The sequence below is a fragment of the Streptosporangium sp. CA-135522 genome (genome assembly GCF_050949235.1).
GTDB lineage: Bacteria > Actinomycetota > Actinomycetes > Streptosporangiales > Streptosporangiaceae > Streptosporangium.
In genome coordinates this window covers 6006905-6062311 of the sequence record NZ_CP192026.1, presented here as the reverse complement: position 1 = coordinate 6062311, position 55407 = coordinate 6006905, and the positions used below count along the sequence as shown (strand labels likewise).

58 protein-coding genes and 6 pseudogenes (1 of these 64 running past the window's edge) are annotated in these 55407 nt (G+C 67.5%); 34 read left to right on the top strand and 30 right to left on the bottom strand.

The features are described from left to right. Positions 1-215: the 3' portion of a hypothetical protein gene (locus ACQPYK_RS28935; protein WP_433237460.1), read on the top strand. The gene continues 475 nt to the left of window position 1, outside the view; 215 of the gene's 690 nt are visible here — the last part of the coding sequence; the start codon falls outside the window, past its left edge; the stop codon is at positions 213-215. 346 nt (positions 216-561) lie between these two features. Here the strand turns inward: ACQPYK_RS28935 and ACQPYK_RS28930 are convergent, their stop codons facing one another. Then, the gene (locus ACQPYK_RS28930) at positions 562-1266 is read right to left on the bottom strand and encodes a substrate-binding domain-containing protein (RefSeq protein WP_433237457.1); all 705 of its coding nucleotides are present in this window, start codon (positions 1264-1266) and stop codon (positions 562-564) included. A 472-nt stretch (positions 1267-1738) separates the two neighbouring features. Here ACQPYK_RS28930 and ACQPYK_RS28925 point away from each other — a divergent pair, with 472 nt between their 5' ends. Both ACQPYK_RS28925 and ACQPYK_RS28920 read left to right on the top strand, forming a co-directional pair. After that, positions 1739-2035, top strand: a complete 297-nt coding sequence (locus ACQPYK_RS28925; RefSeq protein ID WP_433237454.1) for a hypothetical protein — start codon at positions 1739-1741, stop codon at positions 2033-2035. After that, entirely contained in the window at positions 1948-2502 is a 555-nt protein-coding gene (locus ACQPYK_RS28920; protein WP_433237451.1) for a tyrosine-type recombinase/integrase, read from the top strand. The genes ACQPYK_RS28925 and ACQPYK_RS28920 overlap by 88 nt, the downstream gene beginning before the upstream one ends. A gap of 576 nt (positions 2503-3078) precedes the next feature. On the opposite strand, the gene npdG is transcribed toward ACQPYK_RS28920, so the two are convergent. The 4 genes from npdG to ACQPYK_RS28900 form a co-directional block, all read right to left on the bottom strand. Continuing rightward, positions 3079-3765, bottom strand: coding sequence for an NADPH-dependent F420 reductase (gene npdG, locus ACQPYK_RS28915; RefSeq protein WP_433237448.1), 687 nt, complete (start codon positions 3763-3765; stop codon positions 3079-3081). Continuing rightward, positions 3729-4484, bottom strand: coding sequence for a 2-phospho-L-lactate guanylyltransferase (gene cofC, locus ACQPYK_RS28910; RefSeq protein ID WP_433237445.1), 756 nt, complete (start codon positions 4482-4484; stop codon positions 3729-3731). Before cofC ends, npdG begins: the two co-directional genes overlap by 37 nt. Positions 4485-4520: 36 nt before the next feature. Further along, the gene (locus ACQPYK_RS28905; protein WP_433237442.1) at positions 4521-7109 is read right to left on the bottom strand and encodes a bifunctional FO biosynthesis protein CofGH; all 2589 of its coding nucleotides are present in this window, start codon (positions 7107-7109) and stop codon (positions 4521-4523) included. Positions 7110-7780: 671 nt separating this feature from the next. Further along, positions 7781-8170, bottom strand: a complete 390-nt coding sequence (locus tag ACQPYK_RS28900) for a PPOX class F420-dependent oxidoreductase (protein ID WP_433237439.1) — start codon at positions 8168-8170, stop codon at positions 7781-7783. 476 nt (positions 8171-8646) lie between these two features. On the opposite strand from ACQPYK_RS28900, the gene ACQPYK_RS28895 reads away from it, so the two are divergent. From ACQPYK_RS28895 to ACQPYK_RS28860, 8 genes and pseudogenes are all read left to right on the top strand, one after another. Then, positions 8647-9033 carry a putative quinol monooxygenase gene (locus ACQPYK_RS28895; protein WP_433237436.1) on the top strand — a complete coding sequence of 129 codons (387 nt, stop codon included), beginning with the start codon at positions 8647-8649 and terminating at the stop codon, positions 9031-9033. Positions 9034-9457: 424 nt separating this feature from the next. After that, positions 9458-9613, top strand: coding sequence for a hypothetical protein (locus tag ACQPYK_RS28890; RefSeq protein ID WP_433237433.1), 156 nt, complete (start codon positions 9458-9460; stop codon positions 9611-9613). A 66-nt stretch (positions 9614-9679) separates the two neighbouring features. Next, a complete protein-coding gene (locus ACQPYK_RS28885) occupies positions 9680-10801 on the top strand; it encodes a tyrosine-type recombinase/integrase (RefSeq protein ID WP_433237430.1) in 1122 nt (373 codons plus the stop codon). A gap of 11 nt (positions 10802-10812) precedes the next feature. Then, a complete protein-coding gene (locus ACQPYK_RS28880) occupies positions 10813-13062 on the top strand; it encodes a tyrosine-type recombinase/integrase (RefSeq protein WP_433237427.1) in 2250 nt (749 codons plus the stop codon). Beyond that, positions 13052-13498: a DUF6262 family protein gene (locus ACQPYK_RS28875; protein ID WP_433237424.1), complete on the top strand. Its 447-nt coding sequence runs from the start codon at positions 13052-13054 to the stop codon at positions 13496-13498. The genes ACQPYK_RS28880 and ACQPYK_RS28875 overlap by 11 nt, the downstream gene beginning before the upstream one ends. 83 nt (positions 13499-13581) lie before the next feature. Beyond that, on the top strand, positions 13582-13905 hold the full coding sequence (locus tag ACQPYK_RS28870) for a DUF4158 domain-containing protein (RefSeq protein WP_433258936.1): 324 nt from the start codon (positions 13582-13584) through the stop codon (positions 13903-13905). Between the two features lie 16 nt (positions 13906-13921). Continuing rightward, positions 13922-14665 (top strand): hypothetical protein, encoded by a 744-nt coding sequence (locus ACQPYK_RS28865; protein WP_433237421.1) that lies wholly within the window; start codon positions 13922-13924, stop codon positions 14663-14665. 295 nt (positions 14666-14960) lie between these two features. Then, positions 14961-16519: pseudogene (locus tag ACQPYK_RS28860) on the top strand (transposase). 189 nt (positions 16520-16708) lie between these two features. Here the strand turns inward: ACQPYK_RS28860 and ACQPYK_RS28855 are convergent. The 8 genes and pseudogenes from ACQPYK_RS28855 to ACQPYK_RS28820 form a co-directional block, all read right to left on the bottom strand. After that, positions 16709-17146, bottom strand: a complete 438-nt coding sequence (locus tag ACQPYK_RS28855) for a hypothetical protein (protein ID WP_433237418.1) — start codon at positions 17144-17146, stop codon at positions 16709-16711. Positions 17147-17167: 21 nt separating this feature from the next. Further along, entirely contained in the window at positions 17168-17569 is a 402-nt protein-coding gene (locus ACQPYK_RS28850) for a transposase (RefSeq protein WP_433237415.1), read from the bottom strand. Further along, positions 17457-18287, bottom strand: coding sequence for a helix-turn-helix domain-containing protein (locus tag ACQPYK_RS28845; RefSeq protein WP_433237412.1), 831 nt, complete (start codon positions 18285-18287; stop codon positions 17457-17459). Before ACQPYK_RS28845 ends, ACQPYK_RS28850 begins: the two co-directional genes overlap by 113 nt. Before the next feature lie 160 nt (positions 18288-18447). Continuing rightward, complete coding sequence (locus ACQPYK_RS28840; protein WP_433237409.1) at positions 18448-18861, bottom strand: hypothetical protein; 414 nt, start codon at positions 18859-18861, stop codon at positions 18448-18450. A 163-nt stretch (positions 18862-19024) separates the two neighbouring features. Then, a complete protein-coding gene (locus tag ACQPYK_RS28835) occupies positions 19025-19645 on the bottom strand; it encodes a site-specific integrase (protein ID WP_433237406.1) in 621 nt (206 codons plus the stop codon). A gap of 70 nt (positions 19646-19715) precedes the next feature. Continuing rightward, entirely contained in the window at positions 19716-20291 is a 576-nt protein-coding gene (locus tag ACQPYK_RS28830; RefSeq protein WP_433237403.1) for a TetR/AcrR family transcriptional regulator, read from the bottom strand. Positions 20292-20423: 132 nt separating this feature from the next. Continuing rightward, on the bottom strand, positions 20424-20864 hold the full coding sequence (locus ACQPYK_RS28825; protein ID WP_433258934.1) for a sensor histidine kinase: 441 nt from the start codon (positions 20862-20864) through the stop codon (positions 20424-20426). A 36-nt stretch (positions 20865-20900) separates the two neighbouring features. Then, a pseudogene (locus tag ACQPYK_RS28820) lies at positions 20901-21113 on the bottom strand (histidine kinase dimerization/phospho-acceptor domain-containing protein); the annotation flags it as partial. A gap of 348 nt (positions 21114-21461) precedes the next feature. Here ACQPYK_RS28820 and ACQPYK_RS28815 point away from each other — a divergent pair. Then, complete coding sequence (locus tag ACQPYK_RS28815; RefSeq protein WP_433237400.1) at positions 21462-22070, top strand: MFS transporter; 609 nt, start codon at positions 21462-21464, stop codon at positions 22068-22070. 136 nt (positions 22071-22206) lie between these two features. Here ACQPYK_RS28815 and ACQPYK_RS28810 read toward each other — a convergent pair whose 3' ends face one another. Beyond that, on the bottom strand, positions 22207-23196 hold the full coding sequence (locus ACQPYK_RS28810; protein ID WP_433237397.1) for an ArsR family transcriptional regulator: 990 nt from the start codon (positions 23194-23196) through the stop codon (positions 22207-22209). Positions 23197-23262: 66 nt separating this feature from the next. On the opposite strand from ACQPYK_RS28810, the gene ACQPYK_RS28805 reads away from it, so the two are divergent. Together ACQPYK_RS28805 and ACQPYK_RS28800 are read left to right on the top strand one after the other, a co-directional pair. Further along, a complete protein-coding gene (locus ACQPYK_RS28805) occupies positions 23263-24540 on the top strand; it encodes an MFS transporter (RefSeq protein WP_433258932.1) in 1278 nt (425 codons plus the stop codon). 52 nt (positions 24541-24592) lie between these two features. Beyond that, positions 24593-24757 (top strand): hypothetical protein, encoded by a 165-nt coding sequence (locus ACQPYK_RS28800; protein WP_433237394.1) that lies wholly within the window; start codon positions 24593-24595, stop codon positions 24755-24757. A 105-nt stretch (positions 24758-24862) separates the two neighbouring features. Here the strand turns inward: ACQPYK_RS28800 and ACQPYK_RS28795 are convergent. Then, positions 24863-25623 (bottom strand): annotated as a pseudogene (locus ACQPYK_RS28795) (IS5 family transposase). 642 nt (positions 25624-26265) lie between these two features. Here ACQPYK_RS28795 and ACQPYK_RS28790 point away from each other — a divergent pair. Continuing rightward, positions 26266-26685 carry a transposase gene (locus ACQPYK_RS28790; protein ID WP_433237391.1) on the top strand — a complete coding sequence of 140 codons (420 nt, stop codon included), beginning with the start codon at positions 26266-26268 and terminating at the stop codon, positions 26683-26685. Positions 26686-26960: 275 nt separating this feature from the next. On the opposite strand, the gene ACQPYK_RS28785 is transcribed toward ACQPYK_RS28790, so the two are convergent. The 6 genes and pseudogenes from ACQPYK_RS28785 to ACQPYK_RS28760 form a co-directional block, all read right to left on the bottom strand. After that, positions 26961-27434: a PASTA domain-containing protein gene (locus ACQPYK_RS28785; protein WP_433237388.1), complete on the bottom strand. Its 474-nt coding sequence runs from the start codon at positions 27432-27434 to the stop codon at positions 26961-26963. Positions 27435-28337: 903 nt separating this feature from the next. Further along, on the bottom strand, positions 28338-29021 hold the full coding sequence (locus tag ACQPYK_RS28780) for a DNA alkylation repair protein (protein WP_433258930.1): 684 nt from the start codon (positions 29019-29021) through the stop codon (positions 28338-28340). A 13-nt stretch (positions 29022-29034) separates the two neighbouring features. Next, on the bottom strand, positions 29035-29688 hold the full coding sequence (locus ACQPYK_RS28775) for an SRPBCC domain-containing protein (RefSeq protein WP_433237385.1): 654 nt from the start codon (positions 29686-29688) through the stop codon (positions 29035-29037). Further along, positions 29685-30074 carry an ArsR/SmtB family transcription factor gene (locus ACQPYK_RS28770; protein WP_433237382.1) on the bottom strand — a complete coding sequence of 130 codons (390 nt, stop codon included), beginning with the start codon at positions 30072-30074 and terminating at the stop codon, positions 29685-29687. Before ACQPYK_RS28770 ends, ACQPYK_RS28775 begins: the two co-directional genes overlap by 4 nt. A 181-nt stretch (positions 30075-30255) precedes the next feature. After that, positions 30256-30645, bottom strand: a pseudogene (locus ACQPYK_RS28765) (MFS transporter); the annotation flags it as partial. Between the two features lie 205 nt (positions 30646-30850). Beyond that, positions 30851-31270, bottom strand: a complete 420-nt coding sequence (locus ACQPYK_RS28760) for a hypothetical protein (RefSeq protein WP_433237379.1) — start codon at positions 31268-31270, stop codon at positions 30851-30853. 119 nt (positions 31271-31389) lie between these two features. On the opposite strand from ACQPYK_RS28760, the gene ACQPYK_RS28755 reads away from it, so the two are divergent. The 3 genes from ACQPYK_RS28755 to rph all read left to right on the top strand — a co-directional run bounded on the left by ACQPYK_RS28755 (position 31390) and on the right by rph (position 35819). After that, positions 31390-31851 carry an HIT family protein gene (locus tag ACQPYK_RS28755; RefSeq protein ID WP_433237376.1) on the top strand — a complete coding sequence of 154 codons (462 nt, stop codon included), beginning with the start codon at positions 31390-31392 and terminating at the stop codon, positions 31849-31851. Between the two features lie 1111 nt (positions 31852-32962). Next, complete coding sequence (locus tag ACQPYK_RS28750; protein ID WP_433237373.1) at positions 32963-33124, top strand: hypothetical protein; 162 nt, start codon at positions 32963-32965, stop codon at positions 33122-33124. A gap of 97 nt (positions 33125-33221) precedes the next feature. Next, positions 33222-35819: a rifamycin-inactivating phosphotransferase gene (gene rph, locus ACQPYK_RS28745; protein ID WP_433237370.1), complete on the top strand. Its 2598-nt coding sequence runs from the start codon at positions 33222-33224 to the stop codon at positions 35817-35819. 69 nt (positions 35820-35888) lie between these two features. On the opposite strand, the gene ACQPYK_RS28740 is transcribed toward rph, so the two are convergent. Continuing rightward, positions 35889-36014 (bottom strand): hypothetical protein, encoded by a 126-nt coding sequence (locus ACQPYK_RS28740; protein WP_433237367.1) that lies wholly within the window; start codon positions 36012-36014, stop codon positions 35889-35891. 499 nt (positions 36015-36513) lie between these two features. On the opposite strand from ACQPYK_RS28740, the gene ACQPYK_RS28735 reads away from it, so the two are divergent. From ACQPYK_RS28735 to ACQPYK_RS28720, 4 genes and pseudogenes are all read left to right on the top strand, one after another. Beyond that, positions 36514-36966 carry a hypothetical protein gene (locus ACQPYK_RS28735; RefSeq protein WP_433237364.1) on the top strand — a complete coding sequence of 151 codons (453 nt, stop codon included), beginning with the start codon at positions 36514-36516 and terminating at the stop codon, positions 36964-36966. Between the two features lie 548 nt (positions 36967-37514). Then, positions 37515-38000: a DUF2975 domain-containing protein gene (locus ACQPYK_RS28730; protein ID WP_433237361.1), complete on the top strand. Its 486-nt coding sequence runs from the start codon at positions 37515-37517 to the stop codon at positions 37998-38000. Further along, positions 38000-38221: a helix-turn-helix domain-containing protein gene (locus ACQPYK_RS28725; protein WP_433237358.1), complete on the top strand. Its 222-nt coding sequence runs from the start codon at positions 38000-38002 to the stop codon at positions 38219-38221. Before ACQPYK_RS28730 ends, ACQPYK_RS28725 begins: the two co-directional genes overlap by 1 nt. 310 nt (positions 38222-38531) lie before the next feature. Continuing rightward, positions 38532-40167, top strand: a pseudogene (locus tag ACQPYK_RS28720) (IS1182 family transposase). Between the two features lie 48 nt (positions 40168-40215). On the opposite strand, the gene ACQPYK_RS28715 reads toward ACQPYK_RS28720, so the two are convergent. Next, complete coding sequence (locus tag ACQPYK_RS28715) at positions 40216-40986, bottom strand: PIG-L family deacetylase (RefSeq protein WP_433237355.1); 771 nt, start codon at positions 40984-40986, stop codon at positions 40216-40218. Between the two features lie 364 nt (positions 40987-41350). On the opposite strand from ACQPYK_RS28715, the pseudogene ACQPYK_RS28710 reads away from it, so the two are divergent. The 4 genes and pseudogenes from ACQPYK_RS28710 to ACQPYK_RS28695 form a co-directional block, all read left to right on the top strand. Beyond that, positions 41351-41599, top strand: a pseudogene (locus ACQPYK_RS28710) (transposase family protein); the annotation flags it as partial. Positions 41600-41657: 58 nt separating this feature from the next. Beyond that, a complete protein-coding gene (locus ACQPYK_RS28705; RefSeq protein ID WP_433259138.1) occupies positions 41658-41786 on the top strand; it encodes a hypothetical protein in 129 nt (42 codons plus the stop codon). A 509-nt stretch (positions 41787-42295) separates the two neighbouring features. Continuing rightward, the gene (locus ACQPYK_RS28700; RefSeq protein ID WP_433237352.1) at positions 42296-43012 is read left to right on the top strand and encodes a hypothetical protein; all 717 of its coding nucleotides are present in this window, start codon (positions 42296-42298) and stop codon (positions 43010-43012) included. 71 nt (positions 43013-43083) lie between these two features. Beyond that, positions 43084-43362 carry a hypothetical protein gene (locus ACQPYK_RS28695; RefSeq protein WP_433237349.1) on the top strand — a complete coding sequence of 93 codons (279 nt, stop codon included), beginning with the start codon at positions 43084-43086 and terminating at the stop codon, positions 43360-43362. Between the two features lie 300 nt (positions 43363-43662). Here the strand turns inward: ACQPYK_RS28695 and ACQPYK_RS28690 are convergent, their stop codons facing one another. Continuing rightward, positions 43663-44601 (bottom strand): CU044_5270 family protein, encoded by a 939-nt coding sequence (locus tag ACQPYK_RS28690; protein ID WP_433237346.1) that lies wholly within the window; start codon positions 44599-44601, stop codon positions 43663-43665. Continuing rightward, on the bottom strand, positions 44598-45176 hold the full coding sequence (locus ACQPYK_RS28685; RefSeq protein WP_433237343.1) for an RNA polymerase sigma factor: 579 nt from the start codon (positions 45174-45176) through the stop codon (positions 44598-44600). The genes ACQPYK_RS28690 and ACQPYK_RS28685 overlap by 4 nt, the downstream gene beginning before the upstream one ends. A gap of 580 nt (positions 45177-45756) precedes the next feature. Between ACQPYK_RS28685 and ACQPYK_RS28680 the strand changes: the two genes are divergently transcribed. The 3 genes from ACQPYK_RS28680 to ACQPYK_RS28670 are packed head-to-tail and all read left to right on the top strand — an operon-like array spanning position 45757 to position 47797. After that, the gene (locus ACQPYK_RS28680; protein ID WP_433237341.1) at positions 45757-46350 is read left to right on the top strand and encodes a TetR/AcrR family transcriptional regulator; all 594 of its coding nucleotides are present in this window, start codon (positions 45757-45759) and stop codon (positions 46348-46350) included. 54 nt (positions 46351-46404) lie between these two features. After that, positions 46405-47592 (top strand): aromatic ring-hydroxylating oxygenase subunit alpha, encoded by a 1188-nt coding sequence (locus ACQPYK_RS28675; RefSeq protein ID WP_433237338.1) that lies wholly within the window; start codon positions 46405-46407, stop codon positions 47590-47592. Further along, positions 47501-47797: a 3-keto-5-aminohexanoate cleavage protein gene (locus tag ACQPYK_RS28670; protein WP_433237335.1), complete on the top strand. Its 297-nt coding sequence runs from the start codon at positions 47501-47503 to the stop codon at positions 47795-47797. The genes ACQPYK_RS28675 and ACQPYK_RS28670 overlap by 92 nt, the downstream gene beginning before the upstream one ends. Here the strand turns inward: ACQPYK_RS28670 and ACQPYK_RS28665 are convergent. Next, the gene (locus ACQPYK_RS28665; protein ID WP_433237332.1) at positions 47736-48437 is read right to left on the bottom strand and encodes a recombinase family protein; all 702 of its coding nucleotides are present in this window, start codon (positions 48435-48437) and stop codon (positions 47736-47738) included. The two genes, ACQPYK_RS28670 and ACQPYK_RS28665, sit on opposite strands and share 62 nt — an antisense overlap. Positions 48438-49064: 627 nt before the next feature. Here ACQPYK_RS28665 and ACQPYK_RS28660 point away from each other — a divergent pair. Together ACQPYK_RS28660 and ACQPYK_RS28655 are read left to right on the top strand one after the other, a co-directional pair. Further along, the gene (locus ACQPYK_RS28660; RefSeq protein WP_433237329.1) at positions 49065-49709 is read left to right on the top strand and encodes a hypothetical protein; all 645 of its coding nucleotides are present in this window, start codon (positions 49065-49067) and stop codon (positions 49707-49709) included. A 21-nt stretch (positions 49710-49730) separates the two neighbouring features. After that, a complete protein-coding gene (locus tag ACQPYK_RS28655) occupies positions 49731-50165 on the top strand; it encodes a hypothetical protein (protein ID WP_433237326.1) in 435 nt (144 codons plus the stop codon). Positions 50166-50235: 70 nt separating this feature from the next. Here ACQPYK_RS28655 and ACQPYK_RS28650 read toward each other — a convergent pair whose 3' ends face one another. Continuing rightward, positions 50236-50865: a TetR/AcrR family transcriptional regulator C-terminal domain-containing protein gene (locus ACQPYK_RS28650; RefSeq protein WP_433237323.1), complete on the bottom strand. Its 630-nt coding sequence runs from the start codon at positions 50863-50865 to the stop codon at positions 50236-50238. Positions 50866-50920: 55 nt separating this feature from the next. Between ACQPYK_RS28650 and ACQPYK_RS28645 the strand changes: the two genes are divergently transcribed. After that, complete coding sequence (locus ACQPYK_RS28645; protein WP_433237320.1) at positions 50921-51331, top strand: hypothetical protein; 411 nt, start codon at positions 50921-50923, stop codon at positions 51329-51331. Between the two features lie 333 nt (positions 51332-51664). Here ACQPYK_RS28645 and ACQPYK_RS28640 read toward each other — a convergent pair whose 3' ends face one another. Further along, complete coding sequence (locus tag ACQPYK_RS28640) at positions 51665-52480, bottom strand: nuclear transport factor 2 family protein (RefSeq protein ID WP_433237317.1); 816 nt, start codon at positions 52478-52480, stop codon at positions 51665-51667. 64 nt (positions 52481-52544) lie between these two features. Here ACQPYK_RS28640 and ACQPYK_RS28635 point away from each other — a divergent pair, with 64 nt between their 5' ends. Next, the gene (locus ACQPYK_RS28635; RefSeq protein ID WP_433237314.1) at positions 52545-53525 is read left to right on the top strand and encodes a helix-turn-helix transcriptional regulator; all 981 of its coding nucleotides are present in this window, start codon (positions 52545-52547) and stop codon (positions 53523-53525) included. On the opposite strand, the gene ACQPYK_RS28630 is transcribed toward ACQPYK_RS28635, so the two are convergent. After that, on the bottom strand, positions 53422-54015 hold the full coding sequence (locus tag ACQPYK_RS28630; protein WP_433237310.1) for a Tn3 family transposase: 594 nt from the start codon (positions 54013-54015) through the stop codon (positions 53422-53424). The two genes, ACQPYK_RS28635 and ACQPYK_RS28630, sit on opposite strands and share 104 nt — an antisense overlap. Before the next feature lie 108 nt (positions 54016-54123). Next, on the bottom strand, positions 54124-54558 hold the full coding sequence (locus tag ACQPYK_RS28625) for an ester cyclase (RefSeq protein ID WP_433237307.1): 435 nt from the start codon (positions 54556-54558) through the stop codon (positions 54124-54126). A 90-nt stretch (positions 54559-54648) separates the two neighbouring features. Here ACQPYK_RS28625 and ACQPYK_RS28620 point away from each other — a divergent pair, with 90 nt between their 5' ends. Beyond that, the gene (locus ACQPYK_RS28620; RefSeq protein WP_433237304.1) at positions 54649-55380 is read left to right on the top strand and encodes a TetR/AcrR family transcriptional regulator; all 732 of its coding nucleotides are present in this window, start codon (positions 54649-54651) and stop codon (positions 55378-55380) included. Positions 55381-55407: the final 27 nt, after the last annotated feature.

The window sequence follows — 55407 nt, the reverse complement described above, 5'->3', positions numbered from 1 at the left end:
CCCGTTTCCGCCGGGCAGCAACCTCAAGCCGCACCAAGGCATCCCCATCCGCTCGCGGCCAGGCCGAGGGACGGACTTACCGGGAGACCTACCTCCAGATGGCCCGTGAAATCACTGCGATTCGTCGCTACGGCCAGGCCGTGCTCGATCCCACCACCGGTGTGTTCAGCGCGGAGGAGATCGCCGCCGGCCGTGGCCTAAGTCACCCGAAGTGACGCTGGCTGAAGCTGAGCCGGGTTGCGCTGGCGTTGTTCAACACCCGCCCCCAGTCATCGTCCAAGAGCGTCCACGCCAAGATCAGATCTCCCGGTTAGCACTTGCAACGCGCCAGCGCGCTTCCCCGTCGGAGCGGTTCCCGAGATCGGGAAGCATCGCACCTCCTCCGAACCACCGCTGCCTGTCGGTATGCCTCCCGCGTGGCGATTAAGAACCGCGATCGCGATCTACTGCAGAGCTACTTGGCGGCTGAGGACACGTTCGGGAGGAGACGGCCATCACGAGAGCCATGCCCGGACCCACGGGCATGGCTCTCGTTTTCACCAACATTTCCAAGACAATTGATCAGCAAGTGGCTCTCAAACCGACCGACATGTGGCTCCCAGATTCACCTTCATAGCCAACCGTCGCGCCCGAAGCTGTGGTGAAGGCCTCCGCGGAGGCCTTCACCCGGTCGGTGCAGACCGTGACGTCCTGCTTCCATGCGGAGATGGTGCGAGTGTCCTCCGCCTTCCAGCCGGCCTTCTTGAACTCCTCACCTGCCCTCTTGCCGACCTCACCGCCCATCTGGGAACCGCTGAAGCCGACACGGGGCACAAGCGCGTCCGCACCGCACGTCGCGGGGTCGGGACCAGTGGTGCAGATCTGGTCATCGGAGGTGAGCAGTGCGACGTTGGCGTCCTGTGCGGTCTTCACGAGTTGGGGTCCCACGGCGGGGTCGGGAACCACGACGATCAAGCCATGAGCCTTCTGCGCGATCGCCGACTGCGTCTCGCTGATCGTCTTGTTGGCGTCATTGCCGAGGTTCACGACCTTCAGATCGATTCCCAGCTCGCTTGTCTTGGCTTTGGCTCCTTCGGCTTCGCCGACGAAGTACTCCTGGTCCCCCTGCTTCTGCAGATATGTGATCGCGATCTTGCCGTCGACTGAGGCGACGGCGCTACCGGGCTTGATGGGTTCCTGGCCCGAGGAACATGCCCCGAGTCCGAAGGTCGCGGCGAGACCCAGTGCGACTAGCGCAATAGGGTGACGAGGGCGAATGGCAAACATGTGGGCGTCCCTTGCTTGGAACGGGCCGGAAGCCCTTGAGGGGTGGGTTGAAGTCCAGATTCCGGGTGACCAGATTGGATGATCGCCCAAAATCAAATGATTTCCAACACAGTGGGACAAAGAAAGCAGTCGATTCCCACGCAAGTCAACGCAGGTCAATCGGTCATTAACGAATCGTTACTGGCGCGTTACAGCGGGAGGCTTCCCGTCGGATCCGGTCTTGGCCAGAAAGCCGCAGGTGGCGGACGTATTCCAGACGGATCCCAGAGAGATCGGACGTCGGCGATGATGAGCCGGCCGACCTCATCCCCAAGCGCAAAACAAACAGAATGTGACATACCACTATCGGTCACAAGCATGTCCACTTCGGGGAGAGAAGCGAATCCACCGAGGCTGACGACTCCCACTTACGACCTCGTACATGATTAGCCGTGGCCTTATTCGGAGTCTGGCGGGTCTGCCTTGGTCGCCCATGACAGAGATCACATGGGGCAGATTCCCCCTGTTCGCAGGGCACGAGCACGCTCGAAGACGGCTGCAGTCCACCCCCGACATCGGCCGCGCCCCCAACACGATCACCGCCTATGGCCGCGCGTTCGAGGATCACCTGCGGTTTCTACGCTGCGGTCGGCATCGACCCGCTGGTGATCAGGGGCTGGTGCGGCGGGTGGAGAAGGCGCCGTGGATCCCCAAGGAGTGGGACCGGCAGCACGCCGCCTACCTGGTCGAGCGGCGCCTGCTGGTGGGCGCCGGGCCGGGCGGCTGCTGATCAGCCAGTTCTGTCGTAACCGTGGCGCGACGCTGGGCGCGGCGAGCTGGTCAAAGATCGTGACCGGCATCGGTGCGCGTGCCGGGGTTCCGCGACTGTGCACGCATACCTTCCGGCACCTGCGGTTGACCGATCTGGCCCGCGCCGAGTGGACGATCGACCAGATCGCGCAGTACGTCGGGCATCAAGACGTGTCCACCACGCTGCGCTACATCCACCGGTCGGGAGTTGGCGGCCAAGCTGCACCGGGCCAGCGCGGCGATCCAGGCCGACCGGGAGCGTCTGCTTGCCACCCTGCTGGAGGCGCGATGAACCCCGACGACCTCGCCCACCCTGCTCAAGAGCCGTTGGCTGTGGCCGAGCTGTGCCGGCGAGTGCGCGGCCAAGACGCCCGCTCACCGCGTGCAGCAACCAGACCAGGCCGAGGCCGGTCATGGCGACGCCGACGCGGCCGACAGCGGCGGTGAGGAAGAAGGCGACGGCGTTGGGGGTGCGCAGCAGGAGACGGTAACCGGTGGCGGCGTGGGGCATGAGGGTGTCCTTCATAGCCGCCTGGCGGGCGAGCCACCTGGGGTCGCCGGCGCCTGAGTGATGCAGAAAGGTGCGGCCCCCGGCCCGCCAAGGGACGTCCAGGACTGCGGTGGGACGGGACACGCGCCCTCGCCGCCGCCCCCGAATCGTTACCTCATATTCGCCCTAACGTGCCTCTGAGCTTCGCTTTTAACCCGGTGACGAGTGTCAGGCCGCCTGGTCGGTCGTTTTGATGGCCGGATGGCGGGGAGCAGGGCCACGGGTAGTGCCGCGTGGGCGGCCCGGGGAGCGTCCGCAGGGTTGTGGTGCGCTGGCGGGAGTGCCCATCTCCGCGTGAGCCGCAGGTCACAAACAGCGGGCCGGCTCCCCCAGCAGCTCAGGCCAGATGTCGTAGTTGTAGTTGATCGTCAATAAAGAATATGCCGACTATCGGCATAAATCGCGGTGGGGTTCGGCTGATCGACCCGGTCCGCGGCGTCGGCCGGTCGAGGCGCGGCTCCAGAGCGGAATCATCACACGTCCGTGATGCGGATTCCCGCGTGTGCCTTGTAACGGCGGTTGATCGCGATCAGGTTTGCGGTCAGCGCTTCAACCTGGTGGGCGTTGCGCAGCCGCCCGCCGTACACGCCGCGCATGCCCGGCACCGCATCGGCCAGGGCGCGCACGATGTCGGTGGCCTCGCGGTCGTCGCCGAGCACGAGCACGTCGATGCCCAGCTCGGGGATTGACAGGTTGGTCAGGTGCACGGCCGATACATGGTGGAAGGCGGCCGTCACCCGGGACTCCGGCAGCAGTTTCTCCGCCTGCTGCGCGGCGCTGCCCTCCTTGACCGGCAGCGCGAACGAACCCTGCTTGTCGAAGCCGAGCGGGTTCACGCAATCGATGACGATCTTGCCGACGAGTTGGTCCCGCAGCGATGCCAGCAGCTCACCGTGGCCCTCCCATGGCACCGCGACGAGCACGACGTCTGCGGCGGCGGCCGTGCCCCGGTTGTCCATGCCGGTCACGCCGTCGCCCAGCTCGGCGGCCGTCGCCCCGGCGCGCTCGGCGCTCCGCGAGCCGATGATCACCTTGATGCCGGCCTTGGCCCAGCGCAGTGCGAGGCCCTTGCCCTGCGGGCCGGTGCCGCCGAGCACCCCCACCGTCAGGCTTGTCACGTCGATCAACGTTCCTCCTGTGTCGAACTGGTCGCTTCGCATATCTGCCGGATGTTGTCTTGCCTTCGTCGCGCCCTCGGTCTGGCTCGTACCTCGCTGGCGCGGTCCTCGGTCCAGTCGGCATCCGCTTCTTCGGACCACCGTGTGATCGCGTGGTCGAACGGAAGAGTGAACTTTCCAAGTCCGATCTGGGCCGCAATGGCCAGATCGTCTTCGGTGTCCACGTCGCACCGCAGTGACGCCAGCGACCCGCCGACGCGCACGGCGCCGGTGGCGGCGTGCGCGTCGGCGGATCTGGGGCCGAAGCTCGGATGGAGCGGCTCCCCGGGTGCGGCCAGCAGCAGCGTGGTGCCGGTGCCCGGCCGGTCCGCGCAGTACGCGCGCCGCCCGGCGGCCTCCTCGATCGCCGCGGACAGGTCGGCCGGGCGCAGCGCGGGCAGGTCGGCCTGCAGCGCGCCGACCGTGCTCCCCGGCGTGCGCAGGTACGCCGCGCCGAACCTCAGCGCCGCGTTCAAGCCGGGCAGGCCGCGCTCATCGACGCACTCCACGCCGGTGCCGGCCAGCGCTGCCGGGATCCGTTCGTCCTCGCAGATCACCAGGACCCGCCGCACCCCGCCGGCCTGCGCGGCCGCCGTCACGGTGTCCAGCAGCAGCGTCAGCACGAGGCCGGCGTGCTTGTGCGCCGGCACGGTGCCACGCAACCGCGACTTGGCCCGGTCCAGGTTCTTGATCGGGACGACCAGGTCCACTCCACGCTCCACTCGACTCCTCGATTCGGATACTCGTGGGGTTGCGGCTTAGCCGCTGATCAGCGGTAGCAGGTTCGGCCGCCATACGCCGTCGTGCTCACGGCCTGTCGCCAGGCGCTCCTCGTCGACCTCGCCGTAGGTGGTCGTTCGTTGGCGAGCGGGGCGACCGGCGGCGTGCGCCAGGGCCTCGAGGTCGGCGATCGTCTTGTAGCTGCCGTTCTCAGAGCCCGCCATGCGGCTGATGGTCTCCTCCATCAGCGTGCCGCCCAGGTCGTTCACGCCGCCGCGGAGCACGTCGAGCACCCCCGCCGGGCCCAGCTTCACCCAGCTCGTCTGGATGTTCGGGATCCGGCCGTGCAGCAGCAGCCGGGCCAGGGCGTGCACGGCCCGGTTCTCCAGGTGCGTGGGGCCGGGGCGGGCGATGCCGGCCAGGTACAGCGGTGCGTTCGTGTGGACGAACGGCAGCAGCACGAACTCGGTGAACCCGCCTGTTCGTGCCTGGATGTCCCTGATCAGCTTGATGTGGGCCACCCAGTGCGCCGGGTTGTCGACGTGGCCGTACATCATTGTCGACGTTGTCGGGATGCCCAGCTCGTGGGCCGTGGTCACGACCTCGATCCAGGACGCCGTCGGAAGCTTGCCCTTGGTCAGGATCCAGCGGACGTCGTCGTCGAGGATCTCGGCCGCGGTGCCGGGCAGGGAGTCCACTCCGGACTCCCTGGCGGCGCTCAGCCAGTCGCGAATGGACAGGTTGGTCCGCGATGCGCCGTTCACTACCTCCATCGGCGAGAAGGCATGCACATGCAGGCCCGGCGCGCGCCGCTTCACCTCGGCGGCGATGTCGAAGTACGCCGTGCCGGGCAGGTCGGGGTGGATGCCGCCCTGCATGCACACCTCGGTCGCGCCGACCGACCACGCCTGCTCCGCTCGCTGACCGACCTGCTCCAGCGACAGCGTGTACGCGTCACTGTCGGTGCGCCGCTGCGCGAACGCGCAGAACCGGCAGCCGGTGTAGCAGACGTTGGTGAAGTTGATGTTCCGCGTGACCACATAGGTCACCTCGTCGCCGACCGCGTCCTGGCGGACGTCGTCGGCCAGCGCGGCGAGCGCCGAGATTTCCGGGCCTTCGCCGGCGGACAACAACATCAGACTGTCCCCATCAGACAGCCCACTCGGGTCGGACTCGGCGCGCAGCAGCGCCGTGGAGAACTCCCGGCGAAGCCCACCGGCCGGGCGGGACGACCTCGCGGCAGGCATCGCGGCCACCTGAGTCCGCAGTGTCTCCCAGTCCCCGTACACGGAGTCGAAGTCGTCGCGGCGGTCCAACGTGCGGCCCTCGGTGTCGATCGACACGTGCAGGTCGGTCCGCCCGGACGAGATCAGCGTGACCTCCGGTTCCTGCCACGGCCGTCCGATAAGCCGGCTGTCCGGCGCGGCCAGGCCCGTCGCCGGGTCGGCGAGAGCGGCGACATGCCCGGCGACTCGCGGATCCAGCCACGGCTCCCCGCGCAGCACGTACTCCGGGTAGATCGGCAGCCGCTCCGCCAGCGAGAACCCCGCCGCCTGCGTGTGCTGGACCAGCGTCTCCTCGCGTGGCCACGGCCGCTCGGGGTTGACATGGTCGGGGGTCAGCGGCGACACCCCGCCCCAGTCGTCGATCCCGGCCCGCAGCAGCAGCTCGAACTCGCCGGCGATCAGGTTCGGCGGCGCCTGGATGCGCATCTTCGGTCCCAGCACCAGGCGGGCGACCGCGACCGTCGCGGCGAGTTCCTCAAGCGTGGCGTCGGCCATGCCGGCCATCGCGGTGTCCGGCTTGGCTCGGAAGTTCTGCACGATGACTTCCTGGATGCCGCCGTACTGCCGGGCGACCTTGCGGATCGCGAACAGCGAGTCCACCCGCTCGGCGAGGGTCTCGCCGATGCCGATCAGGATCCCGGTGGTGAACGGCACCGAGCTACGCCCGGCGTCCTGAAGCACCCGCAGCCGGACGGCAGGCTCCTTGTCCGGCGAGCCGTAGTGCGGCCCGCCCTGCTGCGACCACAGCCGGGTCGCGGTCGTCTCCAGCATCATGCCCATCGACGCTGACACCGGCTTGAGCCGCTGGAAATCGGTCCAGGTCAGTACACCCGGGTTCAGGTGTGGCAGCGCCCCCGTCTCCTCTAGCACCTTGATCGACATCGCTCGCACGTAGGAGAGCGTGTCCGGGTAGCCGGCCTCCTCAAGCCACTCGCGTGCCGCGCTCCATCTGTCCTCCGGCCGGTCCCCGAGGGTGAACAGGACCTCCTTGACCCCCAGCTCGGCGCCACGCCGGACGATGTCGAGCACCTCGTCCTCGCTGAGGAAAGCCGCCGGCACTCGTCCCGGGACGGTGGCGAACGTGCAGTAGTGGCAACGGTCCCGGCAGAGCCTGGTCAGCGGGACGAACACGCTGCGGGAGTAGGTGATCACGCCCGGTCGGCCCGCCTCAAGGAGCCCCGCGTCGCGCACCCGGGACGCGGCGGCCAGCAACTCCTCCAACTGCGCACCGCGGGCGTGCAGCAGCGTCTCGGCCTCGGTCCGATCGAGGGCGACCCCGTCCCCGGCTCGACGCAACGCCCGGCGGACGGCCGATTCGCCGGGCACGAAACCGTGGCTCACCGATATCCCTCCTGCTCATGGGCAGTCGGCGCTGGCGCGTACCAGGCCGATGTGGTGACCGGGTCCGTGCGGGTCTTTCCCGCAGTGGCCATATGGCCGAGGCGGTGAGCCCGCAGATGAGTGATGTCCTTGGCGGTGAATAAGCTCATGGATCTCTCCGATGAAAAGTCGTGCACGGGCCTTGACTGGGCTCGTCCGTCGAGCGTCACGTCTATGGATGTGCCGAAATCCGCTCGGAGCCGGCGGATCCGACGGCGCTGGTAGCCGTGACAGATCCGCGTGGCGGCGTCCGCTGCGAAGAAGTGCCGATGGCAACGTCGAAACTCCGGGTTCAACGACCAAGCCTGCGCGTGCCGGGGCCGATTCCGGGTCCAGGCCTCGTCGAGGAGGCCGAGGTGGACCTTCTGCCGCAGCACACGCCGGACCGCCCGGTCGGCGCGGTCAGCCCGCTGTTGTCCGGGCCGGGGAACCAGCCGACCGGGGTCTGACGCTCCAGGCCGTTTTTGCGCCCGATCGCGACAAGTCCCGGGGCGTTCATGCCCACTCTTGCCCTTGCGACCGATCCGGGCGCCGACCGATTCGTTCAGCCGCTCGACCGGCCGCCGGGCTGACGCGAGCGCCGGCGGGGCGTTGAAACTCGCGCGATCTCCTCAGTGAGGGTCCACGGGCTTTCACACCTTGCGGCTCGACCGAGCCCCGTCCAACCCCCAAGAGATGATCTTGCTGGGCGTGATCGTGATGATCTCCCGCGAGAAGTACGGAACCGGCGGCTCGTGGTCCGTCAGAGCCACCGCCGAACCCCGGATCTCGATGCCGCGCACCACCCACGGGTCCACCGAGGCCAGGTCGTCCACGACGAACGACACGGTGCTGCCCTGCTGGACGTTCCTGAACTTCTTGGACACCCCCAGCGCGTGCCCGCCGATGGTGATCGTGCCCGAGGCGGCGTCCACGAAGAACCCCACGGGGTTGTTCTGCACCTGGCCGGCGGGAGAGACGGTGGCCAGACGGCCGAGATGCTGTCCGGCCAGATAGTCGAGTTCTGCCTGTGTGAAGACCATGCGGCCAGTATGTAACCTTGACGCCGACGTCAATCAAACCAGGCCGCCGGCCGGCCACCTCAGCGGGTCGTCGCGGGTGACCAAACGACGTGGGTCGTTTCGGGGCGAAGTGCGGATCACGGCTGCCGGCCCAGGAGCGAGGGCGACGCCGACGCCCTCGGCCAGCAGGACCCGCCGTATCTGCGAGCGCGTCACCTCATCTGCCGAGGGCGCGAGCGGCCTCGGCAGATGAGGTGATCCCTGCGGCCAAGTGCTGGTGGATCTACCGGATGCTCGCGATGAACCGGCCGGGGGCGGGGCTGTCAGCGGCGATGGCGTATCGGCGCGCGGGTGTCCGTTTTGCCTGGTCCTGTCAGGCCCAGGCAGGGCAGGCCGGGGTGGAGCGGAGCTCTGGATGGTCTTGGGCAGGTGCCGCAGGATGGACATCGTTCGCCAGCGAACACCGCACCAACCACATCAGATCAGGAGTTTCTGCCGTGTCGAACACGCTCACCATCATGGCCGGCTTCGTCGCCAAGCCCGGTCAGGAGCAGCGGCTCCGGGACAAGCTGGACGCGATGATCGCACCGTCCCTGGCCGAGGAGGGGTGCCTGAGCTACCAGCCCTATGCCGACCCGAACCGTTCCGACCGGATGATCATCGTTGAGGAGTGGATCGACTGCGCCGCACTGGACCACCACTTCTCGCTGCCGCACTTCAAGCACGTCGCCCAGGTCTTGGACGAGATCCTCACCGTATCCTCACCGTGCCAAGCCATCGGCCCAGTGCCTTGCTCGACGGCGGAGAGCAGGGATCTCTCCTGGGCGTCGGTCAGGTCCTCGGTGGTCAGCGCGTTGTTCCAGCCGAGCACGATGAGGGCGTAGCCGGTGAGATCGGCGTCGAGCGCGAAGATGTCACTCGTCTCGGTGACGACGAAACCGAGATCGTCGAGCAGTCCGCGCGCCTATGCGCCGACTTCGGCCGGCCGATGTCGCGGCCGGCCGCCGAACAGGCCCGATACCGGGGTCATTCGGAAACCTCTGCTGGCGGGGCCATGCGTTCGCCGGGGAGTCCCCGGTAGAACGTGCCATCGGCGCAGGAGGTGATCTCCATCTGTAGCCCCCACGGGGTCGTGAAGTAGAACCATCGCTGCCCGAAGACGGCCCAGTACTCCCGAAGCTACGACGAGGGGCAAAGTAACCGAGTGGTAGATATCAATTCCAGTGCGTAATCATCACGGGTGCGGCGTACCTGCCGGTAGGGGGCGCCTACGCCGTCGGGGATCAGCGATCACAGGAAGGCGCGCGGGTGCAGACTGAGTGGGACCCGGACGAGCTGATCGACGCCTGGACGCTGGTAGACAGCGACTGGGAACTGGTGGGCAACAAGAGCGGCACGACCCGTCTGGGGTTCGTTATCTTGAGCCCTCAAGGCTCCGTCTATGACGTGTATGACCTGCGCTAACTCCTTCCCGATCAACGTGGTGGATGCGATTACCTTCCGCTGTCCAGCACGGAAGCGGGAGATGCGATGCGCGTACAGCGAGTACTCATGCCGGACTCGGAGGCGGAGTCCTGGACTCTGCTCGGCAACGAACACGTCCCGGTCGAGCCGGTCGAGCAGTTCCTGGCCTACCTGACCTCGATCGAGAAGTCGCCGAACACCGTCAAGGCCTACGCTCACGATCTGAAGGACTGGTTCGTCTACCTGACCGGCCACGACCTCGACTGGAAGACCGCCACGCTGGAAGACGTGGCAGGGTTCGTGGCCTGGCTGCGGCTGTCGCCCGAGGCCCGCCATGGCAAGGTCACCGTGCTGCCCACGGTTGACCACCACTGCTCGGCGGCGAGCGTGAACCGCAAGCTGGCGGCCCTGACCTCCTTCTGCGAGTTCCACGCCCGGCACGGCGTCGAGCTGGCCGGTCTTCTGATCACCAACCTCCCCTCAGGGCATCGCCGCGGATCGGCAGCGACCTCCTACAAGCCGTTCCTGCACCACGTCACCAAGCACATGGCCCAGCGGAGGCGAACCATCAAGCTGAGGTCCTCGCGGCCGCGGCCGCACGTGCTGGCCGCTGCCGAGGCCCAGGCCATCCTGGATGCCTGCGATCATCTGCGGGATCGCCTGGTCTTCGGGGTTCTGCTGGACTGCGGCGTTCGTATCGGCGAGGCCCTGGGCCTGCGGCACGAGGACATGGACATCGCCGGCCGCGCCGTGACCGTCACACCGCGCTTCAACGACAATCGTGCCCGCGCCAAGGGTGATCGTGCTCGAACGATCCCGGCCAGCGCCGAGCTGATGCGGCTCTATGCCGGCTATCTCAACGATGAGTACGGCGCCTTGGACTCCGACTACGTCTTCGTTAACCTCTGGGCCGAACCGCATGGGCGGCCGCTCACCTACGCGGCCGTCTATGACCTGGTCATACGGCTGCGCCGCCGGACCGGCATCGACTTCGAGCCCCACCAATTCCGGCACACCTACGCCACCTGGCTCCTGCGTCGGGGCGCCGGCATGGAGAGCGTGAAGGAACTGCTCGGACACGCCTCGATCACCACGACGATCGACACATATGGCCACCTCACCGTCGAGGACGCCCGTCGGACCTTGGAGAGCGCGGGCTGGTTCACCGGGCGGGAGGTTCAGCTGTGACTCTCGCCGAGATGGATCCGGCTAGGCGCGGATTGCTGGAGAAGCTGATGGCCGCGGTTCGGCCCGAGTTCCGCGTCGACATCCTGTTCCCGGCCCCCGACGACCCGGTCCTGGGCTGGAAGTTCTGCGCCGTGCCCGGTTGCGACCGCCCCGCGAGTGATTACGAGTTGTGCAAGGGCCACGGCAATCGCTGGCGGAAGCTGTCCGACCGGCCCGACCGGGCCAGCTTCGTCACCAACCCCGGGCCGCCCCTACGAGGCCGCAGCGAGCCCGGCCGGTGCACCGTTGCCGGCTGTCGCTACTGCGGCGCGGGCAAGGGCTTGTGCACCCGGCACCGCGACCGATGGCAGCGCTCCGGCCATCCCGACCCCGCCGCCTGGGCGGCCGCCGCCCCCGCCGTTGAACCGGCAGGGCAGGCGGAATGCCGGTTGTCGTTCTGCTCGCTCTGGTCGGAAAGCAGCCTGGGGCTATGCAAGTCGCACCGCACCCGCCGCAAGGACCTCGCGTCGCTCGACATTGAGGAGTTCATCGCCGAGTGCGAACGCCACGGCAAGGCCTTCATCGACTTCCGCGGGCTGTCTCCTCAGCTGAAGCTCGAACTGCAATACGCCGTCCAGACCCGGCACGACGAGCAGACGGTCACCCTGCCCCTCCACGTCGCGAGCTGGACGATCAACCGCGCCCGCGAGTGCGGTGTCGCCTCACTGCTGGAACGCACCGAACAGGAGTGGCGGCAAATGGGCCTCGCTCGCCGCCGGAAGCCGGGCTGGGAGAAGTTGCGGAACCGGAGCGAAACGTTCTTGATCTATGCCCGCGACGCCGTCGAGACGCTCCATGACGGCAGCGGCTGGGAAGTGGAGTATCCCCGCGATGTCTGGCACGTGGCCAAGCTGAGCGGGCTCAAGCAGAGCGCGGGCGGCGCGCGTTCCGGAATCCGGCTGCGCTTCGACCGCATCACCCAGCCGTGGTTGCGCGAGCTCGGGAAACGGTGGGTCCGCTACCGGCTGATCTCCGGGCTCTCCATTCCGACCGCGGTGTCCGATGTTCAGGCGCTGACCCGCTTCAGCGAGTTCCTCACCGCCGCAGCCTCCACAGCCAACGGGCTGGCCGACATCGACCGTCCGCTGCTGGAGCGGTATCTCGCCTGGCTGACCGACCTGCCCGGCGGCGTCAGCGCCAACGAGAGCCGTGTGGGCGGACTCCACCTGTTCTTCCAGGCCATCCGGCAACACCGCTGGGATGACACCCTGCCCACCACCGCGGCGTTCTTCACCGGCGACGTCTCCCGGCGCCGCCTGCCCATCACCCGCCATCTGGCCGAGCACGTGATGGCCCAGGTGGAACAGCCTGCCAACCTGGATCGCTGGCCCTACCCGGAAGGCCGCTTGGCCACCATCATCCTCATCCGGTGCGGGCTGCGCCTGGCCGCCGCGTGCACCCTGCCCTTCGACTGCCTGCTTCACGACGGGCAAGGCGCCCCCTACCTGCGCTACGTCAACACCAAGATGGAGCGTGAGGCCGCCGTCCCCATCGACGAGGAACTCGAGACGGAGATCCGCGCTCAGCAGCGGCGAGTCCTGGAACGCTGGCCCGGCGGAAACCCGCACCTGTTCCCCCGTCTCACAGGCAACGCCAGCGGACAGCGACCGATGAGCTCTGACGCCTACCGCGGCCAGCTCAACCGCTGGCTGGAAAGCTGCAACGTCCGCGACGAGCACGGCAGACCGGTTCACCTGACTCCGCACCAGTGGCGGCACACCTTCGCCACCCGGCTGATCAACTGCGACGTTCCGCAGGAAGTCATCCGGGTGCTCCTCGACCACGATTCCATGCAGATGACGGCCCACTACGCCAAGATCACCGACCAGACCGTCCGGCGCCGCTGGGAGCAGGCGACCAAGGTCAACATCAGGGGTGAGCGAGTGGCACTCGATCCCGACGGGCCACTCGCCCAGGCGCAATGGGCCAAGACCCGGTTCGCCATGGCGACCCAGACCCTGCCCAACGGCTACTGCGGGCTGCCCGTTCAAAAGAGCTGTCCGCACGCCAATGCGTGCCTGACCTGCCCGGTCTTCATCACCGGCCCAGAGTTCATGCCCGAACTCCGCGAGCAACGCCACCGCACGCTCACGCTCATCGAGGTGTCCAACGGCAAAGGCCAGACCCGGGTCGCGGAGATGAACCAGCAAGTGCTCACCAACCTGGACCGCATGATCGGCGAGATCGAGAAGGACGAGGCCAAAGAAGCCGATGCGAGCTGATAACACCCATCACGTCGTCGCCGCGGCCCGGCGCCGAGCCGATCAGACCCGTCAGCGGGCCATCGCCGCTCTGCGCCGCATGGACGCCGCCGGTCAGCGCGTCACTTTCGATGCCGTCGCCCGGCAGGCCAACGTGTCTCGATCATGGCTCTACACCCAAGATGACCTGCGCGCCGAGATCGAGCATCTCCGCCAGCGGCACCCGAGCCCGTCCTCGCCGCCTCCGCCGCAGCGTCAGCGCGCCTCCGATCCGTCATTGCTACGCCGGCTCGAAGCCTCCACAGCTCGTATTCGCCACTTGGAAGCCGATAACCAGCAACTCCGTGACGCGCTCGCCAGAGCCCTTGGCGAGCGCCGCGCCGCCGAGATCCTCGGGCAGGTCACTGATCGCGACACGCCGAAGCGTGTTTCCTCCAAACTCACCGGACCCTGCTGACAGCCAACTCCATGAGCTCGTCGACGACACTGTCCACACCGGATTGCCCCAGGTCAGAAGCATGATCGAAAAGCGGGCTCAAGATAAGGTTCGCGCTGCTGCTGAAGTTCTACGAGATCGAGGGCCGCTTCCCCGCCTACCCCGAAGAGGTTCCGCCGGCTGCGGTCAACTATGTCGCCTCGCTGGTGAAGGTGGACTCGGTCCTGTTCGCCAAGTACTCCTGGCGGGACCGGGCGATCAAGTACCACCGGTCGCAGATCCGCCAGGCGTTCGGTACCCGGCCGGCGAGCGAGAAGGATGAGGGGCGATGGGCGCGCTGGCTGGCCGCAGAGGTGTGCCCAGTCGAGACTGACTCCGGCCGCTTGGCGGCGGCGCTGCCGCAGCGAGAAGATCGAGCCGCCCAGTGACGGCCAGATCGAGCGGGTGGTCGCCTCGGCGGGGCGCCGGTCCGAAGAAGCTTTCGCCGAGCAGATCATGCATCGCCTCGGGCCGATGGTGTGTAGCCGGTTGGAAGAGCTGCTGGCCCAGCCGGGCTTGCTGGCGCAGCTCAAGGCCGACCCGGGGGCGTTGGGGCTGGACACGCTGCTGAAGGAGATCGGCAAGCTGGCCACAGTGCGCGCTTTGGGCCTGGGCCAGGAGCTCTTCGCCGATGTCTCCGATCGCATCGTGGCAGCTTGGCGGGCGCGGGCGGCCCGGATGTATCCTTCGGATTTCGCCGCCTGTGATGAACCGGTGCGGTACGCGCTGTTGGCCGCGTTGTGCTGGACGCAGCAGGCCGAGTTGGTCGACGCCTTGGTGGAGTTGCTGATTGGGCTGATCCACCGGATCAACGCTCGGGCTGAGAAGCGGGTGGGGAAGGAGCTGATCGGTCAGCTGACGCCGGTGCCGGGCAAGCGCGAGATCTTCTCGCGGATGGTGAATGCGGCCTTGGAGCGCCCCGACGGCACCGTCCGGGCTGTGGTCTTCCCCGCGGTGCCAGGTGGTGAGAGGACGCTCAAGGAACTGGCCATGGAGCTGATGGCCACCGAGAAGATCATCGCTGATCGGGTGCGCTACCAGCTACGCGGATCGTATTCGCACCACTATCGGCGGATGCTGGCCCCGTTGCTGGGCGCGCTGGTCTTCCGGTGCAACAACCGCTTACCGGCCGGTGATGGACGCCATTGACCTGCTGGCCCGCTACACCGACGCGCCCAGCGACGAACGGCTGTACCCGGCTGGCGAGAACGTGCCGATCGAGGGCGTGGTGCCCAAGGCCTGAACCGAAGCGATCACCGACACCTCCAGCGGCCGCATCGAGCGCATCCCTTACAAGTTGTGCGTGCTGATCGCCCTGCGCGAAGCGCTGCGCCGCCGGGAGGTCTACGTCGAAGGCGCCGACCGCTGGCGTAACCCAGATGAGGACCTGCCCGGCGACTTCGACGACAACCGCGACGTGCACTACGCCGCCCTGGCCAAACCGATGGATCCGGCCGCGTTCGTCGCCGACCTCAAGACACGGATGATGGCCGCGCTGGACCGGCTGGATGCCGCACTGACCGAAGGCAGCACAGGCGGGGTGCGCTTCATCACCCGAAGCGGCCAGCCGTGGATCAGCGTGCCCAGGCTCGACAAGCAGCCCGAACCGAAGAACCTGGCCGCGCTCAAGGCCGAGGTACAGCGCCGCTGGGGCACCATCGACCTACTCGACATCCTCAAAGACACCGCGTTCCTGATCAGCTTCACCGACGAGTTCTCCTCGGTGGCCAGCCGCGAGGCGCTGGACAAGGCCACCTTGCGGCGGTGGCTGCTGCTGTGCCCGTTCGCCCTGGGCACCAACATGGGCATCCGGCAGATGGCCGCCACCGGCGAACACGGCGAGGACGAGGCCGCCCTGCGCCGCGTGCGTGCGAGTCACATCACCCGCGACAACCTGCGCGCGGCCATCGCGCGCGTGGTCAACGAGACCCTGGCCGCGCGGGATGCGGCCTGGTGGGGCGAGGCGACCACCACCGCCTCGGACTCCAAGCGGTTCGGCTCGTGGGAGTCCAACCTGATGACCGAGTTCCACGCCCGCTACGGCGGCTACGGCGTGATGATCTACTGGCACGTCGACAAAGGCCGCGCTTGCATCTACTCCCAGCTCAAGTCGTGTTCGTCGTCGGAGGTGGCGGCGATGATCGAGGGACTGCTGCGGCACTGCACCGACGCTTTGGTGCAGGCCAACTACACCGACATCCACGGTGCTTCGACCGTCGGATTCGCCTTCACTGAACTGCTGGGGTTCCGCCTGCTGCCCCGGCTTAAGACCATCGGCTCCATCCGGCTTTACGTGCCTGAGGCCGGCCCGAACGCGTGGCAACGCCTGGAGCGGGTGCTCAAGCAGCGGCCCATCGACTGGGATCTCATCAGCCGCCACTACGACCAAATGATCAAATACGCGACCGCGCTGCGCCTGGGCACCGCCGAGGCCGAGCAGGTACTGCGCCGCTTCACCAAGGGCGGCCCCAAGCAGCCGGTATACCTTGCCATGGAGGAGCTGGGCCGGGTAGTACGCACCATCTTCGTATTAGTTACCTGGCCAGCGAAGATCTGCGCCGGGAGATCAACAGCGGCCTGCAGGTGGTGGAGAACTGGAACGGCGCCAACGACAAGATCTTCTACGGCAAGGAAGGCGTGCTCACCGGCCCCGACCGCGAGCACGCCGAGGTCTCCATGCTGGCGCTGCACCTGCTACGGTCCTCGCTGGTCTACGTCAACACCCTGCTGCTCCAGGCGGTGCTCGCCGACCCCGCCTGGGCCAAAAGGCTTACTACTGAAGACCGGCGCGGCCTATCCCCGCTGTTCTGGACGCACATCAACCCCTACGGCCGCTTCCACCTCGACATGACCAAGCGGCCTGGACCTATCCGGCGTCGCCTGAACACGCCTCCTGGCCGTCGTCGCTGCCCCCATCATCGTTATCTGGCCTTAAGCGATCTGGCTGGCCAGCGACTTGGGATCCCGGCAGCAATGGCAGAAATTCGACGAAGTCGGCTTTGACCTGCGGTTTCTTCATAGCGGGCCGGACGATCCATACTGAATCCTCCCCCTGTACACGCAGGTCAGGCCTTCTTCGCTGAATTTACGGCTGGAACTACGAGAACCCCAGTTCGCGACACACCTGTGGGCCTGCCGGACATGACCTAGTGCCGGCGTCAAGCAACCTTTTCCCTGTAATCGTCGGGGGTGTCAGCTCGTGCTAAGTGGTGCATTTTCCTCGGCATCGAGCTGGTGGTCCGCCCAGACGTAGCTTTCGGGAAGCAGGTCGAGGATGGAGACGGTGCGGAGTCTGTCACTTGTGCCGACGATGACCTTGAGGGCTGGGAAGTAGTCGAGAAGGACCTGGCGGCAGCGGCCGCATGGGGGCACAACGCCGCGGTCGCGGTCGCCCACGGCAACGATGGTGTCCAGGTCGTAGGCGCCCTGCGCGGCAGCCGTGCCGATGAGGACCAGCTCCGCGCAGGGACCGCCGGTGAAGTGATAGGCGTTCACCGCCGTGACGATCCGGCCGTCGTGGTTGCGGGCCGCGGCCGCCATGGTGTGGTTGTCGCCCCGGCAGCGTGTGGCCGCGACATGCGCCGCAGCCTGGATCAGTTCATGGTCGACGCGGTTGATCTGTGTGGTCATCTTCTCTGCCTTCATGTGGTGTCAGGCGGCGTTGGCCCGGGCGACGATGGTGCGGAGCCAAAGGTCGGCGGTGTGCTTGTTCCTCCAGATGACGTAGCGGCGGATCATGCTGCCCTGGGCCGTGTGGCTGGGGTGGTCGGTGCCGTCGAGAGCGAAGTACCGCAGGGCGGTGAACTGGGCCTCGATACGATTGAGCCAGGAACTGTTGGTGGGGGTGTAGGCGATCTCGACGTTGTTCGCCTCGACCCGGCGGCACCGCTTGGCGGTCAGGTGCGGCGAGTAGTTGTCACAGACGATGGCGATGCGCACGTCAGCTGGGTAGAGAGTTCGCAGGTAGCGGCAGAACTCCAGGGACTTGGAGCGGTTCTTGGTCTTCTTGATGTGGCCGTAGAGCTTGTCCTTGGCCAGCTCGTAGGCGGCCATCAGGTGCCGCACGCCGTGCGGGCGGGTGTAGGTGGCCTACCTGGGGGCGGGGTTCGCGGTCGGGGTCCTTGTGCGTGCCACCGCGCTCGGCCCACTGCCGGCCGGGGTGGGGCTGGAGGTTGAGCGGGCCGAACTCGTCCATGCAGAAGACGACTTCAGGCTCGCCATCCTCGGGTATGACCTCGCCGTCGGCGATCGCGTAGAGGTGCTCCACACGGGCCTTCTTGGTGGCGTAGTCGGGGTCGCGGGAGGTCTTCCAGGTCTTCACGCGTTGAAACGACACGCCTTCCTGGTGGAGCAGGATGCGAAGGCCCTCGTGGCTGATGTCGTCGACCACCCCCTCGGCGACCAGGAAGTCGGCCAGCTTGGCCAGGCTCCAGGTCGAGAACGGCAGGCCGTGTTCGGCCGGCTTCGACTTCGCGATCTTCTTGATCTCCCGACGCTCGGGCAGCGTGAACGTCTTCGGTCGGCCGCCCCGGTACTTCGGGTACAGGGAGTCGAAGCCATCGGCGTTGAAGTTGTGGATCACATCTCGGACCCTGTCCGCGCTGGTGAACGTCACCTCGGCGATCTTAGCGACATCCATGCTCTGCGCAGACAGCAGCACCATCTGGGCCCGCCGCCAGGTCACCACCGACCCGGTGCCCCGGCGGACAATCCGCAGCAGCCGTTGTCCCTCTTCATCATCGATCTCTCGGACCCGCACGCGTTCAGCCACGTGATCATTCTGACCGCCCGGTGCCGCCCGGTACAGCAACCAGACGATACGTCACAACGGGGCGAACGTTGCCTGATGCGGCACTACGGTGGTTTGTTAAGGCGGGGCGTAGAGGTTGAGGGACCGTCCTGTAGTGACGGCTGTGACCAGGGCTTGTAGCTCAGCGGGCGGGGGCCTGCTCGACCAGCTTCGCCACCAGCGTTGCAGCAGTGCGCAGGGGGTCAGCCAGCCGCGGACGTGGCGGGCGGCCTGGGGCCAGCACAGCGGCACGGGTGGCACTGCGGCGCCGGGGCCCCCTCTCTGCGCCGTCGGCGTCGGCCGGGGTGGGCGGAAGGTGTGGTGGCGGGGCCGGATCGGCGGGCCGGGCATGCCAGCAGAAGGTGAACGCGCAGGCCGCCAGGGCCCAGTGGCGGCGGATCACGGCATCGAAGTCGTCGACGAAAAGCCGGGCTGACCGTTCCCGCGCCTCAGTGTCGATCTCCGCGGATCTGCGGCATCCTGTTGTTCGTCCTCCGCCCGATGCATGATCGTTCAGCGAGGGGTGCCTCATGGCGTTCCACGCCCGCGAGGTCATGATTCTCACCCCGTCATCTCGGGGAGGGGTACGCCGCGGCGTGCGCCGCCCTGGAGCTCGACCCGGGAGGCAGACCAAGTACGCCGGAAAGGGGCCAACCGCAGGTCAGAGGGCATGACGGGTTTCCGAGGGGGCTGACGGAAGATCCGGCCGGCGCCTTTGGTCAGAGATCCTCGACGTAGGCGGCGGCGATGTCGTCGGGTGGGTTGGTATACAGCTTCAGATACCGGTCGCTTGAGTGGCCAAGGCGGCGTTCCAGCTCGGCGCGGTTGTGGCCGGAGGCCTGGGAGAGCAGGTAGGCGAAGGTATGGCGCAGGTCGTGCGGGCGCAGCGTGCCGAGCTGCCGGTCGGCTCCTGCGACCTGAAGGTCGCAGATGGCGCCGATCTGCCCGACGATGGTGTTGATCGAGCGCGGTGACAGTCGTCCGTCGGGCCGGCGCGCGGCGATGGAGCAGGCCGCGAGGAACAGCGCGGTGGAATCGTCGGTGGCGTCGCCGTCGCGTTCGGCTTCGAGGTAGTCGGCCAGCGCGGTGCGGGCATCGCGGCCGAGGAAGACGCTGCGGCTGGTGCGGCCCTTGCCGCGCACCCCGGACGTGCTGCGCCGGGCCAAGCAGGCCAAGCTGACCGGGGTGCGCGGCTCCAGTTGGGCCAGGCCCAGGCCCGCGATCTCGGTGTGGCGCAGTCCGGTGCCGAGCAGGGTCTGCACGATGGCGCGGTCCAGGAGCAGGTACGGCGCCCCGGCCGTGAGCACCTGCTCCTGGACCTCGCCTTCGCCGCCGAGCACGCGGCCCGGGCTGCCGAGCCGGCCGCGCGGGAGAACGGCTGCTGCTCCTTCTCCACTTTCGCCCTCACCATCACCGGCCGGCGTCCGGCCCGCCGGAGGCGTCGATCAGAAGGCGTGCGATGGCCTGGGCCTGGTGGGCCGTCTCGGGGGTGGCGAAAATGCCGGCGGTCGCCAGGGCGCCATTCATGAGGATCGACAGCTGGTCGGCGACGTCCGCGGGCAGGCCCGCCGCCGCCACGAGCTCGCTGAAGTAGTCCGTCACCGCGCCCTTGTGGACACGGATGATGTCGGCGATGCGGTCGGAGACGCTTCCCATCTCACCGAAGGTGTTGATGAAGAAGCAGCCGCGGAATTCCGGCTGGCTGAACGAGTTGTAGAGGTAGTCGAAGACGGCCAGGATGCTATCCACGGGGGTGCTGGCGTGGGAGTCGACGTATCGGATGATGGCCGCGCGGGCATCGATGCTTCGCTGGCGAAGCACCTCGTGCATCAGTTCGTCCTTGGACGCGAAGATCGCGTAGATCCGCTTGAGTGGCACACCCGAAATGTCACGGATGGTGTCCATACCGACCGCGTGCACACCGCGTTCGTTGAAGAGCGCGTCGGCCACCCGCATGATCCTCACTCGATCCGTTTCGTTGCCCAAGCTCGTCACCTCCCTGCGAGGATCGTCGTTCTCTTGCCGTGTGGGCGTCAGGCCGGCGTCGGTGTCGGCTCGGTACCGACGATCTTTACGGGTGGCGCGTTCGAGGGTGGGACGACCGGCCCGGGCGCGGTCTCACAGATCCGGTTCCGTGTTGACGGGCAGCCGGAGCACGAAGCGCACGTCTCCGGTCGGGGTTCCCTCGACGGTCAGGGTGCCGTGATGGGCCTGGGTGATTTCCCGGGCGATCGTCAGTCCGAGCCCCGTTCCCCCGAGGTCACGGCTACGGGAGGTGTCCACCCGGGCGAACAGATCGAAGATCCGGTCCCGGTCGGCCTCGGGCACGCCCCGGCCGTCGTTGGTCACGGTCAGCTCGGCGGTGTCCGCTTCGCGGCGCACCTGCACCAGCACCCGCCGCTCGGCGTGCCGGTGAGCGTTGTCCAACAGGTTGCTGAGCACCCGGCCGATCTGGTCCTCGACGGCGTCGATGGTGACGTGCGGGTCCATGCTGAGCTGGACCCGGTCCCGGTCGCTCCGCCGGGAGATCTCGGCGTCGACCAGCCTCGCCAGATTCACCGACTGCGTTCTCGCTGGCCACGCGGTGTCCAGGTGGGCCAGCAGGAACAGGTCCTCGACGATCGCCTGCAGCCGGTCGAGGTTTCTCAGCGCGCGCTCCAGCACTCCGTCCATGTCGATCTCCTCCGAGTGCAGCCAGGCGTCCTCCAGCTCGGCACGGAGCCCGGCGATGGGCGTGCGCAGCTCATGGGAGGCGTCGGAGGTGAACTGCCGTTCCCGCTGGAGCGCCCGCTCCAGCCGTTCTTCCATGTCGTCCAGGCTGCATCTCAGACCGTCCACCCTTCGGGCGCAGTCGCCGGAAGGAGAGGGTTCGAGCTGAACGATCTGGTCGATGAACGGCGCCAAGGGCTGGCATTGCGACATGACAGCTTCCCTTTCTGGCAAGAAACGGGAGATTTGTCCCGTTATCACACGGTATGAGAACGATGGTTCTCAAACAAGATGTGATACCAGTATTTAGGTAAAGCTCCGGCATGGCCCTCCGCTCCCGTGAACCGGTCGGTCTCGGCCACAGTGCTCTCCTGAAGGGCTGAGGGGATCCCTGACGGCCGTATTAGGTATCCAAGATCGAAGCTAACGTCCTGCTACGACCTTGCTGTGACGCTGACCTGCGGGAACGGCTCATATGGCGGCGTCCGCGGCACCGCGGGCCCGCTCGGCGCGGGCGATGCGCTCGAGGTCGGCGCGGGCGGCGTTCTCCCGCTCCTCGGCCAGCTTTTGGGCGCGCCGGGCCTCGCGCATCGCGCGTTCGGCGGTGATCCGCCCCTGCTCGGCCCGCTCAGCAGCCACTTCGCCGCCTTCACGTTCGTCAGCCCGATCCTGCAGACCATCGCAGGAATCGACAGCGGCCTGATCGGGCCGCTCCTGCTGACCTTCGGCATCGCCGGGATCATCGGCAACTTCATCGTCGGAAGCCTGGTGTCACGCAATCTCCGCGGGGCCGTCATCGCCATCAGCCTCCTGCTCGCCGCGATCCTGGCACTCTTCCCGGTCGTCGGCGGCAACGCGATCGGCGGGGTGAGCCTGCTGATCCTGTGGGGGCTGGCCTTCGGAGGTGTGCCGGTGAGCGCGCAGACCTGGATCCTCCGGGCGGCGCCGCAGTCGGCCGAGGCCGCCACCGCGTTGAACACCTCGGTGTTCAACCTGGTCATCGCGCTCGGCGCCCTGTTCGTCCGCTCGACCCCGGCCTGCTCTGCCTGGGTCTGACAGAACCCAGGCAAAACGGACACCCTCGCGCCGATACTGGGGCCATGGATCGTGCACAGCAGCTCAGCGAGTTCCTCAAGATCCGGCGCGCCCGCCCGCACCCGGACCCCGATCCGTGGGCAGCCCTCCAGCGGCGCTAGCCTCGGGCGATCAGCTCAAGGCCCAGGTCACTGACCGTGTAGTTGACCTCGTGGCGATACCGGTGGCCGGTCACCAGGCCGGTGTCGCGCAGGACGGCCAAGTGCTGGGAGACCGCGCCCAGGCTGAGCCCGGTGCGCGCGGCGAGCTGGGTCGTGGTGCTGGGCGAGCTGGTGAAGGCCAGGATCTGGGCCCGGCTGCGGCCGAGCAGCCGGGCGAGCCCGTCCGTGCCGCCCTGCCGCCGTTCCCACAGCGTGCCGACGGCTCGCGCCGGATACACCAGGGCGGGCGCGACCGCCTGACGGCCGGGGAACGGCCGATCGGACGGCGACCGGCCTGGCGGGAGGTGGCCGGGTGGACGGTGGCCGGGCAGGAGGTGGCAGCGGGTCGCGAAGGCGGTCGGGGTCAGGGTGAGGCCGATACCGCCCGGGTCGACGCCGGTCGCGGGCAGGTCGGGGGAGGCCAGGCGGTCGCCCGACCAGCGCAGCGACGGATGCAGGCCCGCGAACATAATCCGGATGCCGTCCTCGGCGAGCTGCCTGGTCCGGTGGGCGATGTCGGCCTCCAGGAGCGCGCGGACACGCGGCCAGTGCGGCTGGACCGCCGCCCGCCACCACGCCAGCACGGCGTCGGCCAGCTCGTCGGCGGCCCGTACCGGCTCCTCGGCCAGGCGGTGCGCGCCCACCGCGTCGAGGTCGGCGCGGACCCGCTCGGCCGGGGTCGCCCGGACGAGGGCGAGCTCTTCCTCGATCTCGGCCAGCGGACAGGGCGGCGGTGGCGTCAGGAACGCCGGGACGCCGCCGGGCAACCCTCGCAGGGGCGCGGCGAGGTCGCGCTCCAGGAGGCGCGCGGTCCTGATCCAGGGCAGGTGGACGGCGTGCGCGCCCGGGTCGGCGACCGCCCGGAATGCGGCCAGACTTTCCCACAGGGGCGAGATGGCGAACCTGACGTTGACGAGGTCATGCATCCCGAACCGCACCGCGCCCATGTATACCCCTCCCCCGCAACTTTTCGCCCAGCCTAAAACACTCGCGGAGACCATGGCGGCGTGAGGATGCTGGACGTCATGATCCCCTCTCGCACCAGCCTGTTCTTCCATGCGGATTTCCGGAGATTTTGGGCGGCCGACTCGGTGAGCCAGGCCGGGGCGGCCGTGACGCTCATCGCGCTGCCGCTCGTGGCGATCGGCCTTCTCGACGCGACGCCGTTCGAGACCGGGCTGCTGGTCATGTTCGAATATCTGGCGTTCCTGGTCATCGGCCTGCCCGCGGGGGCGTGGGTCGATCGCGGCAGCAGCCGGCGGGTGATGATCGCGGGCGTGTTGGGGCGGGCCGTGCTGATGGGGTCGATCCCCATGGCGCACTGGCTGGGCGTTCTGACGCTGCCCCAGCTGTACGGCGTCGCGTTCGGGGTGTCGGTGTGCACGGCCTTCTTCGACGTGGCGTACCAGAGCTACCTTCCACACCTGGTCGACGACGGGCAGCTGGTGGAGGCCAACGTCAAGCTGGAGGCGACCCGCAGCATCGCGCAGGTGGGCGGCCCAGGGGTGGGCGGGGCGCTGGTGGGCGCGCTGACCGCGCCGGCGGCGATCGTGGTGGACGCCGCCGGGTTCCTGGCCGCCGCGCTTTTGCTGACCCGCGTCGGCAGCGCCGGGCAGGGGGACGACACGCGCAAGATTGCCGGCGAGTCGCGACTGGTGCAGGAGATCGCCGAAGGACTGCGGTTCGTGTTCGGCCATCGGACGCTGCGCGCGATCACGCTCACCGCGGCGATCTCGAACCTCTGCGGCACGGTCGGCGCCTCGATGCTGCTCGTGCTGCTCAACAGGGAGCTCGGGCTGTCGCCCTTTCTGTGCGGTCTGGTGTTCGCGGCGGAGGCGGTGGGCGCTTTGGTGGGCAGCCTGCTGACGGCGCGGATGGCCAGCCGGTTGGGGCAAGGGCCGGCGATGTGCCTGTCGGTGGTGGTGAGTGGGGCGCTGTGGCTGCTGGCGGTGCCGATGTACCAGGCCGACTGGCGCTTCGCGGTGGCCGTGGCACTGCAGGGACTGGGCTGGGTCGTCTTCATGACCTTCAAGATCAACTCAGTGGCATTCCGGCAGGGGGTGTGCCCGAAGCCACTGCTGGGCCGAATGACGGCGTCGGTCAGGTTCGTGGTGTGGGGGGCCATGCCGGTGGGTGCCCTGCTCGGCAGCGTGCTGGGGCAGGGGCTGGGCGCCCGCGAGGCCATCTGGGCCGGCGTTGTGGGAGAGCTGTTCGCGGCGCTCCCCATGCTCTTCTCGCCGCTGCGAACCCTGCGCGAGCTGCCCACCGCACTGACGCTCCCCGCACGCTGAAGCTCGGGCCACCTCAGGACCGGGACACCTCGAAGGACAAGCCGCCCTGCGCATGGCGATCGGCACCGGCCTGGTCGAGCCGGACGCCGTTTTCCACGCCGATCGCGGCTTGAGTTACACCAGCGACGCCTTCGGCTGGTTCTACATCAACGTGCAGCTCCGCCGCGCGGCCGGCCGAACCGGTGTCTCGTGGTGCTCACGGCCGACCATGGTATGAGCGCCAAGTCCGACGACGCAGGCTGCCCGCGCGTGGTCTACATCGAGGATGAGGTCCGCCGCATCCTCGGCATCCCCACCCGCCCTAGGGCGGGTCTTCAAAGTGTCATAGCCACATCAGTAGCGAGGCGAGGGTGACCGCGGCCTGGTAGGACTCGGCGGTCTTGTCATAGCGGGTGGCGATGCCACGCCATTGCTTGAGCCGGTTGAAGCAGCGCTCCACGACATTGCGGCGCTTGTACAACTGCTTATCGAAGACCGGTGGGCGTCCGCCCCGCGAACCGCGCCGGGCCCGGTTGCCGACCTGGTCGGCGCGCTCGGGAATGGTGTGGGCGATGCCGCGCCGCCGCAGCCAGGCACGGATCGCCCGCGAGCTGTAGCCCTTGTCGCCGATGAGGTGATCGGGCCGCACGCGGGACCGCCCCATGCCGATCCGCGGCACCCGGACGGCCTGCACCAACTGCGCCAGAGGGGTGCAGTCGTTGACGTTGCCGCCCGTCACCAGCAGCGCGAGCGGGCGGCCCCGCCCGTCGCAGACCAGGTGGATCTTGGAGGTCAGTCCGCCCCGGGAACGTCCAAGCGCCGTCGCGCGCCCCCTTTTCGCGCCCCGGCGGCGTGCTGATGGGCGCGCACGATGGTGGAGTCCACGCATACCAGCCAGTCGACGTCGCCGGCGGCATCGGCTCTGGCCTGGACCGCCTGCAGCATCGCCGTGAAGGTGCCGTCCAGGGCCCAGCGGCGAAACCGGGTGTGCAGCGACCTCCAGGAGCCATAGCGCTCGGGCACATCCCGCCAGGCCACCCCGGCCCGGAACTTCCACACGATCCCATTGAGCACCCGCCGGTCATCGGCCCGGGGCCGGCCCATCCCCGACTTCGGCAGCAACGGCTCTAACGCCTGCCACTCAGCATCGGTCAGCTCATAACGTCGCACCACGACTTACATGTTGCACGACTCCCACCCACTTTGAAGACACGCCCTAGCCCGGATCGGCATCCCCGCACCAGCATGGGCCAGCCCGCGCACCTGGATGAACTGGCTGGCCACCTTCTGGCACGACGCCCAGCCGCACGGCCGCCTGGGCCGCGGCGAGCATTTCAACGGTCCGCACCGCGTTCAGGCCGTCATGCAGTTCGGCCCACGGCCGCATCCTGGCGAGCGTCTGCTCCTGGCCGGCGATGGGTCAGCGACGGATATGGCGGCGGCTGGGTTGCTCCGTTCCGTGAGGAATCACCGTGACTTCGCCGCCGGCGGGCCAGGCAAGGGGAGATTCCTCAGGAGGGTCTCAGCGTAAGCACTCGGTGGCCGACCTCGGCCGATGCCGACCTCGGAGAGTCGGGCCGCTGTCATCCCAGCTGCGATCATCACTGCCGCCCCGAGCGTACCGCGCCTGGCTACAGCACAAACCCGCAGGTCAAAATAGGTGCGTCATCGGAGCCGACCACCATGAGGCCACCGTCGCCCAGGAACTCCTGGTCACAGAAAAGGAGGCGCTCATCGTGCTGGGTGATGCCGCCTACGGCACCGGCCCGGCCCGCCAAGCGCTGCAGGCGGCCCAACGCCACCGGCGCCCGGATCGTCCAGTTCAAAAAGCGGTGCGCCGACTGCCCGCTGCGGGCGCGGTGCACCACCGCAGCGAGCGGGCGCACCCTCAACATCCACCCGCCTCACGACCTGCCGGGCGCCGCTCGACGTCAGGCCGCCACCGATCCGGCCTGGCAGGCCGGCTACCGCCGCCGGCGGCCACCGGTCGAACGCGGCGTGGCCTGGCTGGTCGCCCGGGGCAGCCGCCGCCTGCGCTATCTGGGTGCAATCAAGAACAACCTCTGGCTCCACACCCGCGCCGCTGCCCTGAATCTCCGCACGTTGATCCACCTCGGACTCGCCTGCACCGGCGGGGTTTGGACACTGGAGCCGGTCACCGCCTGACGGCGGGCAGGCATCCGCCCAGCACGGGTCCAAAACAAGATTTTCAGTGATCTTCTAGCTGGCCTCCTCCTCCCCGAACATGTCCCCGGCCGCCAAGTAGCGGTGCGGCTCTGTTCTCGGAAGTGTCGAGCTGGGATTTCACCCCTGCCTCGTACATGTTCTCGGAAGCTTTGGCCGTCTCCGCTTCCGAGAACAGGGGCTTCCCGGAAACCTGGTGATCTGCGCAGACCTGCCTACCTTGGGGCTGGGGACATGTTCGGGGAGGAGGACGCCGACTACGGGGTGCATGATCCCTTGCTGTCGGCGACTCGCAGGCTCAGCGTCGTGCCGTAGTGCTGACGCATGCTCTGGCCGGCAGGCGGGTTCTGGGTACAGACGGTGCGTTCGAGGTGCGAACTGTCGTCGTATCCCTCGGTCACGAGAGGCTGGCTGCTGACGATCGGGAAGCCGAGCTGCAAGGCGGCCTGTTTCGCCTCATTGCCGGTCGTGCCGACGAAGTTCGGCACGACCGGCCAGGTGGTGACGCGGCCGTCGGACGGACAGGGCACCTGCGGGGGCAGGAAACCGAACTCCACCTTCTTCGCCTGGGAGTCCTCGACCTGCGTGCAGACGATCCAGGTACCGGAGTAGGACTCACCGTCGAACAGATGGCCGTCCGGTAGGGCCCTGTAAGCGGTGGTGTAGGTGGGCCAGGAGCGCCCCAGTTCGCCGCTGACGGCGTCGAGCGTCTTTCCTTTGAAGGGGGGCAATGCAGGTGACGGACGTTGCGATCGTGCGCCGCTTTCCCCGCTCGCTCGAGTGGAGGCGTTGTCCTCGCCCCCGCCCGAGCAGGCCGCCAGGCTGAGCACGGGCACTGTCAATAGAGCGAGAACAAGGGGCCTGACTCCCACCATATGCTGCTCCCGAGCGTGATCGACATGACGCGACTTTTGAGAAGGAACGTTATCGGGAGCCAGACCTCCGGCGCAGGCCGAGGCCGACCCCATCCAGCGCCGCCGTCCCCGCTGAAATCAACCCCAACCGGATGACCACACAAGGTCACGCGATCGGCCAGACCCGCAGCGCCTGATCGTCGTCGGGATCGAGCTCGACCCGGTAGCCGGCGGCGCGTAGCGCCTCCTCATACCGCACCAGCCCTTGCGCCGAGATGTCGGCGTCGTCGGCGCGGGCAATGGCGAAGGGCGTCCGGACTGCGGGCGCTGACGCAGGCAGCGGACGGCTTCGGCGGATTCGACGGCCAGTACGAGCCGAGGTCGTCCGCCGGCTACAACAGGAGGGCTGGGAGATTGACCCGGAGGACCTGGCGCAGGTCTCGCCGTACCTGACAGAACAGGTCCGCCGCTTCGGCGAATACTCCACCCACGAACTCGGCGACACCCCCGCCGCCTACGACCCCCGGGCCTGGATGTCGACTTCACCTCGCTACGTGGCGAGGCACCCGCCGCGGCCGGCTACGGCCAGGCCGCCTGAGCGCGGCTTGGGCGCGGAGCCGAATGGGGAGGTCGGTGGTGCGGCGGGGAGCGGGCTCAGCTCGCCTACCGGTAGCGGTCAACGATCGCGGCGCGCAACGCCGGGGCAGATACACCGAGCGCCGATCGTCCGGTACCAGCCGCTCGACTGTCCCCATGCCCGAGGCGACGAGCCACCGTCAATCAGGCCACCGTGTCGTCGTGCTGTCGGCGCACCATCTCGGCGATCCAGGTAGGCGCGAACGGAGATGTGCAGCCCGGGGACGTCGGGTAGTCCTTGAGCACCTGGAGGCGCTCACCGATGTCGATCGCACGGGGGCGGTGCTCGGCGTGCTCGATCCCGATCTGGGCCAGGCAGTTGTTCATCTCCCACTGCAGCCGGTCCTGGGCGTCCTTCATCTCCGCCTCGATGACGTCGAGCAGTCCTGCGAGGTCGAGGCCCTCGGGCTTCTTCGCCACCCGGTCGGCGGTCAGCGCCCAGCCGGCACTCGCGACCACCGGATCTGGGTCGGCGGACCAGGCCAGGCGCAGCTCTTCGGCGTGCGGGTTCTTCTTCACCACGTAGTTCACCAGCCAGTTGTGCACCTTGGGAGGGCACGTCTGGCGCAGCATGGCGTCCAGCTCGTCGCGCCCGAACGCCTTCGGGCGGCAGATCAGCAGCGCCAGCAGCCGCGCCGCGGAGTCGTCCGTCTCCCAGAGCCGGCGCGCGAGTTCCTGCTGCGTCTTCAGCCGCTTGGCGAGCACGCGCAGCTTGCCGAGGTTCACACCGTGATCGTCACCGTGTTTCTCGTTCACCTCGCGTGTCTTGGGGTCGGCGAGCTCGGCCAGCTCGGCCATCACCTCGGCCACCATCGCCCCGGTCGGCATCGTCTTGGCCACCTCAGTGTCCTGTCTCGTCGTGGGGGGCGTAGTGCTGGGTTGCGAACGCGACCGCCGCGGCGATGTCATCGTCGCTGGTGCCCCAGGCGGCCTGGATCGCCTGTCCCCAGGCTTGGCTGCTGCGCACCGCGAGCTCCTTGACGTCCGGTGCGTTCTCCCAGGTCGCCGGGTCGATGCCCTCGCCGCGCAGGTGCAGGTCCAGGCCGAGGAGGGCGAGGTCCCAGCCGGTGCCGATGCCGATGGTGCCGCCGGGGCCGTAGGCGCGCAGCATCTCGTCGACGAACTCGGTGGGGGAAGCGTGCTCCAGCTCGAAGACGGTGTCGCCGTCCTCGCCCTTAGAGAGGCGAACCTCGACCTCGGTGGCCATGCCTTCTCCCATGGTCCAGGTCACCTTGAGCAGGTACGGCTCCTCGCAGCGCAGGATCTCCCCGCCGGCGTTGCCCTCGAGCTGAAAGGTGCCGCCCAGGCGGAGATCACCGCTGACCGGCCCCAGCCATCGGCCGATCCGGTCGGGCTCAGTGCAGGCGCTCCAGACGTCCTCGATCGCGGCGTCGTAGGTACGGCGCAGCAGCACCGAGCGCCCCGCACCCGTGCTGACGGGCTGGTTGCCGATCTCCCGGTGGGCGGCGTTGACCTGGTTGATGACGTCGATCACGTGTCTTCCTTGCTCTTGGTGGGTGGTTTGCCGCCCCCCGACGGCCCGTCTCCGCGCCGTTCACCGCGTTCGCGCTTGCCCCGCGCGAGTTCGGTGCTCAGCGCGTCCAGGCTCTGGTTCCAAAACCGCCGGAAGTGCTCCAGCCAGACGTCGACCTCCTGTAGGGGCTGGGCGTCGACCGCGTAGAGGCGGCGTGTGCCCTCCGCCCGGACGGTCGCGAACCCCGACTCCCGCAGCACGCGGAGGTGCTGCGAGGTGGCCGGCTGGGAGATCCCGAACTCCTCGCGAATGTGGCCGCTCACTGCACCGGCGGTCTGCTCGCCCTCGGCGAGCAGCTCCAATATCCGGCGGCGAACGGGGTCGCCGAGTACGTCGAAGGCGTGCACGGATCCATGATTTCAGCGACGACTTATATAAGTCAAGCCTTAATCTCTGCTGCCGGCCGAGACTGGGGACGCGGCGGACTTGGTTGCGGGCAAGTGCGGTCATCGCCAGAGCTCCTGAGCCCGCGCGATCCCGCGGCCCCACTCGACGGCCCGGCGACGGAAGGGGAGTGCCGCCGATCTGGATCAGCGCGTTGGCCTCGATCAGTGCCTCACGGGCGACCAGGCGCGCCAGCACGCTCTTCATCGCGGGTTGAAAGAACGCGGTGGTCGCACCGGCGAGCGCTCCCAGACCGGTTAGCGTGGTGACCGTGGCGGCGCCGGTCGCCACCAGCGCCGTCGCCGCCGTCTGGGTGAGGGCGTTGACGATCTGACAGGCGATGATGATGGCCGGGCGGGGCAGCCGGTCGGCCAGCACCCCGGCCACCGGGGTCACCGCGAGGAAAGCGAGGGGGTCGACCAGAAGGACGGCGCTGAGGGTGCCCGGCTCCGCCGCCACCGGCGATCGCGGCGAAGGGCAGACCAAGGGGCGCGACCGTCGTGCCCAGGGTCGAGGCCAGACGGGCGGCGGCATGACGGCGGTAGCGCGCATTGGTGCGTAGCAGTTCCGCAGAGCCGGCCAAGCGGCGGGGTATCACATGCTCCTCCAGGGCATCGGTGCCCGGCCCGCCGTACCGTGCGGTGGTGTTGGGCGCGGGGGCCGCCGGATGTCCGGTGCGCCTGTACGGACGGCCGCCCCGAGCGGCGATCGTCGGCGGGGGCGGCGTCGAGCGCCGTCATCACGGCTCCCGCGTGGCGCGGATCAGACGGCAGGAGGTCGGGTCGGTCTCGCTGTCGATGCGATCGAGGGAGGTGACGGTGAAGCCGTGCTCGGCCAGTAGCCACCTCCACAGGGCGGACGCGAGAACCCAGCGGTGCACCGTGTCGGGTTCTTGGCCGGTGATCTGCAGCCGCTGCGGCGACGGCTCCACCGCCTGTGACGGTCCTTCGTCCAGATAGTTGGTGTGCAGCACGGAGGCGGCCAGCAGACCACCCGGCCGCGACGCCGCGAAGACACCCGGCAGCAGCAGTGACGGCGGGGTGAAGCAGACCGCTCCGTGGACGCTGATGATCACATCGAACTCCTCGGCGTGCCGTAGGTAGTCGACGGCGTCGGCCTGCACCAGCGTCAGGCCGGGCAGCGCACCGTAGGCGAACACGGCGCGCGCGTACTGGCATAATGCACGATCAGCGAGGCGCGGCCGTCAGTGGGCCGGTGGTTCGCCACCTGGGGTAGGCGGGCGGCCGGGGCCGGGTCCGCGGGTGGGATGATGGGCACATGGGCGTCCCGGACGGCCTCTCCTGCGTGTTCTGCGACATCGTCGCGGGACGGGCTGAGGCTAGTGTGCCCTACGAGGACGAGGCCGTCGTCGTGATCATGGATACCCATCCTGTGGCTCCCGGCGACGCGCTGGTCGTGCCGCGCGCGCATGCCGTAGGGCTCGAAGACCTCGACGAGGAGACCAGCACGCGCATGTGGCGGATCGGCCACCGCCTGGCTCGTGCGCTACGCCTTTCACTGCTGCGTTGCGAGGGCGTCAACGTCTTCCTCGCCGATGGCGAAGTGGCCTGCCAGCAGGTGTTCCACGTGCACCTGCACGTGTTCCCGCGGCACCGCGGTGACGGGTTCAGGCTTCAGGTGGACCCGATCAACAGGGAGCGGCGGCTGCTGGACCAGGACGCGTCCGCGCTGCGCGCTGCGCTGTACGCGCTCTGCCCCGGACCACCCTCCACTGGCTGACGTCACGGGTACCGATCGTCGTGTGTGGTGGTGTCCGCGGCGGGAACGCCAGCTTGCCGTAGTGGTCGGCCTCGATCGGGGCGACGCGGGCGAGTAGGCCCTCCCGGCCCGTGACGACTTCCCGACGAAACCGGGTCTCATCTCCTGTTGCCTTCTCCCCGGCGCGCCTTCACCAAGGCCGGCCGGTCACGATCGAGGTGCGCGCACGCCAGCCACTTGCGCCGGATCAGTACCTGGGGTTCCGGTCTGACCCGGGCATCCTGAAGAGCTTCTTGCGAAATGGCGATGCTCGCAACTCGCTCACAAAATTCGCAAAGTCTATTGCGGATCGCTCACCCGGTTATTAAATGAGGCTCGGCGCTTCCATTCTGCGTGTTTTAAATAACTTCACCACATCTGTGATCATTAATGTTGCAGGCTCATTGCCGGCAAACGAAAGCCATGTATAAGGTGGTCGGTTGCAGAGGGCATCATTGCTTTCATCGGAGAACGCCTTCCCGTCTTTACTGGCGTATCCCCTCACTATGATGCTTCCCGATATGCTGACACACTGGCCGGAAGCATTCACATAGACAGGCCCCGTCGAGTATGCGGAGAAGCTGTCGGCGATCTTCTTTTGTTCGTACCACTTGCCGTCTAGGCCCTTGTGTCCAACCCCGGGCCGGGTTTCCCAGACGATGCTGGCGGTGATGTGGGAGACGTCAGGATGGCCGGCCGATTTGAGCTAGGGCGACCGTCAAGCTCGGCGGTCGTCCGTTTGGCGAGCTTCGCCCAGCGCTCGCGTTGCGGGACGACGTCCGGAAGAACGGCGGCGCGCTCGACGATGTTCGGGCCTCGTCGACGAAGAGAAGAACTTCTCGTGCCGCGGCTGCACCCGTAGGCCGATGGGACATCCTCCTGGGCCAACGACGTGTACCGCTGTACGCGGCGCGCCGCCGCTTCACGAGAAGGGTTTGTCCGCCCGCAGCGGACGACTCAAAAGGCAAGGCAAGAAGATCTCACTCCTTGCCACTCTCAACGTATAGCGGACTGGGGGGCTTGCCGCAAGACCCGGGTCGTGCCGCAGAATCGTCGGCCGGACCAAGAACGGACGAAGACATGGGGGCACGACGTGCGTGTGTCGTTATCGACCTATGAGGGACGCGGTGACGTCGGACCGCTGGTGGGACTGGCGGTGCGGTTGCGGGCGCTCGGCGCGGAGGTGCGGGTGTGCGTGCCGCCCGACTGGGCGAAGCGGCCGGCCGGCTCGTCAGGAGAAGGCGACGAGAGATGAGGACGTGCCCAACAAGAGGTTCGACAGAACTGGAGGCGCCGGTGATTCGACCGGCCAGTGCAGGGCAACGGAGCACGACCACCTCGGAGGTATCGCGATGATCGAGCAGTACGTGTTGGGTCTTCAGGAGATTGACGAGATGCAGGTCGCGGTCGTTGGCGGCAAGGGCGCGCATCTGGGCGGGCTGTCGCGGATCGACGGCATCCGCGTGCCGGCCGGCTTTTGCGTGACGACGGACGCCTTCCGGCGGATCATGGCGGAAGCGCCGTCGATCGACGATCGGCTCGATCAGCTGTCGCGCCTGAACCCGGATGACCGGGAGGCGATCCGCACACGCAGCGCGGACATCCGCCGGACCCTCGAAGGGATCGCCGTTCCGGGTGATCTCGCGGTGGCGATCACCCGCGCTCTCGCCCAGCTCGGCGAGCAAGCTGCCTACGCCGTCCGATCCAGCGCGACGGCAGAGGACTTGCCGACGGCCTCCTTCGCCGGCCAGCAGGACACGTACCTGAACGTGGTGGGGCCGGCGGCGATCCTCCAGCACGTCAGCCGGTGCTGGGCCTCGTTGTTCACCGAGCGGGCCGTGACCTACCGCCAGCGGAACGGCATCGATCACCGTACGGTCCACATGGCCGTGGTCGTGCAGCAGATGGTCTTCCCGCAGGCGGCCGGCATCCTGTTCACAGCCGACCCCGTCACGTCCAACCGAAGGGTCGTCTCCGTAGAGGCCAGCTTCGGCCTCGGTGAGGCCTTGGTCTCCGGCCTGGTGAACGCGGACGTCTACAAGGTGCGCGACGGCGAGGTCGTCGCCAAGGCGGTCGGCGCCAAGAAGCTCGCCATCCACGCCTCGCCGGCGGGCGGGACGCAGGAACAGGCGATCGACCCGGAGCGGCAGGAGCAGCCGGCGCTGACGGATGCGCAGGTCGTGCGGCTCGCGCAGCTCGGCCGGCGGATCGAAGCGCACTTCGGCCGTCCCCAGGACATCGAATGGTGCCTGGTCGACGACGGCTTCCAGATCGTCCAGAGCCGGCCGATCACCACGCTGTTCCCCATCCCCGAGTCCGGCGACCGGGAGAACCACGTCTATGTCTCCGTCGGCCATCAGCAGATGATGACCGACCCCATGAAGCCTCTGGGGCTCTCCTTCTGGCAGATGACGACCCCCGCGCCCATGGCCGAGGCCGGCGGCCGCCTGTTCGTCGACGTCACCCAAAGGCTGGCCTCGCCGAGGAGCCGCGCCAGCCTCCTGGAGCTCGCGGGGAGATCCGATCCGCTGACCGGGGACGCGCTGCAGACCATCCTCGAGCGCGACGGCTTCATCCGGCCGCTGCCTGACGAGGGTCCCCCCGGGCCGCTGTTCGGCGGCGCGCCAGCCCCGATCGAGACCGATCCGGCCATCGTCACCGAGCTGATCGGGCGCAGCGAGGCATCCATCGCCGCCTCGAAACGCGACATCCGGACGAAGTCCGGAGAGGCGCTGCTCGACTTCATCCGGGCGGACATCCAGGAGCTGAAGCGGATCTTGTTCGATCCGCAGAGCCATCAGGTGTTCATGTCGGCGATGGAGGCCACGTGGTGGCTCAACGAGCAGCTGGAGGCGTGGCTGGGCGAGAAGAACGCGGCGGACACGCTCACGCAGTCCGTGCCTCACAACGTCACGTCGGAGATGGGGCTGGCGCTGCTGGGCGTCGCTGACGTGATCCGCCCGCATCCGGACGTGGTGGCGTTTCTGCAGCACGTCGAGGACGAGGGTTTCCTGGACGAGCTGCCCAAGCTCGCGGGCGGGCGGGAAGCGCGAGACGCCATCGAGGCCTGGCTCGACAAGTACGGCATGCGCTGCGTCGGCGAGATCGACATCACGCGGCCGCGTTGGAGTGAACGCCCCTCCACACTCGTGCCCATGATCCTCGGCAACATCAAGAACTTCGAGCCGGGAGTCGGCGAGCGGCGCTTCGAGCAAGGGCGGCAGGAGGCCTGGAAGAAGGAGCAGAAGCTGCTGGAGCGCTTGCGGGCCCTGCCGGACGGGGAGCGCAAGGCCGAAGAGACAAAGCGGATGATCGACCGGGTCCGGACCTTCATCGGGTACCGGGAGTATCCGAAGTACGGCATGGTCAGCCGCTACTTCGTGTACAAGCAGGCCTTGTTGGAAGAAGCCGAGCGCCTCATGCAGGCCCACGTACTCCGTGAGAAGGAAGACATCTTCTACCTCACGTTCCAGGAGCTCCACGACGTCGTGTGCACGAACCGCGTGGATGACCAGCTCATCGGCCGGCGCAAGGACGCGTTCAGGTCGTATCAAGCGCTCACGCCGCCCCGGGTGCTCACGTCGGATGGCGAGGTCATAGTCGGGGCGTACCGGCGCGACGATATGCCGGCCGGCGCGCTGATCGGCCTACCGGTCTCCGCCGGGACCGTCGAAGGGCGCGCTCGCGTCATCCTGGACATGGCACAGGCCGATCTCGAACCGGGCGACATCCTCGTCACGGCCCACACGGACCCCAGCTGGACGCCCCTCTTCGTCGCCATCGCAGGCTTAGTGACGGAGGTCGGAGGATTGATGACTCACGGCGCAGTGATCGCACGGGAGTACGGATTGCCGGCCGTCGTCGGTGTGGTAGACGCCACCCGACTGATCCCTGATGGGCAGCGGATCCGCGTGCACGGAACCGACGGGTACGTCGAGATTCTGCCTTGACTGATCACACCGAGAACGCCCATCCATAGCTTCCGGCCAAAACATCGCTAAGCAGTTGATCTTTCTGGGTCAGCGGTCGACGGTGAGCCGGGCGGTGGCGTCGTCGAGGTCATGAGCGGGGCCGACCTGCGGCAACGCCTTCATCAGCCGGGCATAGAAGCATCGCGCCGAAAGCATGGATTTGAGCACAGCCAAGCTCGTCACCTTTCGTGACGGCCTGACAGATAGCGCCGCCGGTTTCCTGCCACATACCTCCGCGCGTCACACCACCCAGAGGCGATCGCCGTATCGACCGGGCGGAGCCGACTGCATTCGCAGTCACACACCGCCTCGCCGTCGGAGCGACGGCCCAGAAGCTGAGAGCATAACCCCGCCCTTATCGCACCATCGCACCCTCCTGATCATCACAGTGACGATCAGTGCCGCTCCACCTGCTCTTTACGAGCGAAGCAACAATGAAGCGCTCAAGTAGGTGCTTTTGGTAGTCCTTCACCGCGGGAAATACGAGACAATGGCCCCGCCATGGTCAACTTCCCCTCCTGATGCGCCCCGCATCCGGCCAACACCCATCCGATTCCCCGTGACGGGCGGCGGCACTGCGGTGTACTCGAACGCGTCCTGCGTCCCCAATGGCCGGAGGCCACGCTGCCGCCGCCTGAACTCATCCGCCGTCGACGAGTTGGCGACCCTTCCCGTGTATATCGCTACCCGCCTGGCCGAAGAGCTCGACGAGATCTGGCTCGGCCCCGGTAACATCCCCGATCTGGATAGTCTCGGCGCTCTGCGCGGACAGCCCACGCAGCCCGGCGGCCATGTGCTGTGGGATCAGGCCCCCGGTATCTGCACCGGCCGTCTCATCACGATCGGCACCGGCGACCATGTCTCGGCCAGCCTTGTCCTGCATGAGGTCGGCCACGCTTTGGACGCTTTCGACAGCATGTCCCAAGCCTCTGAATGGCAATTGATCATGCAGATGTGCAGGACGGCCATAACGCACCCCCGCTACCTGGACGCGGTCGAATGGTGGGCTGAAGGGTATGCCCTGTGCGCATCACGGCAAGTAGGACGCCTGGTGCGCATGCTCGACGGCCGCGAAAACCTCGGCGAACTGGTGTGGGCGTACTATCGAAGGCATTATGGAGTATGAGGGGGGTTGTCATGTGGACCGTGATCGAGCGCGAAGACGGCTCCCTCGTGGTGCCTGTGCACGTCGACACCCCCGAGGGTTGACACGCCGACGGCGCCATCACTGTGACCCCGGATGACCCCGGCTACAGCACCCACGCCGCGAATGCCATCAAGCCCACCGAGCTGGTAGGCAGCCCCCACGAAGCCGCGGCCCTACTCGCCCGTTGGGAAGCACGCTTCACTCAAGTGGAGCGCCGCAGCGCATAGCCCTCCTCATCATGCTCGCAGCCACGTCAGCTTGATGGTCCGATCACGAACCAAACCATCCGGTCTCGCATGCCGCAGCACCTCATGACGTTCCATGCTTCGGCGTAGTCGGGTGGCGTCCGATTTGTGCTCAAGCGAGGTCGACTTCGACAAGATCAAGACGTTCGCGCGAACGCCATGCCATGGGAGGGGGCGGCGGCCCGCCACGGTGCGAAACCGCCGCCCATCCTCTGTCCCAGCCCTTGCTTCATCTATCGAAATTCGATAGATTCTCATCGTAATTCGATGGGAGGATGGGTCATGGGAAAGCTGGCAGTGCGTGCGCTTCGCGCCGTGCTCGTGGTGGTGCTCGCCGGCACCGTGTTCATACAGGCATTGATGGCGTGGGTGTTGGCCACCGACCCGGAGGACGGGTCGCTCCCGCTGACCCCGCTGCGCGTGATCACGATCCTGGGCATGGTGTCGGCCCAGGTCGCCCTGGTCAGCGTATGGCGGCTGGTGACGATGGTGCGACGCGGAACCGTGTTCTCCCACGCCGCCTTCCGGTACGTGGACGCCGTGATCGGCGCGATCGTGGCGGCTGCCCTCCTGTGGTTCGCGGTCACGGCCCTCAATGCGCCGGGCCAGCGGGCCGACCCGGGCGTCACCGTCATCATGGGCGGGGTTGGCCTGGCCATCCTGGGGGTCGCGCTCATCGTGCTCGTGCTGCGGATGCTGCTCGCTCAGGCCGTCGCTCGCGACGTCGAAGCGGCGCAGATGCAGGCCGAGTTGGACGAGGTGATCTGATGCCGATCGTCGTCGACATCGACGTGATGCTGGCCAGGCGGAAGATGTCCGTGGGCGACCTCGCGGACCGCGTAGGGATCACGCCCGCCAATCTGGCGGTACTCAAGAACGGCCGCGCCAAGGCGGTGCGCTTCGCGACGCTCGCCGCGCTCTGCGAGGCGCTCAAGTGCCAGCCGGGCGACCTGCTGCGCTGGGAGACCGAGGACGCCTCGGACGGATGACGTGCCCCAGAGCGGGAGTGAAAACGCCTGGCACCACCGGCCTGACACGGCACGTCGACCGCATGGACGTTGATCGCCGATCGCCCGCAGCACCGTCCCGACCTCGTTGGGTAGATTCCGGTTGCACCGCACCGCACCGCACCGTCTTGGTCGACGATCGCGACCTGCGAACGTGACCTCCCCACCGAAATTCCCCGTCCTTCCAGCGCGGAGACACTGTTGGCGAAGTAGATCAAAAGGAAGCGGCCCCATGATCACGGATGTGATCATGGGGCCGCTATCGTTGTTCCTGCTCGCGGATGGAGTCGTGGTGTCGCTGCGTTCGACTGGTGCAAACCAGATCCCGGCCGCCACTCTGGCGGTGGCCCGGGCGGCCTTCCCGAAAGGAAGCCTGGCGATTCGCATACGGGATGCGCTGGGTGTCCTCTTTGAGGACACGGACTTCGCCGCAGCCTTCTCCACCCGCGGTCGCCCGGCGCTGTCCCCGGCCCGCCTGGCCCTGGTGTCGATCCTGCAGTTCGGAGAGGGACTGTCCGACCGCCAGGCGGCCGAGGCCGTGCGCGCGCGAATCGACTGGAAGTACGCGCTCGGGTTAGAGCTGACCGATGCCGGCTTTGACTACTCGGTGCTCAGTGAGTTCCGAGATCGCAGGGTCGCTTGAGCAGAGCCTGCTCGATACGCTCCTGGAACGTGCGGTAACCGCTGGCCTGCTTCGAACCGGTGGCCGGCAGCGCACGGACTCCACCCACGTGCTCATGGCCGCGCGCACGATGAACCGGTTGGAGCAGGTGCATGAAACAGTACGAGCCGCCCTCAACGCGCTGGCCGTGGCAGCGCCGGAATGGCTGTTGACCCAGGCAGCACCGGGATGGTTTGACCGGTACGAGGCGCGCATCGAGGACTTCCGTTTGCCCACGAACAAGGCGAAGCGTATCCAGCTCGGCCACGAGATCGGCGCTGACGGGTACGCCGTGCTGCGCGCGATCCACGCGGCGACAGCGCCTGCGTGGTTGCGTGAAATCCCCGCGGTGCAGAACCTGCGCCACGTCTGGATCCAGCAGTACGTGACCATCGACGATCAACTGCGGTGGCGAGCTCCTGGGGAGCAGCCGCCGAGCACGATCCGCCAGATCTCGCCCTACGACGGCGACGCCCGATCGGGAAACAAGCGTGACTCCTACTGGGATGGCTACAAGGTGCATCTCAGCGAGACATGCGACGCCGACGCTCCACATCTGATCACTCACGTAATCACCGCCTCGTCGCCCGGCAGCGACTACGAAGCCACCGAGCAGGTCCATGACGCGCTGGCCGCCCGCGACCTGACGCCAACGGTGCACCTGGCGGACAGGGGCTACATGAGCGCTCACAACCTCGCGCGAGCAGATCGCCGCGGCATCGAACTGATAGGGCCGATGATGCCCGACAACGCCTGGCAGAGCGCCGAGGGCAAGGGTTTCGCGGTGAGCGACTTCACCATCGACTGGGACAACCGCGCCATGACCTGTCCCACCGGGGCCACCAGCTTGCCCTGGGCTAACGAGGTCGACCAGGGTGGTACGCCAGTCGTCCGCGTGCGCTTCTCAATGCGCGACTGCAAGGACTGTCCCAGCCGGGACCTGTGCACCCGCGGGGCCAAGGGTCGGCGCATCACCCTGCGTCCACGGGAAGAGCACGAAGCCTTGCAGCGTGCATGAATGAGGCAGAGCACCAACGAATGGCGGCAGCGCTACGCCCACAGGCAGGGCATCGAAGGCACCGTCGCCCAGGGCGTCAAGGGCTTCGGCCTGCGGCGGTCCCGCTACCGCGGGACCGCCAAGACCCATCTCCAACACCTACTCATCGTCACGGCGATGAACCTCACCAGACTCGACGCCTGGTTGACCGGAACCCCGCTGGCCCCGACTCGAACTTCGCACTTCGCAACGCTACGCCCGGCTGCCTGAACAAGCACCGGAGAAGGGCTTGGCAGTGCACCGCCTCAAGGCTCAAGATTAAGATCCCGCAAGGGTGGTCTCTCGGGCGCCGGTGTAGGAGACGCGCCGGTACCACTCGTTCGCCAGCATCTGGGCGCGGGCCTGCTCTGGCAGTGAAGTGAGCAAGGTCATTGACGCGCCGCGTCCAACCTCGGACTCATGCGCGTGCATGGCCGCCCACTTGCGCTCAGCCCACCGCTCGACGTCGAGGTGAGTGGTGACCTGCTCATCGGAGACGCCCGGCAGCGTCTGGCCTGGCTCAGGAGGTGTTCCGAACACCGCCTGCCAGTGTGAGATCACGACAGATCTCGGAATGGTCGCCAGATAGAGGGCGCGCGGTCGCCAGGGATCGCCCGCGTCCGGGTAGAGCTGGTCATAGCCGGCCGCTTCGACCGCGGCCATGGTCACCCGATGCACATGCACGTGTTCGGGATGTCCCGAAGACCCGTACCCATCGAAGGTGAGCACGACGTCGGGCCTGAACTCCCTGATGTGCGCGACCACCCGTCCCACCGCCTCGTCGAAGGGCACGTCCACGAAGCGGGGGCTGCCCGGCGCGGACTCAGGCTTGCGCGCGTCGGCGTAGCCGAGCAGCCGTGGTTTGCCCGCGCCGAGGATGTCCAGAGAACGCTCCAGTTCCCCGGCCCGTTGGGTTCCTTCTGCCCAGGTGCACGTGACGACGGCGGTCCTGGCCCCCTCGTCGGCGTACTTGGCCAGGGTGCCACCCGTCCAGATCGCCTCATCGTCCGGATGCGCATACACGCCCAGCACCCCGAAATCCACTGACATACCCTCCTAAAGGATCTGATCAATGGCCGCCCATCGTAGCGTCGGGCATCCATCGTCGTTGGTGTTTCGCGGTGGCAGAGTCTCGCGACTCGATCGTTGCCGTAGGCGGGCCGGCCGCTTAAGCAAGATCGCCAAGAGGAGACCACAGTGGTCTACACCCTCTGGCCCTTGATCAATTCGCCAACAGTGTCTCCAGCGCGGAAGGGCGGGGGTTCGTCGCTGAGCGGGCAGCCAGGGCTTCGCCGTAGTCGCTTGACGCCCGATTCGTGACGATCTGCCAGTTCGACGGGGTTCTGGGAATGTAACTGGCACGGGCTTCCAAGATCGTGGAGTTCTCGACGCCCCGTGATCCGAGTGGAAGACCGTGCCGGCCGACGCATCATCGCCGATCCCGGGCCTGCCGGAGCGGCTGGCAGAGGTGCCCGACCCTCGCGATCCGCGCGGCGTATGGCACACTCTGGTCATCGTGCTCGCGCTGACCGCGTGCGCGGTTCCGGCCGGAGTGACCTCCCTGCCGGCGGTGGGTGAGTGGATCACCGACGCCCCGCCGTCCGTCCTGGAGCGCCTTGGCGTACGGCCCGGCCCGCTGTCCCCGAAGTGGTGCCTGCCGACGGAGGCGACGGTGCGACGGCTGCTGGGCCGTATCGACGGCGACGCGTTGGACCGGTGCGTTGGACCGGGCGGTGGGCCGCTGGCTGGCCGACCGGCGTGCTGGGGCCGACGGTCAGCTGCACGCCCAGCGCGAGCACGCCAGCTACCTGCTCGGCCGAGGCACGCACTACATGGGGTCCCGGCAGTAATGGCGCAAAATCCAACGAACCTACCCCTGGCCTGCATTGACAGGCAGGGCTCAGGTCCGGCCCACCAGCCCGAGACCCCTGCATAAGCACAGGTGAGAGGCATATCTGGTGGATCCTGCGCCATTACTATCGGGACCCCGGGGGCTGGACCAGCATGCCCGCTGACGGCTCGATTGCGCTTATCTCCGTCTTGAAGTGGCGACGGGTGCCCCAGGAGCCGATGCCGGGCTGCGCGATGTTCCGTGCCCGGCTTGGACTGACCGGGCTCACCCTCGCCAGCGTCGCCGATCATCGCAGCGCACGCGCCGCATATCGCCGGTGAAGGGAGGACATATTCAGCGGTCAGCGGCTCGAGGTAACCATTACTGTCAAGAACATCGACTCTATGCCGTTTCGATCATTTCCTGCTCTCGGAGACCGCGGATGTGAGGGGTATGAGGTGATGGCGCCGCTGTTCACCGATCATCGGCTTCCGAGCGGCGAGGCTTATCGTCGCCGTCGGTGCGCTCATGCGTAACCTCGTGGCCGCCCCCGTTGTCACCGCCGTCGTTGATCCGGCACAGCTGAGCACTCTGGCCGATCCGATCACCAGCGGTCCGCAGGACTGTCCCTACTGCGGGCAAGCCGTAGCGGGCGATGCCACGGCAACGGTGGTCATGCTGCGCTTCGCCGATGGTTTGTGCCTGGTGCGAATCGCCCATCCGAGGTGCGCCCCGTCCGCAATCTTTCCCGTCGAGTCCGATCTGGCCGAGCTACGCCGCCGAATGCCGCAGGCGGAAACTCCCATCAGCGCCCGCCCGGCTTTGATTCCCATTCCTGGTGGGGACGACCTACCGATGCTGGTCATCTACCCACATGACCGCATCGCGTCCCCCGCCCAAGGCGGACACACGGTCCGTTCAGGTGATCTGATGATGATCGACGGTTTGCAGATGGCCAGCGGCTCGGCCGATGGGATGCCACGTCAGGCCCCAGACTGGCAGGTCACCGTCGCCGCCGGACAGGCCACCGTCATCGCGCCCAACGGCGCCATCGTCTACACGGGAGAGTTGGCGGTATGGCCTTCATGGAGGCGCGCGGCCACCGCTAACGGCTGGGTGTGGTTGTGCGTGGGCATGGTCGGGCTGGGGGAGGGGGAAGACCTCGTCGGCGCACTGCGAGCAGCGACCGCTGCGGGGATGCTCGCCACCGGGTGGGTCACTGTCACCCTTGGCCGTGCCCGATGACGCTTGGTCGGCAGAAAGGCGCCGCGCGCCGCACGCCGAAAACAAAGGTCTCAAAATAGGGGTGTTTTCGCATGGGCGTGACAGTGCAGGGCGAGCCCGGATGGAGTCTGCGCGACTCCGGTGGAAAGTACGGCTCAGCCGCTCGCCGCGGCGCGTTCATGGAACAGCTCGTCGGCCGCGCGCTGCAGCGATGGCTGGCCTCCTCCCGAACGTGTCCCCGGCCGCCAAGTAGCGGTGCGGCTCTGTTCTCGGAAGTGCCGAGCTGGGATTTCACCCCTGCGTCGTATGTGTTCTCGGAAGCCTTGGCCGTCCCCGCTTCCGAGAACACGGTCTTCCTGGAAACCCGGTGATCTGGGCAGACCTGTCTACCTTGGGGGTGGGGACATGCTCGGGAGGAGGACGCCGACCCGCACGATCGCGGCCTGGGCGTCAAGACGCTGCACCTGGGGCTGGTGGAGGACACGGTGGAGATGCCCGAGCGGTGGTTTTGCGCCAGCGAACACATGACCGTGGTGCCGATCCCGTCGCTGACCTCGCACGAGGCGTTCGACTCGGGGGTGGTGCCGGGGGCGGCGCCGGCCGCCCGGCTGCTGGATCATGGCAGGCAGGCGGGGCCGGTGCGGCCCACCTGTTGTCCGGTGAGCGCAGGCTCAGACGCAGCCGCCCGGCTTCAGGGACGTGGACCAGGCCGGGAGTACGTCGGTGATCTGTGGACGGGTTATGGACCAGAGTTCACGCCCTTGCCCCGGCACGAGTTCCTGGCCGCCCAGGAGGACGTAGGAGGTCTTGTCGAAGATGAAGGATTCGCGGGAGATGGCGCCCCCGGGGCCTAGATTGTCCACCCGGGTCACGGCGATGCCCGATTTACCGGTGGCGTCCTTGAGCTCTTCCGTCTCGATGCCCGGCAGGGTCGCGGCGAGCTTGAAGATGGCCGCCTGCAGCTTGGGCGGCATCGGGCTGCCGAGGATGCCGGTGCCGGCGCGCCAGATCTGGGTCGCGATGTCCTTTTTGAGGACCATCTTCTTACCGTGTTCGGCAAGCTTGTGCCGGAGCTGCTCCTGGTCGGTCGGCCACCCACGCAGGTCGGCGTAGGCGGGGCCACCGCGGCCGGGGCACCGGGTCAGGAGTTTCTTGTACTCGCGGTTCTGGGGGCGGGACTTCGACGGCTTGTACCACCACAGTTCTGGGCGGGAGCCGTCGACGGACTCCCAGACCTCGCCCGTGATGTGGCGCGGACCGACGTTGGGAACCCCGTTCTCGCTGCGCGTCTCCGCGATCCGCTCGTAGTGGAGGTACTGGTCGTCGCGGGGTTCCGGCCACGGGGTGGCGCTCGCGGCCTCGGCCGCCAGCCTCAGGACCTCGGCGGCGCTCGCGGGCGCGGCGGGCTTGAACGTCTGGACGACGATCACTCCTGCGGCCATCGCCGCGACCAGGCCGCCTGCCAGCATCAGACGCCGCAGGCCGGCCGCCCGGGGCCGCCGCTTCGCGCGGGCCTCGGCCAGAAGGGCGGTACGGGCGGGGGCGAGGCGGTCCGCCGTGGGGTGCGCCTTGTCGGCGAACAGGTCGCGGAGTTCGGTCAGGTCGTTCATGAGGTCTGCTCCGTCGTGGGGTCGGTGCTGCCGAGGGCATTGCGGACGATGGCCCGCGCGCGGTTGAGGCGGGAACGGACTGTGCCGATCGGGATGGACAGGGCGCCTGCGGCCTCCTCGTAGGTGAGGTCGGCCCAGGCCACGAGCAAGAGGACGTCGCGGTCGCGGGCCTTCAGCGAGGCGAGCGCCCGGGCGAGAGGGCGGCGTACGGCATGCGCGCTCGCCCGCTCAAGAGCTTGTTCCGCGGCGTCGTCGGCGTCGGGAAGCACGCCCATTTTCGAGTACGCCTTATAGCGGTGTGTCTCGGCGCGCTGATGCCGGCGGATGAAGTTGGTCGCGAATCCGTACAACCAGGGGAGGGCCTCCGGACGGGCGGTGTCGTAGTCGCGGCGCTGCCTGAACGCGGCGAGGAACGTCTCGGAGACGACGTCGTCGGCCGTGTCGTCGCCGAGCCGGCGGGCCACATAACGGTGGATGTGTCCTGCGTGCCTGTCGAACAGCAAGGCGAAATCCTCGGGATCTCGCCACGACCGTTCGATCAGGGCGGCGTCAGACAGGGTCGTACTGAGGGGCATGGGGGTGGGCCTTTTCAAGGAAGTAGTGTCGCCTGTCTTTCACACAAGTCAGGAAACGAGTTCACGGGACGCTGCCGACCGCCCGGCAGGCTCGGGTGAGGGCCAAGAGCGCGCGCCAAGATCCGCCGCCGCGGCCAGGCGCGGGAGGACGCCGGCTCAAGAGGCTCCGACGGATCCCGGCGCGAACTGAAAACCGACGGAATGCCTCAGATCGAATGGCAAATCGACCTGGCAAAGCTTGCCACTCGAACTAAGGCATCGCAGGTCAACGCCAGGATGGTGTCTCAGATCAGATGGCAAGGGACAGCCAGGGCGGGCATGGCCAAGGTGATGTGCCGATGCCGGGACCTCCGCCCCGCACCTGGTAGTGGTCCAGGCCGAAGTGGCCCTTGGCGGCCCTTTGTTGTCTTCACAGACTCCAAATGATCAAGCGGTGGTCGTCGTCATGTGACACCGCCCCTCAAGATCGCGAAATGTCACTGGAGTACGAGCTGTGGCATGGATGCGAGAGGGCGGCCACTCACACGACCGTCCTGCCGCTACTAAGGTTGTGGATGTGAGTTCGAGATCCGTACGCGCGATGGACGCCGATGAGAAAGTCGACCGGCAGGCGCGGATCCTCGAGGCGGTGCTTCGGCTCTTGTCCCTGCAGGGCATATCCGGGGTCAGCATGCGTGCCGTCGCGCGTGAGGCTGAGGTCTCGTTGGGGCTGGTGAACTACTACTACGAGGACAAGACGAGCCTGATCCGTGCGGCCCTGCACCGCATCGAGGAGCAGGACATCGCGATGGTCGAGCCGGACCTCACCCTGGAACCAGAAGAGCGGCTGCGTGCTGCGCTGAAACGGGTGGCCGACCCGGAGTACCTGACAACGGAGTACCTGTCCCTGCGACTTCAGCTCTGGGCGCTCGCCCGGGCCCACGAGGACTTCGAGCGCATCAACACGGTGGCCCAGAAACGCTACCGCGCTGGGCTCGCCGCCCTCATCCGTGCGGCCCGCCCCGAGTTGTCGCGCGGCGAGTGCGGTAAGCGGGCCGCCGACATCGACGTCATCCAGAACGGCTTGTGGCTCACGGCTCTGCTGGGGCTCGACCGCGCCTCGATCAGCAGGAGCGTCGCTCGCTGCGAGGAAATCGCACTCGCCGACCGACTGGTCGCGCGACGCCAAATCTGAACGAACGTCCAGAAACGCATTGAACGATCGTTCAAACACTCGTATGCTCCCACCATGGCACCAGTCACGATGGACGACGTACGTCGTGTCGGCACCGGGTTCCACGAGGACCCCGAACGATCGATGTCGCTGCGGTCGGAGGCGTACACGGACCCACGGTGGCTCGAGGTCGACGTCCGGGCGATCTTCGCCCGCACCTGGCAGTGGATCTGCCACGGGGAGAAGCTCGAGTCGTCGGGCAGCTACGTGTCGGCCACCGTGGCCGGCATGCCGATCGCGATCGTCCGCGATCGTGACGGAGCGCTGCGCGCGTTCTACAACGTCTGCAAGCACCGCGCCCATGAGCTGCTCGCGGGCTCCGGCACCACGCGCAACATCGTCTGCCCCTACCACGCGTGGACCTACGGCCTCGACGGGCAGCTGAAGGCGGCTCGTCGCGCCGACAGGATGGAGACCTTCGACAAGGGCGAGATCTGTCTCGACCAGGTGTTGGTGGAGGAGTTCGGTGGATTCGTCTACGTGAACCTGGACCGGGGCGCCGCTTCCTTGGGCGAGCAGGCCGGGGATCTGGCGGCCGACATCGCCAGGTGGGCCCCGGACGTGGCCAGACTGACCCACGCGAAGCGGTTGACCTACGACGTCGCGTCCAACTGGAAGAACGTCATCGACAACTTCCTGGAGTGCTACCACTGTCACATCGCTCACAAGGAGTTCGTCGACCTTGTCGACATGGACACCTACGAGGTGAAGACCCACGGCATCTGGTCGAGCCACTTCGCCGAGGCCGGCAAGCACGCGAACGCCGCGTACGACGTCTCGGGTGCGTCGGTCACCCAGCACGCGGTGTGGTGGCTGTGGCCCAACACCTGTCTGCTGCGATACCCCGGTCGCGGCAACTTCATGGTCTTCCAGGTCGTTCCGGCCGGTCCCGACCGGACCCTGGAGACCTGGGACTTCTACTTCGAGACGGCCGAGCTCGAGGACGCCGAGGTGCAGTCGGTGCGGTACATCGACGAGGTGCTGCAGCAGCAGGACATCTCGCTGGTGGAGAGCGTCCAGCGGGGCATGAGCACCCCGGCCTTCGAGCAGGGTCGCATCGTTTACGACCCGTCCGGCTCAGGGCTGTCCGAGCACGGCGTGCATCATTTCCATGGCCTCGTCCTCGACGCCTACCGGTCGTGGGTGGAAGGGTCCGCCGCCGAGCGCGATCACGGGGATGCCGTCCCCACTCTCACCGCCTAGGGGAAGGGCCATGTCGAGGCCCGTCATCATCACCTGCGCACCCACCGGCGGCATTCACGCGCCGACGATGTCACCGCACCCGCCGGTGACGCCGGACGAGATCGCCTCCGCGTCCATCGGGGCCGCCGAAGCGGGGGCGGCGATCATTCTCCTCCACGCCCGCAACCCCGGGGTTGAGGAACCGCCGGACAGCCGTTATCGATGAGAACGATCTTGCTGGGGCGTCCCAGGGAAGAAGTGGGATACGGGTGGAATAGTTGCCGGCCAGCGTCCCGCGAGTACCGCGTAGGCGGTGGAGCGGCCGATTTTGAGGGTGCCGGCGGCCTCGACGACCGAGACACCGTCATCGACCAGGCGGCGTAGTGTGGCCGGCTCGGCGAGGCCGATGCGCGCGGCCGGCCGGTCTTCTTCTTGCCAGACAGCATGGCGCCGGTGGCTTCACGGCGCCTGGCGGCGGCGATTCCCTCGGCCTGGCGCTCGGCGCGCAGCTCCAACTCGTACTCCGCGGCCGCGGCCAGGACCGCGAACATGAACCGGCCCTCCTTGGTGCCCAGATCAAAGTTCTCCGTCAGCGACACCACGGTGATGCCGCGGTCGCGCAGCTCGTTGACCATGGCCAGCACGTGTCCCGCTGAGCGGTCCCGCCGGTCGGACTTCCAGAACTTCAGCGTGTCGCCCGCCTTGGGCAACGCCGGAAGCGCCTCCCAGGCCGACCGCGCGACACCGCGCTTGCCCGACTCCTTTTCCATGATCAGTTCGTCGTAGCCACTGGCCGCCAGGGCGTCGAGCTGGAGCTGCGGGTTCTGATCACGCGTCGAGACCCGTGCGTACGCCCAAATGGTCACCGGCTACCTTTCAGCAGCGTCCAGAAACGTACACGTTCTCGGACGGCCAGGTCACCTGCGGAAACGCCGTCCAGCAACCCATGTCCGAGAAGGGCGCCGTGTGGGAGCCGTCCAGGCGGTTCAAACGGGTGCGGTGGCCGATCAAAGGGGGCCGAAGGCAAATGCATTCGGTGACCAAATGATACGTAAAGTGGCGGCTGGGTGGGAGTGCTCCCCGTCGTTATCTGCCTCCGGGAGGCGGTATGTCGGAGTTACCCGAGGGTTGGTACCTGGTCAAAAACGCGGCCGGCTTCCCGCCCGTACGGCAGAGCGAGACGCCGATGGCTGAGCCGTAGCAGAGCGCACCGGCAGGCTGTAGCCGTCGGCGTATGCGGCCCGCGTGGAAGCGGTGATCACCGCCAGCGGGGTCCCGGTAGTAAGAGATAAGCCGTGGGGGCGGCTCGCGGCCGAGCAGGGAAAGCACCACAAGATCCTTCTCAGCGCTAACGGCTGCCCCCAGGTTCCTCAACCCCGGACGCAACCGCGGCGTGTGCCGCATAACACCGACTCGCGCCGGCGACCAATGCGATAACCGAGCCTTCGTATCCCGCCGCCTGCCTACCGTCCGGTCAGCCGATGGGAGCCTGTATGCCCGATGACACCGCCCCCGGGCAGGGCGCGCAGCCCGGTCAGACCAACCATGGCATCCGCATCTCCGGTGGTAGCGTCAGCGGTTCCATCGCGTCGGGCGCACACGCATGGGCTGGGATCAGCCCGCCCGTGCTGGTGGGGTGGGGGCGGCGCGCCGTGGCCCAGGCACTGGAGCGCCTGCTGCTGGAGCATGCGCATCTGCTCGACTTCGACACCGAGCGCACCGTACGCCGCCACCTCATGGAGATCACGGCCGAGCTGGAGCGCGAACCTGCCGACCTCGCCCTCATCGACGACCTCGTGCAGCGGCTGGCCGCGACGCTCAGCGAAACCGCCCCGTCCATGGCGCTGGCGCTGATGCGGCTGAGCGGCGCGTTAAGCGACATCCCCACCGACGCTTCCCCCGCGTGGCAAGCGGAATTCGCCTCCTCCCTGGAGCGGGTGGCGCATGCGCATTCGAGCCCCGCCTCGACGGCGGAGCGGCGCTACCGCGAGCGGCTCAACGCCGAAGCGGCGGCCCGTGACCAGGTGATGACCTCTGCGGGCGGCACCCCGCTGACCATCTACGTCAGCGGCGACGATGCGGCCGCGGCCGCCCTCGAGCGCGCGGTCGCCCAGTGGCTGACCGCCCAGGGCCGGTAGATCGTCTATCGGGGCGATGCGGTGCGTGGCTCGCTGTGGCGTGCCCTGGTCACCGGCGTCAAAAAGCGCGTGGACAGCGGCGCCATCGACGCTGGTTTCGACCTGGCGGGCCGCGCAAGCGGGCTGTACGGGTTCGACACCCGTCAAGCCGAGGTCGACAAGGCCCAGGCCGAGGCGTTCGCCACGGTGATGCAGGCGCTCCAGGGGGTGGAGTCGGCGGTGATCCACCATGGGACGCTGCTGGTCGTCAAATACGGACCGAACGTCGTGCGCCGCGAGCTCAGCCAGCTCGAGGTGGCGCACCTGCGCCGCAACCCGATCCTGACCAGCAGCCCCGCCACGATCCTCACCGAGCTGCAACGCCTGACCGATCAGAACGAGGAAGAGACGAGCGCCGCATTGCCGGCAGTGCAGATCAAATCGGCCTTGGTGGTCCATGAACAACCCGATCGTTAAGTGCCTGCCCCGAACTTCTGACCATGGCCTGAGGGAGGGTGGAAGCCTACAGGCCTATCGGTGTCGCGTGTCAGGTACCTGGGGAGACGCGGGCTCCGATGATCAGGGATACGCCCGCGTTGAAGATGTCGTTGGGGGTGAGTCCGGTGCGGCGGGTTTCCGCTAGGGCGCGAGCGATGGTGGGGAACGCCTGGGTGAACTCTTCGGCGGTTTGGGCGTCCATGGTGTGGGCGTCTGCGGAGTCCTGCTCTTCGATGACGTGGCCGAAGGTGTAGTGGATGCCGGTGAAGACGACGTTCGCCGCCTCGGCGAGGGGCAGGCCGCGGTCTTCGAGGGTGCGTAGTGCGTGTTCGGCGATGCGGGCGAGAGTGGGTGTGCCGGGCGGTCGGGCGCCGGCAACGACTCGGGCGCCGTCGGGGTAGGCAAGCAGTGCCTGGCGCAGGCGGTGGAGGATGGCGGCCAGCCAGGGCTGCCAGGCCTGGCCTGGGGGCAGTGGCGTGAGCTCGGCGAACTGTTCTTGCAGGATGGCTTCGGCCATCGCCTCTAGGAGTTCTTGCTTGTCGTTGAAGCGCCAGTAGATGGCGGGGGCCTTGACTTGCAGGCTGGTGGTGAGCCTGCGGAAGGTCACCCCGGTCAGCCCTTCCTGCTGCAGCAGCGTCAGGGCTTGTTTCACGATCGTCTCGGCGTCCACGACGACCACTCTATAACTGTGTTACATTGGCCTCGCTGTAACATCGTTATAGAAGGATGTGCTCATGAACCAGGCACTCGTAGACAGCATGTGGAGCTACCTCAAGGCCGGACTGGCCATGGACGTGGACACGCTGGACCAGCTGTATGACCCCGCATTCGAGAACCTGCGGGTGGATAAGTCCGGCCAGACGGTCATCCTGACCAAGGCCCAGTTCATGGCACGCTTCCGCGCCCTGCGCGAACAAGGCCAGTCGGTGGGCGACTCCATCGACGACGTCACCTTCCCGGCCACCACCGACTTCGGCGACCACGCGGCGATCATCATGCGCCGGGTCAAGGACGACGTGCCGGTGCTGTATGCCTTCATTTGGCGAATGGAGGAGGGGTGGCCGACCACCATCCTGCGCGAGATCACCTTCGACGAGGACATCAGCTACCTGGTAAGGATGGTGCAGGTCGCGAAGGACGCATAGCGGTATCGCAGGGGGTGCCCGCGTGAGAGGCGTTCGGCCGGCAGCACGAGCGGCAGCCGGGCGTCTAGCCGGATGGCCGATTCCGTGGCCAAAACGGCAGGCTACGCACGAGCAGCCAGTTTCTTCCTCAGGGGTGACCGCGACAAGGATGGGGGGCGTACAACGGGCATCGGACCTTCCGGTGCAGCACGACTGGACACCGCTGCTGTCACCGGAAGGTCACTCTGTGTTGAGGGGATTCGCAAGCTCTGGTCGTCCGCTGACGCATCCGCGATCAGTTTGTTCACGGGCACTCAGTGAGGGGGTGGCAGGTCCTGCGAGGTGACCGCGTGTTCAGCGGTTAACCGGCTGGTTGGCGAGGGCTTCGGCGACAGTGAGGCTGTCTTCGTAGACGGCGTAGCGGGTGATCAGCCCGTCCTCGACGGTGAGGTGAAGCGCACACAGGGCCGTGTATCGCCTCCCGGTGACCTTCACCATCTGCCGGATGTCGCCGAGCACCACCGCCTCCGTTTCGTCGATGAGGACGCGGGACACTCCACCGGCCGACTTTTCGGGGACATGGAAAGCGGCTATTTCCCGGAAGTGATCGGCGACGTCGGCGCGGGTGGAGCGAGGACGGATCCACGGCACCGCTGGATGACCGCCCTCCGGCCAGTCCAACTGCCAGTCGACGCGCTCGGCGAACAGCTCGGCGATCCGGTCCGGTTCGCCCTCGCCCAGCCGGCGAAGGAACTCCTCCGTCGTGGCACGAGTGCTCGCCTTCGTCTCGTCCGGCGTGTCCACGGCGAACTGGTACTCGTGCCGGATGAGCCTGTTCCCACCGAGGGTGAGAAAGATGCGGCCGGTCCAGGCGATGCTCCCGCCGCCTGCGGGGATCATGTGGGTGGTGAAGGTGACCGTGTCGTGGTGGCCGGTCGCGTCGTCCGCGGACCGGAAGACGAATCCTGCGTCCCGCACCAGATCGTGATGGGCCTCGGTGATCCGGGCCTCAAGGGCGTCATGGCCGTGGTATCGCGCGGATTCGGTGACCTGTATGCCGTCCGCGTCCCACAGTCCGGCGATGGCACGTCGGCGCGCAACCGGGTCGGACTCGTTCCATACCGCTACGTATCGGTTGACGAACTGGTCGATATCAATGTCGATGTCCATGGGCGGGACGCTATTTCGACTCCACTGACACCTCATGTCAGTGGACTGAGGCAGACTTCACCGCATGCGTGCGAGCCGGCTGGTGTCCATCCTGTTGCTGCTGCAAACCCGGAAACGGATGACGGCACAGGAACTGGCCGACGCGCTGGAGGTGTCCGTGCGCACCGTCTACCGCGACATGGAGTCCCTCAGCGCGGCGGGTGTGCCGCTGTATGGCGAACCCGGCCATGACGGCGGGTATCGGCTGCTCGGCGGGTTCCGCACCCGGCTAACGGGGCTGACCGGCGATGAGGCCGACTCACTGTTCCTGACAGGGGTGCCCGCGGCCGCCGCCGACCTTGGTATGGGCGCCGTCGTGACCGCCGTGCAGCTCAAACTCATGGCCTCCCTGCCCGCCGAACTGCGCGACCGCGCCGGCCGGATCGCTGAGCGGTTCCACCTCGACGCCCCGGCGTGGTATCGCGATGGCGACCGCACGCCGCACCTGAGCGCGGTCGCGGACGCGGTGTGGAATGACCGCGTCGTGTGGATGCGCTACCTGCGCTGGGCCGAACCTCACGAGATCACCCGGACCGTGGAACCGTACGGGCTGGTGCTCAAGGCCGGGCACTGGTACCTCGTGGCCGGCCCCGGCGAACAACTCCGCACCTACCGCATTGCGCGGATCGTGGATCTCCGTGTCCTCGACGAGCATTTCGATCGGCCCGACGGGTTCGACCTGGCCGACTACTGGCACGACTACCTGAAATCCTTCGACACGCGCCGCCACCAGGACGAGGCGACTCTCCGTCTTTCCCCGAGGATCTATGACCAACTGCCGCACCTGTGGGACTCCGCGATGGCCGACGCCGCACGCCGGACCGCCACGCCCCCAGACCCCGATGGCTGGACTCGGGTGACGATCCCGATCGAGTCCATTGAACAAGCCCTTCCCGAACTCCTCAAACTCGGTGCCGAGGCGGAGATCCTCGCCCCAGCCGAACTCCGCGAACACCTCGCCCGAACACTCGACGCCCTGACCCGCATCTACCGACGACCGGTCTGACAGTCGCTGAGCCCCTGACAGACCCCGGCGCGGTCCGCTTCATAGGCCGGGCACACACCGCCTTCGCCGGCGGTGTCAAGATCGTCCTCGGCGCCACCGGCTGTTCCGGGGGTTCCTCGACCTCGAGCACGTGCGCTTCAGGCACCGGGAGGCACCCCGCCTCTGCCCGGGACCCGGCATGTTCTGGTCTCGTTAGCAACTGCTCACTGAGGATTTCGCGCGTCTCATCCGCCTTGACCATCTGGTCGTACTGCTGGGCGATCAGCTCCCATCGGATCGCTCGGGTCAGTGAGCCGTCGAGCGCTGGCCGGCCGGGCGGGGCGTCGTCAGGGCGGCATAGACGGATGCTGCCGATGTTCTGCAGTCTTGGCAGCAGGCGGAAGTTCAGCAGCTCGGTGAAGACGAAGCCGGCCACGGAGGTGCCATGGGTGTCGACGTAGTTCGACTCGGTCTCGGCGTCGGTGCGGTGCCGCAGCAGGCCCTCGATCATCGCTGCGACTACCGGGTGTAAGCGGGGACGCGCAGCGAGGTGGAGGGCGTGGACCGTTGTCAAGCACTCCTCGGCCTGGGCCGGATCCGGATAAGGATGTCGACCCCCTCATCGCCCCAGGCCAGGAGCACTTTCTGCGGTCGCAGACCCGGTCGGCTCACCCGACGACCAAATCCTCGGGGCTGGCTGAGGGCGGGAATCCCGTGCTGCCCCCCACATTTCCGCGAACCGGCCATCGTCGAAGCGGAAGATCTCGAACAGCATGGGCCGCACGTCGCTGCCCGGGGCCGTGATCCCCTCGACGGTCGAGCGGACGGCGGCCTTGTCACCGTCGACCAGGATGTCCTGAGCGACAACGCGCATACCCGGAAACCGGGCAACGAGCGTGCGCCAGGCGTCCTTGCCCGCCTCGAACCCTGCGGTGCCGAGCGGATGGCAGAAGAAGCCGGAGGTGTGCAGGTCGACGGCCTGGTCGAACTGCCGGCTGTTGAAACACTCGTGCATCCGCTCCACCAGAGCGCTCGCGTCCTCGCGTGTGGTCACCGGCGTGGCCTCCTCGTGACTGACGGATTGGGTCATGATGAGCGGCGCGGACCATAACCGGGGCGACGCCCCGGTTATGCTGATGCCGACATGTCCAGCCAGCCGCCTCAGCCAGCCTCAGCGAGCCCGGCGGCAGCTTACGGGAGCGACCGGGAGCTGCGGGCCGACGCGCGCCGCAATCGCGAGCGGGTCCTGCGGATCGCGCAGCAACTGTTCGCAACGGAGGGTCTTGGCGTCTCGCTCGACGAGATCGCCCGCCGCGCGGGCGTTGGCCCCGGCACCGTCCACCGGCACTTCTCGACAAAGGGAGCGCTGTATCTCGCCGTCGCGACCGACCAGCTCAGGCAACTGGTAGCGAAAGTAGAAGCACTTGCCGCAACTAGCGATCCCGCAGCCCTATTCACGCTGCTGTCTGCGATGATGGCCAGCGGCGCCGAGAACGTAGCGGTGAAGAGCGCGCTGGTGGCCGCCGAGTTCGACCTGCGCACCGCCGCCCCGGATGTCGCGGCAGATCTCACGCGTCATGTCGCAGACCTGCTGAATCGCGCGCACGCAGCCGGCGCCGTGCGCCCCGACCTCACCGCTGAGGAGGTAATGGCACTGGTCGCCGGCGCCTTCGCCGCGATCCGCCACGCCGGCGCAGAAACCAGCCGCACCCGCTCTGCGCATATCGCTCAGCTCATCCTCGACGGGCTACGACCCCAGTTCCGGCGAGCAACGCACGCTCCCAAACGTGGGAAGATCCACGATCCTGCGGACGACAACCGGACCTCTACCCGGCCCTCCGCTCGGGTCGGCGTCACCAGGTGCAGTGCGCCGTGACGCGCGCCCTCGAAGAGGCGTTCTGGG

Bases quoted from the DNA above. Each gene is read 5' to 3' on its own strand.
- ACQPYK_RS28715 (WP_433237355.1), bottom strand. From the start codon at position 40,986: ATGTCAGTGGATTTCGGGGTGCTGGGCGTGTATGCGCATCCGGACGAT.
- ACQPYK_RS28880 (WP_433237427.1), top strand. From the start codon at position 10,813: ATGGATCCGGCTAGGCGCGGATTGCTGGAGAAGCTGATGGCCGCGGTT.
- ACQPYK_RS28885 (WP_433237430.1), top strand. From the start codon at position 9,680: ATGCGCGTACAGCGAGTACTCATGCCGGACTCGGAGGCGGAGTCCTGG.
- npdG (WP_433237448.1), bottom strand. From the start codon at position 3,765: ATGCGAAGCGACCAGTTCGACACAGGAGGAACGTTGATCGACGTGACA.
- ACQPYK_RS28670 (WP_433237335.1), top strand. From the start codon at position 47,501: ATGGCCTCGTCCTCGACGCCTACCGGTCGTGGGTGGAAGGGTCCGCCG.
- ACQPYK_RS28700 (WP_433237352.1), top strand. From the start codon at position 42,296: ATGCGTAACCTCGTGGCCGCCCCCGTTGTCACCGCCGTCGTTGATCCG.
- ACQPYK_RS28730 (WP_433237361.1), top strand. From the start codon at position 37,515: ATGGGAAAGCTGGCAGTGCGTGCGCTTCGCGCCGTGCTCGTGGTGGTG.
- ACQPYK_RS28620 (WP_433237304.1), top strand. From the start codon at position 54,649: ATGTCCAGCCAGCCGCCTCAGCCAGCCTCAGCGAGCCCGGCGGCAGCT.
- ACQPYK_RS28900 (WP_433237439.1), bottom strand. From the start codon at position 8,170: ATGGTCTTCACACAGGCAGAACTCGACTATCTGGCCGGACAGCATCTC.
- ACQPYK_RS28755 (WP_433237376.1), top strand. From the start codon at position 31,390: ATGGGCGTCCCGGACGGCCTCTCCTGCGTGTTCTGCGACATCGTCGCG.
- ACQPYK_RS28800 (WP_433237394.1), top strand. From the start codon at position 24,593: ATGGCGATCGGCACCGGCCTGGTCGAGCCGGACGCCGTTTTCCACGCC.
- ACQPYK_RS28675 (WP_433237338.1), top strand. From the start codon at position 46,405: ATGGCACCAGTCACGATGGACGACGTACGTCGTGTCGGCACCGGGTTC.
- ACQPYK_RS28925 (WP_433237454.1), top strand. From the start codon at position 1,739: ATGACAGAGATCACATGGGGCAGATTCCCCCTGTTCGCAGGGCACGAG.
- ACQPYK_RS28640 (WP_433237317.1), bottom strand. From the start codon at position 52,480: ATGGACATCGACATTGATATCGACCAGTTCGTCAACCGATACGTAGCG.
- ACQPYK_RS28780 (WP_433258930.1), bottom strand. From the start codon at position 29,021: ATGCCGACCGGGGCGATGGTGGCCGAGGTGATGGCCGAGCTGGCCGAG.
- ACQPYK_RS28850 (WP_433237415.1), bottom strand. From the start codon at position 17,569: ATGGCCGCCTACGAGCTGGCCAAGGACAAGCTCTACGGCCACATCAAG.
- ACQPYK_RS28805 (WP_433258932.1), top strand. From the start codon at position 23,263: ATGCTGGACGTCATGATCCCCTCTCGCACCAGCCTGTTCTTCCATGCG.
- ACQPYK_RS28840 (WP_433237409.1), bottom strand. From the start codon at position 18,861: ATGACCTCGCGGGCGTGGAACGCCATGAGGCACCCCTCGCTGAACGAT.
- ACQPYK_RS28810 (WP_433237397.1), bottom strand. From the start codon at position 23,196: ATGGGCGCGGTGCGGTTCGGGATGCATGACCTCGTCAACGTCAGGTTC.
- ACQPYK_RS28635 (WP_433237314.1), top strand. From the start codon at position 52,545: ATGCGTGCGAGCCGGCTGGTGTCCATCCTGTTGCTGCTGCAAACCCGG.
- ACQPYK_RS28630 (WP_433237310.1), bottom strand. From the start codon at position 54,015: ATGATCGAGGGCCTGCTGCGGCACCGCACCGACGCCGAGACCGAGTCG.
- ACQPYK_RS28930 (WP_433237457.1), bottom strand. From the start codon at position 1,266: ATGTTTGCCATTCGCCCTCGTCACCCTATTGCGCTAGTCGCACTGGGT.
- ACQPYK_RS28875 (WP_433237424.1), top strand. From the start codon at position 13,052: ATGCGAGCTGATAACACCCATCACGTCGTCGCCGCGGCCCGGCGCCGA.
- ACQPYK_RS28855 (WP_433237418.1), bottom strand. From the start codon at position 17,146: ATGACCACACAGATCAACCGCGTCGACCATGAACTGATCCAGGCTGCG.
- ACQPYK_RS28725 (WP_433237358.1), top strand. From the start codon at position 38,000: ATGCCGATCGTCGTCGACATCGACGTGATGCTGGCCAGGCGGAAGATG.
- ACQPYK_RS28690 (WP_433237346.1), bottom strand. From the start codon at position 44,601: ATGAACGACCTGACCGAACTCCGCGACCTGTTCGCCGACAAGGCGCAC.
- ACQPYK_RS28790 (WP_433237391.1), top strand. From the start codon at position 26,266: ATGCCGCCTACGGCACCGGCCCGGCCCGCCAAGCGCTGCAGGCGGCCC.
- ACQPYK_RS28680 (WP_433237341.1), top strand. From the start codon at position 45,757: ATGGACGCCGATGAGAAAGTCGACCGGCAGGCGCGGATCCTCGAGGCG.
- ACQPYK_RS28645 (WP_433237320.1), top strand. From the start codon at position 50,921: ATGAACCAGGCACTCGTAGACAGCATGTGGAGCTACCTCAAGGCCGGA.
- rph (WP_433237370.1), top strand. From the start codon at position 33,222: ATGATCGAGCAGTACGTGTTGGGTCTTCAGGAGATTGACGAGATGCAG.
- ACQPYK_RS28695 (WP_433237349.1), top strand. From the start codon at position 43,084: ATGGGCGTGACAGTGCAGGGCGAGCCCGGATGGAGTCTGCGCGACTCC.
- ACQPYK_RS28660 (WP_433237329.1), top strand. From the start codon at position 49,065: ATGCCCGATGACACCGCCCCCGGGCAGGGCGCGCAGCCCGGTCAGACC.
- ACQPYK_RS28685 (WP_433237343.1), bottom strand. From the start codon at position 45,176: ATGCCCCTCAGTACGACCCTGTCTGACGCCGCCCTGATCGAACGGTCG.